The 48,546-nt window shown below is 62.1% G+C and carries 48 protein-coding genes; 24 read left to right on the forward strand and 24 right to left on the reverse strand.

The window, feature by feature from the left end:
- The coding region (locus tag ACHHRT_RS10450) for a transposase (protein ID WP_395499712.1) at nucleotides 1-680 on the forward strand (680 nt) is incomplete at its 5' end.
- Between the two features lie 53 nt (nucleotides 681-733).
- Here the strand turns inward: ACHHRT_RS10450 and ACHHRT_RS10455 are convergent.
- Nucleotides 734-1,138, reverse strand: coding sequence for a type II toxin-antitoxin system VapC family toxin (locus ACHHRT_RS10455; protein ID WP_395499713.1), 405 nt, complete (start codon nucleotides 1,136-1,138; stop codon nucleotides 734-736).
- The gene (locus ACHHRT_RS10460; RefSeq protein ID WP_395499714.1) at nucleotides 1,138-1,395 is read right to left on the reverse strand and encodes a type II toxin-antitoxin system Phd/YefM family antitoxin; all 258 of its coding nucleotides are present in this window, start codon (nucleotides 1,393-1,395) and stop codon (nucleotides 1,138-1,140) included. Before ACHHRT_RS10460 ends, ACHHRT_RS10455 begins: the two co-directional genes overlap by 1 nt.
- A gap of 234 nt (nucleotides 1,396-1,629) precedes the next feature.
- Between ACHHRT_RS10460 and ACHHRT_RS10465 the strand changes: the two genes are divergently transcribed.
- A complete protein-coding gene (locus tag ACHHRT_RS10465; RefSeq protein ID WP_395499715.1) occupies nucleotides 1,630-1,908 on the forward strand; it encodes a CopG family ribbon-helix-helix protein in 279 nt (92 codons plus the stop codon).
- Entirely contained in the window at nucleotides 1,895-2,179 is a 285-nt protein-coding gene (locus ACHHRT_RS10470; protein WP_395499716.1) for a type II toxin-antitoxin system RelE/ParE family toxin, read from the forward strand. Before ACHHRT_RS10465 ends, ACHHRT_RS10470 begins: the two co-directional genes overlap by 14 nt.
- 173 nt (nucleotides 2,180-2,352) lie before the next feature.
- On the opposite strand, the gene ACHHRT_RS10475 is transcribed toward ACHHRT_RS10470, so the two are convergent.
- The 3 genes from ACHHRT_RS10475 to ACHHRT_RS10485 all read right to left on the reverse strand — a co-directional run bounded on the left by ACHHRT_RS10475 (nucleotide 2,353) and on the right by ACHHRT_RS10485 (nucleotide 6,070).
- Nucleotides 2,353-3,639: a hypothetical protein gene (locus ACHHRT_RS10475; protein ID WP_395499717.1), complete on the reverse strand. Its 1,287-nt coding sequence runs from the start codon at nucleotides 3,637-3,639 to the stop codon at nucleotides 2,353-2,355.
- Between the two features lie 187 nt (nucleotides 3,640-3,826).
- Nucleotides 3,827-5,878: an NAD-dependent DNA ligase LigA gene (gene ligA, locus ACHHRT_RS10480; RefSeq protein WP_395499718.1), complete on the reverse strand. Its 2,052-nt coding sequence runs from the start codon at nucleotides 5,876-5,878 to the stop codon at nucleotides 3,827-3,829.
- Between the two features lie 3 nt (nucleotides 5,879-5,881).
- On the reverse strand, nucleotides 5,882-6,070 hold the full coding sequence (locus ACHHRT_RS10485) for a tautomerase family protein (RefSeq protein ID WP_395499719.1): 189 nt from the start codon (nucleotides 6,068-6,070) through the stop codon (nucleotides 5,882-5,884).
- Between the two features lie 95 nt (nucleotides 6,071-6,165).
- Between ACHHRT_RS10485 and surE the strand changes: the two genes are divergently transcribed.
- Together surE and ACHHRT_RS10495 are read left to right on the forward strand one after the other, a co-directional pair.
- Entirely contained in the window at nucleotides 6,166-6,933 is a 768-nt protein-coding gene (surE, locus tag ACHHRT_RS10490) for a 5'/3'-nucleotidase SurE (RefSeq protein ID WP_395499720.1), read from the forward strand.
- Nucleotides 6,926-7,744, forward strand: coding sequence for a biotin--[acetyl-CoA-carboxylase] ligase (locus ACHHRT_RS10495; RefSeq protein ID WP_395499721.1), 819 nt, complete (start codon nucleotides 6,926-6,928; stop codon nucleotides 7,742-7,744). Before surE ends, ACHHRT_RS10495 begins: the two co-directional genes overlap by 8 nt.
- Nucleotides 7,745-7,865: 121 nt before the next feature.
- Here ACHHRT_RS10495 and ACHHRT_RS10500 read toward each other — a convergent pair whose 3' ends face one another.
- The 18 genes from ACHHRT_RS10500 to holA form a co-directional block, all read right to left on the reverse strand.
- A complete protein-coding gene (locus ACHHRT_RS10500; RefSeq protein WP_395499722.1) occupies nucleotides 7,866-8,084 on the reverse strand; it encodes an FmdB family zinc ribbon protein in 219 nt (72 codons plus the stop codon).
- 176 nt (nucleotides 8,085-8,260) lie between these two features.
- Complete coding sequence (ahcY, locus tag ACHHRT_RS10505; protein WP_395499723.1) at nucleotides 8,261-9,568, reverse strand: adenosylhomocysteinase; 1,308 nt, start codon at nucleotides 9,566-9,568, stop codon at nucleotides 8,261-8,263.
- Between the two features lie 93 nt (nucleotides 9,569-9,661).
- The gene (gene metK, locus ACHHRT_RS10510) at nucleotides 9,662-10,828 is read right to left on the reverse strand and encodes a methionine adenosyltransferase (protein ID WP_395499724.1); all 1,167 of its coding nucleotides are present in this window, start codon (nucleotides 10,826-10,828) and stop codon (nucleotides 9,662-9,664) included.
- Nucleotides 10,829-10,898: 70 nt separating this feature from the next.
- Complete coding sequence (locus ACHHRT_RS10515) at nucleotides 10,899-12,782, reverse strand: bifunctional homocysteine S-methyltransferase/methylenetetrahydrofolate reductase (RefSeq protein WP_395499725.1); 1,884 nt, start codon at nucleotides 12,780-12,782, stop codon at nucleotides 10,899-10,901.
- Between the two features lie 13 nt (nucleotides 12,783-12,795).
- A complete protein-coding gene (asnB, locus tag ACHHRT_RS10520) occupies nucleotides 12,796-14,379 on the reverse strand; it encodes an asparagine synthase B (protein ID WP_395499726.1) in 1,584 nt (527 codons plus the stop codon).
- Nucleotides 14,380-14,389: 10 nt separating this feature from the next.
- Nucleotides 14,390-15,652, reverse strand: coding sequence for a methyltransferase domain-containing protein (locus ACHHRT_RS10525; RefSeq protein ID WP_395499727.1), 1,263 nt, complete (start codon nucleotides 15,650-15,652; stop codon nucleotides 14,390-14,392).
- Complete coding sequence (locus tag ACHHRT_RS10530) at nucleotides 15,652-16,344, reverse strand: corrinoid protein (protein WP_395499728.1); 693 nt, start codon at nucleotides 16,342-16,344, stop codon at nucleotides 15,652-15,654. The genes ACHHRT_RS10525 and ACHHRT_RS10530 overlap by 1 nt, the downstream gene beginning before the upstream one ends.
- A gap of 56 nt (nucleotides 16,345-16,400) precedes the next feature.
- Nucleotides 16,401-17,942 (reverse strand): trimethylamine methyltransferase family protein, encoded by a 1,542-nt coding sequence (locus ACHHRT_RS10535; RefSeq protein ID WP_395499729.1) that lies wholly within the window; start codon nucleotides 17,940-17,942, stop codon nucleotides 16,401-16,403.
- Between the two features lie 56 nt (nucleotides 17,943-17,998).
- Nucleotides 17,999-18,790, reverse strand: coding sequence for a dihydropteroate synthase (locus ACHHRT_RS10540; RefSeq protein WP_395499730.1), 792 nt, complete (start codon nucleotides 18,788-18,790; stop codon nucleotides 17,999-18,001).
- Nucleotides 18,791-18,793: 3 nt separating this feature from the next.
- Nucleotides 18,794-20,257, reverse strand: coding sequence for a trimethylamine methyltransferase family protein (locus tag ACHHRT_RS10545; protein WP_395499731.1), 1,464 nt, complete (start codon nucleotides 20,255-20,257; stop codon nucleotides 18,794-18,796).
- Between the two features lie 94 nt (nucleotides 20,258-20,351).
- A complete protein-coding gene (locus ACHHRT_RS10550) occupies nucleotides 20,352-21,080 on the reverse strand; it encodes a vitamin B12 dependent-methionine synthase activation domain-containing protein (protein WP_395499732.1) in 729 nt (242 codons plus the stop codon).
- A 69-nt stretch (nucleotides 21,081-21,149) separates the two neighbouring features.
- Nucleotides 21,150-21,710 carry a MarR family winged helix-turn-helix transcriptional regulator gene (locus ACHHRT_RS10555; protein ID WP_395499733.1) on the reverse strand — a complete coding sequence of 187 codons (561 nt, stop codon included), beginning with the start codon at nucleotides 21,708-21,710 and terminating at the stop codon, nucleotides 21,150-21,152.
- A 161-nt stretch (nucleotides 21,711-21,871) separates the two neighbouring features.
- Entirely contained in the window at nucleotides 21,872-22,789 is a 918-nt protein-coding gene (locus ACHHRT_RS10560; protein WP_395499734.1) for a ketopantoate reductase family protein, read from the reverse strand.
- A gap of 21 nt (nucleotides 22,790-22,810) precedes the next feature.
- Entirely contained in the window at nucleotides 22,811-23,341 is a 531-nt protein-coding gene (locus tag ACHHRT_RS10565; protein ID WP_395499735.1) for a nucleotide-binding protein, read from the reverse strand.
- A 140-nt stretch (nucleotides 23,342-23,481) separates the two neighbouring features.
- Nucleotides 23,482-25,755 (reverse strand): ATP-dependent Clp protease ATP-binding subunit ClpA, encoded by a 2,274-nt coding sequence (clpA, locus tag ACHHRT_RS10570; protein WP_395499758.1) that lies wholly within the window; start codon nucleotides 25,753-25,755, stop codon nucleotides 23,482-23,484.
- 131 nt (nucleotides 25,756-25,886) lie between these two features.
- Nucleotides 25,887-27,110, reverse strand: a complete 1,224-nt coding sequence (locus ACHHRT_RS10575; RefSeq protein WP_395499736.1) for an HD-GYP domain-containing protein — start codon at nucleotides 27,108-27,110, stop codon at nucleotides 25,887-25,889.
- Nucleotides 27,111-27,155: 45 nt separating this feature from the next.
- Nucleotides 27,156-27,473, reverse strand: coding sequence for an ATP-dependent Clp protease adapter ClpS (gene clpS, locus ACHHRT_RS10580; RefSeq protein WP_395499737.1), 318 nt, complete (start codon nucleotides 27,471-27,473; stop codon nucleotides 27,156-27,158).
- Nucleotides 27,474-27,580: 107 nt separating this feature from the next.
- Nucleotides 27,581-29,011, reverse strand: a complete 1,431-nt coding sequence (gene holA, locus ACHHRT_RS10585; RefSeq protein ID WP_395499738.1) for a DNA polymerase III subunit delta — start codon at nucleotides 29,009-29,011, stop codon at nucleotides 27,581-27,583.
- 110 nt (nucleotides 29,012-29,121) lie between these two features.
- On the opposite strand from holA, the gene ACHHRT_RS10590 reads away from it, so the two are divergent.
- Nucleotides 29,122-30,312: an NAD-dependent epimerase/dehydratase family protein gene (locus ACHHRT_RS10590; RefSeq protein ID WP_395499739.1), complete on the forward strand. Its 1,191-nt coding sequence runs from the start codon at nucleotides 29,122-29,124 to the stop codon at nucleotides 30,310-30,312.
- Nucleotides 30,313-30,421: 109 nt separating this feature from the next.
- Here ACHHRT_RS10590 and ACHHRT_RS10595 read toward each other — a convergent pair whose 3' ends face one another.
- Nucleotides 30,422-32,194 (reverse strand): chloride channel protein, encoded by a 1,773-nt coding sequence (locus ACHHRT_RS10595; RefSeq protein ID WP_395499740.1) that lies wholly within the window; start codon nucleotides 32,192-32,194, stop codon nucleotides 30,422-30,424.
- A 250-nt stretch (nucleotides 32,195-32,444) separates the two neighbouring features.
- Here ACHHRT_RS10595 and ACHHRT_RS10600 point away from each other — a divergent pair, with 250 nt between their 5' ends.
- The 18 genes from ACHHRT_RS10600 to ACHHRT_RS10685 all read left to right on the forward strand — a co-directional run.
- Nucleotides 32,445-33,110 carry a TetR/AcrR family transcriptional regulator gene (locus ACHHRT_RS10600; protein WP_395499741.1) on the forward strand — a complete coding sequence of 222 codons (666 nt, stop codon included), beginning with the start codon at nucleotides 32,445-32,447 and terminating at the stop codon, nucleotides 33,108-33,110.
- A gap of 18 nt (nucleotides 33,111-33,128) precedes the next feature.
- Nucleotides 33,129-35,330, forward strand: coding sequence for a SulP family inorganic anion transporter (locus ACHHRT_RS10605; RefSeq protein WP_395499742.1), 2,202 nt, complete (start codon nucleotides 33,129-33,131; stop codon nucleotides 35,328-35,330).
- Between the two features lies 1 nt (nucleotide 35,331).
- Complete coding sequence (locus ACHHRT_RS10610; RefSeq protein ID WP_395499743.1) at nucleotides 35,332-36,558, forward strand: response regulator; 1,227 nt, start codon at nucleotides 35,332-35,334, stop codon at nucleotides 36,556-36,558.
- Between the two features lie 45 nt (nucleotides 36,559-36,603).
- Nucleotides 36,604-38,373 (forward strand): sensor histidine kinase, encoded by a 1,770-nt coding sequence (locus ACHHRT_RS10615; protein ID WP_395499744.1) that lies wholly within the window; start codon nucleotides 36,604-36,606, stop codon nucleotides 38,371-38,373.
- Nucleotides 38,354-38,716, forward strand: coding sequence for a response regulator (locus ACHHRT_RS10620; protein ID WP_395499745.1), 363 nt, complete (start codon nucleotides 38,354-38,356; stop codon nucleotides 38,714-38,716). The genes ACHHRT_RS10615 and ACHHRT_RS10620 overlap by 20 nt, the downstream gene beginning before the upstream one ends.
- 15 nt (nucleotides 38,717-38,731) lie before the next feature.
- A complete protein-coding gene (locus ACHHRT_RS10625) occupies nucleotides 38,732-39,409 on the forward strand; it encodes a sensor histidine kinase (protein ID WP_395499746.1) in 678 nt (225 codons plus the stop codon).
- Nucleotides 39,410-39,477: 68 nt separating this feature from the next.
- Complete coding sequence (locus tag ACHHRT_RS10630) at nucleotides 39,478-39,906, forward strand: response regulator (protein WP_395499747.1); 429 nt, start codon at nucleotides 39,478-39,480, stop codon at nucleotides 39,904-39,906.
- 411 nt (nucleotides 39,907-40,317) lie between these two features.
- Nucleotides 40,318-40,827, forward strand: coding sequence for a CBS domain-containing protein (locus ACHHRT_RS10635; RefSeq protein WP_395499748.1), 510 nt, complete (start codon nucleotides 40,318-40,320; stop codon nucleotides 40,825-40,827).
- A gap of 151 nt (nucleotides 40,828-40,978) precedes the next feature.
- Nucleotides 40,979-42,442, forward strand: coding sequence for an SLC13 family permease (locus ACHHRT_RS10640; protein WP_395499759.1), 1,464 nt, complete (start codon nucleotides 40,979-40,981; stop codon nucleotides 42,440-42,442).
- Between the two features lie 68 nt (nucleotides 42,443-42,510).
- Complete coding sequence (locus ACHHRT_RS10645; RefSeq protein ID WP_395499749.1) at nucleotides 42,511-42,894, forward strand: SgcJ/EcaC family oxidoreductase; 384 nt, start codon at nucleotides 42,511-42,513, stop codon at nucleotides 42,892-42,894.
- Nucleotides 42,895-42,901: 7 nt separating this feature from the next.
- The gene (locus ACHHRT_RS10650) at nucleotides 42,902-43,414 is read left to right on the forward strand and encodes a Na+/H+ antiporter subunit E (protein ID WP_395499750.1); all 513 of its coding nucleotides are present in this window, start codon (nucleotides 42,902-42,904) and stop codon (nucleotides 43,412-43,414) included.
- 3 nt (nucleotides 43,415-43,417) lie between these two features.
- The gene (locus tag ACHHRT_RS10655; RefSeq protein WP_395499751.1) at nucleotides 43,418-43,777 is read left to right on the forward strand and encodes a monovalent cation/H+ antiporter complex subunit F; all 360 of its coding nucleotides are present in this window, start codon (nucleotides 43,418-43,420) and stop codon (nucleotides 43,775-43,777) included.
- Nucleotides 43,767-44,144, forward strand: coding sequence for a monovalent cation/H(+) antiporter subunit G (gene mnhG / locus ACHHRT_RS10660; protein ID WP_395499752.1), 378 nt, complete (start codon nucleotides 43,767-43,769; stop codon nucleotides 44,142-44,144). Before ACHHRT_RS10655 ends, mnhG begins: the two co-directional genes overlap by 11 nt.
- Nucleotides 44,145-44,154: 10 nt before the next feature.
- Nucleotides 44,155-44,418: a Na(+)/H(+) antiporter subunit B gene (locus ACHHRT_RS10665; RefSeq protein ID WP_395499753.1), complete on the forward strand. Its 264-nt coding sequence runs from the start codon at nucleotides 44,155-44,157 to the stop codon at nucleotides 44,416-44,418.
- Nucleotides 44,415-45,167 (forward strand): hydrogen gas-evolving membrane-bound hydrogenase subunit E, encoded by a 753-nt coding sequence (mbhE, locus tag ACHHRT_RS10670; protein WP_395499754.1) that lies wholly within the window; start codon nucleotides 44,415-44,417, stop codon nucleotides 45,165-45,167. Before ACHHRT_RS10665 ends, mbhE begins: the two co-directional genes overlap by 4 nt.
- Nucleotides 45,168-45,170: 3 nt before the next feature.
- Nucleotides 45,171-45,560: a cation:proton antiporter subunit C gene (locus tag ACHHRT_RS10675; RefSeq protein ID WP_395499755.1), complete on the forward strand. Its 390-nt coding sequence runs from the start codon at nucleotides 45,171-45,173 to the stop codon at nucleotides 45,558-45,560.
- Nucleotides 45,557-47,074 (forward strand): proton-conducting transporter transmembrane domain-containing protein, encoded by a 1,518-nt coding sequence (locus ACHHRT_RS10680; protein WP_395499756.1) that lies wholly within the window; start codon nucleotides 45,557-45,559, stop codon nucleotides 47,072-47,074. Before ACHHRT_RS10675 ends, ACHHRT_RS10680 begins: the two co-directional genes overlap by 4 nt.
- A gap of 20 nt (nucleotides 47,075-47,094) precedes the next feature.
- Nucleotides 47,095-48,546 (forward strand): monovalent cation/H+ antiporter subunit D family protein (locus tag ACHHRT_RS10685; RefSeq protein ID WP_395499757.1); only part of this gene is annotated, 1,452 nt, incomplete at its 3' end.

Raw genomic sequence — 48,546 nt, forward strand, 5'->3', positions numbered from 1 at the left:
AACCGCAGCATATCATCCAGCGCGGCAATAACCGCCAGGTGATCTTTGCCGCTGATCAGGATTATCAATTTTTTCGAGATGCGCTGGTGGAAGCGGCGGCCAGATTCGGCTTGTCCATTCACGCTTATGTCTGGATGAGCAACCACATCCATTTGCTTGCCACTCCTGCCTACGAACACAGTATCAGTAAAACATTTCAGTCTGCTGGCCGGCGTTATGTGCAGTATTTCAACTACACCTACAAGCGCAGCGGAACGTTGTGGGAGGGCCGCTACCGGGCAACGGTGGTTGACAGTGAGCGCTATTTGCTGACGGTTATGCGCTACATTGAGTTGAACCCGGTGCGGGCAGGCATGGTGGTGGCGCCCGATGAATATCCCTGGTCAAGTTATCGGCATAATGCACTGGGTGAAACTGGGCCAAACGGCGAGTGGCTGACATGTCATCCGGAATACTCCCGACTGGGCCATGAGGACGATGATCGCCAAGCAGCCTATCGGGCGTTGTTCGCAATGGCGATTGACTGGGATGATATCCGGCAAATACGGGACTGCAGCCATAAAGGTTGGGCGTTGGGGGACAGCAGATTTCAAACTGAGATAGAGTTGTTGTGCCAAAGGCGGGCGACGAGTAAAGGGGTGGGGCGACCCAAGGCAGACGGAACAGTAAATGGTGTCTGACCCCATTTCCCATTGTGCATTTCCGTGATTTCCCCATTTCCATGAAAAACAGGCTACGGTTTCCAAATTTTGGCTAGGCGGGAACGGCGGATGTTTTTGTCGCGGGTGGCCAGCGGCAGGCCATGCGCCCGGGCGGTGGCAACGATAATCCGGTCGGCCGGATCGCCATGAAACTTCTCGGGCAGGCGATCAAGGGCCAGAATAACGGCAACGTCCATCGGCAAGAGAGTTACGGTTTCGGGAGCCGCCGCCGTCGGCAACCAACGGTCAAGCGGCATGTCGAGGGCCAGCCTGCCCTTGGCGGCCAGCATTTGCGCCTCCCACAGGCTGATGGAGGTAAGGGCGGGAGGGGTGCCTGCAGCGGCCAGAGCGTCCAACTCATCACGTTCGGCGGCCGTGAGTTCCGGTTGGCCGAGCAACCACCACAGCCAGACATGGGTATCAAGCAGCGGCGGCATCACCGACTCGTACTACCTTGGGCCTCAAAGGCTTCGGCCTCAAGGACCGATTCTTCCGGCTGCATGGTCAGTACTCCGCTTCCGCGTAGCCGCAGCCAGGGTGGGGTACCCTGAGAAGCCGGAGCGGCCGGGATCAAGCGGGCCACTACTCTGCCCCGCCTGGTCAACTCGACGGCGGCCCCACCCTGTTCAACCTTGCGAATCACATCCAGGCAATGGGCCTTGAATTCCGTAACGCTTATCGCTTTAGTGGTCATTTCGCCCTCCAAATGGTCATGACCGATGATAGCACATGGCCAACATCCCCGCCAGGGAAAAACTATTGTCGGAGGGAGGCGGCGAGGGAGGAGAGGGTGGGAACCATCAGTACATCAGCGCAAAATGGTGTCTGACCACATTTCCGCATTTTTCCATCGCGCATTTTCCTGCTCGGGTTGCGTTTACCGAATGATGGAACTATCATAAGCAATAGTGATGCATATGTATTCATAATGAAGCACGGCGAAGAGGAAGAAAAAATGACCACAACAGCGTTGGTTTCAACCCGCATTCCCCCCCAACTTGCTGATCGGTTGGCGAAATTGTCCAAGATAACGCAGCGTTCCAAGTCGTTCCTGGCAGCCCAGGCCATTGAGGAGTATGTAAACCTGCAGGAGTGGCAAGTGCAGGCAATCAGGGAAGGAATGGCGGCGGTTGAAAGAGGTGAGCTGGCAAGCCATGAGCAGGCGCTGGCCATTCTGGATTTATGGGGAAAAGATGGCAAAAATTGAGTGGTCCTGGCCGGCATTGTCCGATTTACAGGCGGCGGGAGAATATATTGTCCAAGATAACCGGCAGGCGGCCGTCAGGATCGCAAAGCGCGTACGGGAGGCTGTTGAGTACATTGGGAGCCATCCCAATATCGGTAGGCCAGGTCGACTTGCGGACACCAGAGAACTGGTAGTTTCCGGGACCCCGTTTATCGTCGTCTACTGGCTTCAGCAAGGATCTATCCAAATTCTGCGTGTACTGCACCACGCCCAGCGCTGGCCGCAGCAGTAGCGGAATCAGGGAAAACAAAGAGGGAAAGAAAAGAGGGAAATGGTGTCTGACCCCATTTCCCCCCTTCGTGTCTGACCCCATTTCCTCTCGGTCGTAAAAAAAACCCCATCCCGCAACTCATTGCGGGATGGGGCCGAAAGAACACCACTAAAAAGTGTGGTTAGCTTTTTTGCCTAGAACTTGAGCTCAAAGCGATGGCTGAGGCCCCAGTAGGCGTCATCCTGCGCGCCGGGAGCGTCAAAGCTCGGGGAGGCGTAGATGGCGTCGATATGGTAGGTGGTGCTGGCGTTGACCTTGTAGGCCATGCTGGCTTCGGCGGTCACCATGCTCCAGTCATCATTGACCGTGACATTGCTGCCATCGATATAGGCGAGTTTGCCGCCCAAGGTCAACTCGGGGGTCAGCTTGTGGGAGGCCCCAACACCAAGGGCGAGCTCACCGTCATCGGACATGGTGCCGATCCGGCTGTGGCCGAGGCCGTGGCCGCCGGAGGTGTTGTAGAACATGGTGATCTGATCAAAGTGGCCACTGGTGCCAGAGGTCCAACCGTCCGCAGCATAAGCGATTCCACCAGTCAGGGTGGTGTCGCCCAAGGCATAAGCAGCCCCTACATAAACGGCGAAAGGATCGTTGGTTTCACCATTAGCGTTAGTGGTCTCGTGTACGTCGCCAAAGCGGAAATCAAACTCGGAGGAAAGGGTAAGGTCGGCAACCTTGTAGGTGGCAAAACCGTAGAATTCCTGGCCGTCGTCGCCGCCGGTCCACTCCTCGTCGGTATGACGCAACTGGAGGACCACCCGCAGATCGGGGGTGCCGAAGTTAGCACCGAGGGAGTAGCGGTTCCGGTCCTCGTCGGTTACCCCGTTAGTTATAGTAGGGGTCACCGGGCTGGACTCGGTGTCCTTCTGGTAGTAGGCGAACATGGCCAGTTCATCGGTGAGCTTGTAGTCAACCCGCAGGCGGTCGGCCCGGGCGTCCCACGTCTTCATCCGATGACCCCAGTTAACCACCTGACGACCGGTGGTGACGGTGGCGCCAGCCACCGGAACCCGGAAGTAGAGGTAGTCGGTCATGACGTTGTTGTTGCGGGTGCCGCCCCACTGATACATGGTGCCTTGGCTGCCTGCTGGATCATCGGCGCTGGCGAAATGAAGGCGGCCATGCAGGGAGGTACCGCCGGCGGCCTTGATGTCCACGGCCAGCCGCATACGGTGTTGAAGCTGACGGTTCTCGTCATCTCCCGGCAAGTTGCCGAAGGCGGCGTCTTCCCGCCAGAAGCCACGGATCCGGGCATCGCCGCTCAGGGTGATGCTGGTTTCGCCTTTGCCGATGACGGAGGCTTCGGCAGTGGCGGCGCCGACCCCGATTACCGCCGGGGTCAGAACCAGGGCGCCCAGGGCCAGGGCCAGGGGCAGACGGGCGTAGCGCCGCCGAATGGTGGAACCTTTGATCTCTTTCATAACGTTCTCCTTTTCTCCTTGTTACGGGTGTTCTAGCCGGCGAACGCCTCCTGAGCGCCCGCCCCTCTTGGGAACCGGCGAGCCGCCGCTGACGCGGAGCAGAGCCGATCCATTACAAAACACTTCCAAAGACCTAATGGAAACTGGCGCTCCAGTCAAGCAAAAAAAATAAAAAAAGGGAGTTAGCTCAACCCCCGACCCTGGCCAGCAGCTGCTCAAACTCCTCTTCGCTCAGAATGGCCACACCCAGTTCCCGGGCCTTGGCCAGCTTGGAGCCGGGTGATTGGCCGCAGACCAGGTGGGTGACCTTGCGGTTGAGCGCGGTCGCCACCTGGCCACCCAACTCCTTAACCCGGTTCTTGGCCTCCTGGCGGGAGCCGCGGGCCAGGGTGCCGGTGAAGAGAAAAACCTCGCCATGCAGGGGTTGGGCCCGGGTCGAGGCCGGGGGGGCGCTGATCTTAAGGCCCAGCTCCTCTTCCAGTTGGCGGAGCATCTCCCGGTTGGCGGAATCGGCGAAATAGGTGGTCAGGGCGGCCGCCGCCTGGGGACCGATCCCTTCCAGGTCGAGGAAATCGTGCTCTTCGGCCTGGAGCAGGCCCGCCAAGGAGTTGAAGCGGCGGGCCAGCAACTGGGCGGTGACCTCGCCCACGTGGCGAATGCCCAGGGCGGCCAGCAGCCGGGCCAGTTCCACCGTTTTGCGGGCGTTGATGGCGGCCTCGGCGTTGGCCGCCGACTTTTCTCCCCAGCCCGGAAGCGCGGCCAACTGCTCGGCTCGCAGGCGAAAAATATCAGGGATATCCCGCACCAGATCCGCTGCTGCCAGTTGCTCCATCGCTTTTTTGCCCAGCCCTTCGATATCCAGCCCCGCCTTGCCGGTGAAATGGATCAGGGCCCGCAGGCGCTGGGCCGGACACCCCCGGCTGTTGGGGCAGCGGGTCACCGCCTCGCCGGCTTTGCGGACCAGGGGGGTGCCGCACTCGGGGCAGGCCCCGGGCAGGCTGATCTCCCCTTGGCTGCCGTCCCGCTTTTCCACCACCGGCTTGACCACCTCGGGGATCACCTCGCCGGCCCGTTGAACCAGCACGGTGTCGCCGATTCGCAGATCCTTGCGGCGCAGCTCATCCTCGTTGTGGAGGGTGGCCCGGCTCACGGTGACGCCGCCGACCTGGACCGGCTCCAAGCGGGCCACCGGGGTGATCGCCCCGGTGCGGCCCACCTGGAACTCCACGGCCAGCAGGCGGGTGGTGGCCTGGACGGCGGGAAACTTGGCGGCCACCGCCCAGCGGGGAGTGCGGGCCTTGGCCCCCAGGCGGCGTTGGAGGGCCAGGTCATCGACCTTGGCCACCATGCCGTCGATCTCATAGGGCAGTTGGTGGCGCAAGGTGCCCAGATGCCGGAAATGGTCGATCACCTGGGTCAGATCGGCACAGATCCGGCCGTTGGGAATAATCTTGAAGCCCAGGGCGGCCAGCCTCTGCAAAAGCTCCTGCTGGCTGGCCACCCCCAGAGGGGCAGGGTCGGCAACCCCGTAGGCGAAAAACTCCAGCGGTCGGGCGGCGGTTATGGCGGAATCAAGCTGGCGCAAAGAACCGGCGGCGGCATTGCGGGGGTTGGCGAAGAGGGGCTCACCGGCCGCCGTCCGTTGTCGGTTCAGGGCTTTGAAGCCGGCAATGGTCAGGCAGACTTCGCCCCGCACCTCCAGGCGCGGCGGCGGTGATGCGGCCGGCAAAGCCGGCAGTTGCTTGGGGATATTGCCGATGGTGCCCAGGTTGGCGCTGATGTTCTCTCCCACCAGGCCGTCGCCCCGGGTGGAGCCCAGGGTAAAGAGGCCGTTTTCATAAACCAGCTCCACCGCCAGGCCGTCGATCTTGGGTTCGGCGTAATAACGGATCGGCCCTGCCAGATTGAGAAATCGGCGCATCCTGGTTTCAAAGTCAAAAAGTTCGCCCTCGTCAAAGGCGTTTTCCAGGCTGAGCATCGGCAGGGTATGGCGTACCGGCGCGAACTGCTCCAGCGGCGCGGAGCCGATCCGGCGGCTGGGGGAATCGGGGGTGGCAAGATCCGGATAGCGGGCCTCCAGCTCCTCCAGCTCCCGGAAAAGCCGGTCGTATTCGCTGTCGGCGATCTCCGGGTCGTCTAGAACGTAGTAGCGGTGGTTATGATAGGCGATCTGCTCCCTTAGTTCCGTGAGGCGTTTACTGGCCCGCTCCCGCTCGGCCATTTGCAGCAGCGGTTTCATCTATTATTTGGGGGGCTGAAGTTGCTTGCCGCCGGCGGCGATATTCTGGTGGGGCACCTCGTCGATGAAGATCAGCACTGAAGAAGCCGGTTTGTTGGCGACTTCGACCAGCACACCGGTAACTCCGGCGCAGATCTTCTCCTTCTGTTCCTGGCTCAGGTTGCCGGCCACCCGGATATTGACGTAAGGCATGCTTTCCTCCTCGGCATGAAAGTGGTTTAATGGTTGCGCAAGCAGCCTGCTCAATATAGCTGGTCGCATGAAAAAAAAGAAGCCGGGAGTTTATGATGCCACTGCTTTTACTGACCAACGATGACGGGGTTGACGCCCCCGGCCTGCGGGCCCTGGCCCGGGAGCTGGAGCGGCTGGGCCGGGTGGTGATCATCGCCCCCGAGCGGGATAACTCCGCCGCCAGCCACTCCCTGACCATGCGGCGGCCGCTGCATGTCCGGGAGCTGGAGCCCGATATCTACGCCATCGACGGCACCCCCGCCGACTGCGTGATGATCGGCCTCAACAAGATTCTGCCGGTGCGGCCCGATCTGGTGGTGTCCGGGATCAACCCTGGTCCCAATCTGGGGGATGATATCAACTATTCCGGCACCGTCTCCGCCGCCCGGGAAGGCACCTTGCTGCAGATCCCCTCCCTGGCCGTTTCCCTGGGGGCGGCCAACGGCGAGGAGTGTCTGTACGCGGTGGCGGCCGGGCAGGCGGCGGAATTGGCCGGCCGGGTGCTGGAAAAGGGGCTGGCCCCCGACACCCTGCTCAACATCAACGTGCCCAACCGACCGGCGGATCAGCTGCAGGGGGTCCGCTATACCCGCCAGGGCCGCCGCCTTTATGAGAACGCGATCCAGGAAACCTTCGATCCCTGGGGGCGGCGCCACTACTGGATCGGCGGCGGCACCCCCCGCTGGAGTGAACAGCCGGAGACCGATGTCCAGGCGGTGCTGGCCGGTTATGTCTCGGTGACTCCCCTCCACCTCGACATGACCAATCATCAGGCGTTGGCGTCCCTGCGCAACGGCCGGGCCCGCGGGGGGGAAATTGGTTAGCCCGGAGCCGGACCAGCCGGACCCGATCTGGCAACGGTTGCGGAGCCAGGGGCGGTTGGGGGAGCGCCGGGTGCGCTATCTGGAGACCACCGAATCGACCAATGACCTGGCCTTGGCCCTGGCCGAATCGGGCGCGGACTGCACCCTGGTGGTGGCCGAAAGCCAGAGCCGGGGTCGGGGCCGGTTGCGCCGGAGCTGGCACTCCCCCGCCGGCGCCGGACTTTATCTCTCGTTTATCTACCGGCCCCGGCTGGAGCCGGAGGATCTGGCCAAGCTGACCTTGACCGCCGGCCTGGCCCTGGCCCTGGCGGTGGCGGAAACCACCGGCCTGGCCCCGGGGCTTAAGTGGCCCAACGATCTGCTGCTGGCGGGGAAAAAATGCGGCGGCGTTCTCTGTGAGTGTCGACTGCCGGCAAGCGGGTCTCCAGCCCAATTGCCGGTGGTGGTGGTGGGGATCGGGCTCAATGTCAATACCGACGCCGCCCGGATTCCGCCGGAGTTGCGGGAGCGGGCCACCTCCCTGCTGCTGGCCACCGGTCGCCCCTGGGAGCGGGGCCCGTTGCTGGCCGCGATCCTTAAGCAGTTGGATGCCCTGGTGGTGCGTCTGGAGGGGGGCGAATTCCCTGCCATTTTGGTTCAGTGGCGGCAGCGGGACGCCCTGCTGGGCCGGGAGCTGGAGTGGTTGACCCCCGCCGGGGAGGTGGTGCGGGGAATCGCCCTTGGTCCCGATGACGAGGGGATTCTGCGGATCCGTGATCGGCGGGGACGGGTCCACCCGGTGCTCTCCGGGGATCTTGCCCTGGCGCGTTAGCGGTTTGGGAGCAGGAAAAAAGTTGAGGCCGCCCCGGGGGACGGCCTCAACGGCAGCTTGGCAGCTTGTTGCTGCTGCCTGATCTTGGTTTGACGGCCATCCAGGCCGCGCTTTATCAGGCTCAGGAGAAGCCGGAGCGGGAGGAGCAGCCGCTGAGGGCCCCGGCCGGGGGGGAACCGGCGTCGGCGGAAGAGATCCGGAAACTGCCGGCGGAAATCACTCGCTGGACCTGATCGCCGTCACATTGGGGACAGCGGGTCTGGTCTCTTTCCCGGCTTGAGCCGACCAGGGCTTCGAAAAGGTTTTTACACTGTTGACAACGGTATTCGTAGATAGGCATTTTTCCGCTCCTGTTTTAAAAGTTGGTCTGTTGTTTCCCGATGGTTGTTTAGGAATTTAATCATCTTCTTGAGCTTTGTCCAGGCCGCCACGCAAACGGGGCCGGGCGGGACGGTTTGCCGTTTCCCACCCGGCCCCGCCGGTACGTTTGCCCAGCGCCGGAGCGCTTTTTGCTGCCTAATAACGGTAATAGTCGGGTTTGTAGGGGCCTTCCACCGGCACCCCGATATAGGCGGCCTGTTCCGGGCTGAGTTTGGTGAGGTTGGCGCCGATCCGGGCCAGGTGCAGCCGGGCCACCTTCTCATCCAGGTGCTTGGGCAGCATGTAAACCTGTTTTTCGTAGCGCTCATGGTTTTGCCAGAGCTCGAGCTGGGCCAGCACCTGGTTGGTGAACGAGTTGCTCATCACGAAGCTGGGGTGGCCGGTGGCGCAACCCAGGTTGACCAGCCGGCCCTCGGCCAGGATGATGATCCGATGACCGTCGGGGAAGATCACATGATCCACCTGGGGCTTGATATTCTCCCAAGGCAGGTCGCGGACTGCGGCGATCTCGATCTCGCTGTCGAAATGGCCGATATTGCAGACGATGGCCTGGTCCCGCATCTGCTCCATGTGCCGACGGGTGATCACGTGGACATTGCCGGTGGCGGTGACGAAGATATCGGCCTTGGGGGCCGCCTCTTCCATGGTCACCACCCGGTAGCCTTCCATGGCCGCCTGCAGGGCGCAGACCGGGTCGCACTCGGTGACCCAGACGGTGGCGCCCATGCCGCGGAAGGCCTGGGCGCAGCCCTTGCCCACATCGCCGTAGCCGGCCACCAGGCAGATCTTGCCGGCGATCATCACGTCGGTGGCCCGCTTGATTCCGTCGATCAGGGACTCCCGGCAGCCGTAGAGGTTGTCGAACTTGGATTTGGTCACCGAGTCGTTGACGTTGATGGCCGGGGCCAGCAGGGTGCCCTTCTTGCTCATCTCGTAGAGGCGATGGACCCCGGTGGTGGTCTCCTCGCTGATCCCCTTGATCTCCTTCATCAGTTCGGGGTATTTTTCGTGCATGATCTGGGTCAGGTCGCCGCCGTCATCGAGAATCATGTTGGGGTGCCAGCCGTCGGGCCCGGAGATGGTCTGCTCGATGCACCACCAGAACTCCTCCTCGGTCTCGCCCTTCCAGGCGAAGGTGGGGATCCCGGCCGCCACCATGGCGGCGGCGGCCTGGTCCTGGGTGGAGAAGATGTTGCACGACGACCAGCGGATCTCGGCCCCCAGCTCCACCAGGGTTTCCATCAGTACCGCGGTCTGGATGGTCATGTGCAGGCAACCGGCGATCCGGGCGCCGGCCAGCGGCTTCTGCCCCTTGAACTCCTGGCGCAGGGCCATCAGGCCGGGCATTTCGGTTTCGGCGATCAGCACTTCCTTGCGGCCCCAGTCGGCCAGGTTCAGGTCGGCCACCTTGTAATCCTTGTTTTCCAATACCTTATTGCTCACTTTGATAACTCCCATTGGTTGGAGGTTGATGGTCATCGGGGACAGCTTTGCAAGCTGTCCCCTGCAAATTGGCCCCATGCTGCGGATGGGGCCTTACTTGAGGCCGGCGGCCTCTCTCAGGATCTCGGCCTTGTCGGTGCGCTCCCAGGTGAACTCTTCCCGCTCGCGGCCGAAATGACCGTAGGCCGCGGTTTTACGGTAGATGGGCCGCAGCAGGTCGAGCTGCTGGATGATCGCCTTGGGCCGCAGGTCGAAATGCTCGACGATCAGTTGGCGGATCTGCTCATCGCTGATCTTGCCGGTACCGAAGGTGACCACGTTGACCGAAACCGGTTTGGAGATGCCGATGGCATAGGCCACCTGGACCTCGCACTGCTCGGCCAGCCCGGCGGCGACGATATTCTTGGCCACGTAACGGCCCATGTAGGAGGAGGAGCGGTCCACCTTGGAGGGGTCCTTGCCGGAGAAGGCGCCGCCGCCGTGGGAACCCATGCCGCCGTAGGTATCGACGATGATCTTGCGGCCGGTTACCCCGCAATCGCCAACCGGACCGCCGATCACGAAGCGGCCGGTGGGGTTGATGAAGTACTTGGTGTTCTCATCCAGCATCGCCGCCGGCAGGATCGGCTTGATGATCTCCTCCATCACCCCTTCCTTGAGATCCTCGTAGTCAACCTCCGGGGAGTGCTGGGTGGAGACCACCACCGCCTCGATCCGCTTGGGGCGTTTGTGTTCATATTCGATGGTCACCTGGCTCTTGGCGTCGGGGCGCAGCCAGGGCAGCCGGCCGCTCTTGCGCACCTCGGCCTGGCGTTTCATCAGGCGATGGGCGTAGGTGATGGGCATGGGCATCAGCACCTTGGTTTCGGTGCAGGCGTAGCCGAACATCAGGCCCTGGTCGCCGGCCCCCTGGTCCAGATCAACCCCCTTGCCTTCGTCAACCCCCTGGGCGATATCCGGCGATTGTTTGCCGATGCTGGTCAGCACCGCGCAGGACTGCCAGTCGAAACCCATCTCCGAGGAGTTGTAGCCGATCTCCCGGATGGTCTGGCGGACGATGGCCGGCATGTCCACCCAGGCCTTGGTGGTGATCTCGCCGGCGATCAGGGCCAAACCGGTGGTGACCAGGGTTTCGCAGGCCACCCGGGAGGTTTTGTCCTGGGCCAGGATGGCATCGAGGATGGCGTCGGAGATCTGGTCGGCCACCTTGTCGGGATGGCCTTCCGATACGGATTCGGAGGTGAAGAGATAGTTGGGCATTGGTGCTCCTTGCTGGACTTGGTTGTGGTTATTAAAAAAACGCTTCAATCTAGTGTGTTGGTCAAATTTGTCAAGGTGAAAGTCGGCGGCCGCTGCCGCTCCAGCCGGCTTGACGGACTTCCCTGGTCAGCTCGGCGGTGACCTCCCACTTGTTGAGCGGGCTGATCAGATAAAGGCCGTCGATCAGCGGGCAGATGGCGGCCAGCAGTTCCCGGGTGAATTCAGCCGCCGCCTGGCGCTGATCCTCCGCCTTTGCATAGCTCCACAGCTTGCGGCGCAGCTCCTCGGGAATGGAGATGCCGGGCACCTCGTGGTGGAGAAAATCGGCGTTACGGGCCGAGATCAACGGAAAGATCCCGGGGAAGATCAGGATATCGAGATGCCGGGTCCGCTCCAGCATCTCCTCCACCGCCGTGGCGCTGAAGAACGGTTGGGTCATGGCGAACACCGCCCCCAGGGCGGCCTTGCGTTCCAGGCGGCGAATCTGCAGCTCCGGGTTGCCCGGCCGGTAGCTGAAGGCGGCCCCGATGGAAAAATTGCAGTGGCCCTTCATCTCCTTGCCCGCCGGGTTGCGGCCCTGGTTGAACTGGTTGAGCATCCGGATCAGGCCGAAGGACTGAACATCGAAGACCCCGCTGGCTCCCGGCTGATCGCCGGCGCTGGCCGGATCCCCGGTCACCGCCAGAATTCCCTCGATCCCCAGGAGGTGGGCGCCCATGATCTGGGATTGCAGCCCCAGGGCATTGCGGTCCCGGCAGGTCAGATGGGCCACGGTGGGGATTCCCACCTCCATGCGAATCCGGTGGGCCAGGGAGATGTTGTCCGCTCGCAGCACCGCCAGCGGGTTTTCCCCCAGGGTGACGGCATCGGCTCCGGCCGCGGCCAAAGCCCGGGCGCCCTGCAAAACTCCGCTGATATCGAGATGGGTGGGCGGGTCCAGTTCCACCAGGATGGGCAGGCGACCGGGGGGCAGATCGGCCAGCAGGGCTCCCGGTTTGGCCGCGGCCGGAGCCTGGCCTTCCGGGCCGCCGTCGGCGGAACCGCGGTCGATGGCCCGGGCCAGGGGGCGGCGTTTCAGGCGCAGGTGTTTGCCGAATTCCTGGATATGGGCCGGAGTGGTGCCGCAGCAGCCCCCCACCAGCCGGGCCCCGGCCTTGACCATATCGCCCACCACCCGCGCCATATAGGCCGGTTCCGCCGGGTAAATCAGGCGATGGTCAACGATTTCGGGAAAGCCGGCATTGGGAAAGGCCGCCAGCGGAATCTCCGCCCCCAGGGCCGCCAGCTTTTCGATGGCGGCCAGCAGGGCTCGGGCCCCGCGGCCGCAGTTGGAACCCACCACGTCGGCCCCGGCCTCCAGGGCCGCCCGGCCGCAGGTCAGGGCGTCAAGCCCGGCGGCGGTCCGGCCCTGCTGGGGATAGACCATGTTGGCCACCAAAGGAATATCGGCCGCCAGTTGCCGTCCCACCTGGATGGCCAGCAGCAGCTCTTCCAGGTGACTGAAAGTTTCCAGGATCAGCAGATCAACCCCGCCATCGAGCAGGGCCGCGATCTGTTCCCGGAAGGCCTCCCGGACCGCGTCTCCCTCGGCCCCGGCGGGATCGGCCAGGGGAAAATCGGCCCCGCTGGGTCCCACCGAGCCGGCCACGTAGATCTCCTCGCCGGCGGCCCGCAAAGCCAGCGCGGCTCCGGCCTGGTTGATCTGGCGGGTTTTGTCGGCCAGGCCGGCGGCCTCCAGCTTGAGGCGGTTGGCCCCGAAGGTGTTGGTTTCCAGCAGTCGGCTGCCGGCCCGGATATACTCTTCATGCATGGAGTAAACCAGGTCCGGGTCGCTGAGGTTCAGCCGCTCGATATTTTTGTCCGGTTCGATCCCTTTGGTGTAGAGATAGGTGCCGATGGCCCCGTCGGCCAGCAGCACCCGTTCCCGGATATATTCCTTGAAATTGGGTTTCATGGTGGGTCGGTCGTCATCCCGCTTGATGTTGTCGGTTGTTCAGGGAACCAGCGGTGCTGGCACGTTCCTCGGCAAAATCAAAGCCCTGCCAGATGCCGATGGAACCCAGAATCGAGTCCTGGGGATGATACTCCCGAAAAATTCTGAAGTAAAGAGCCGCCTCCTTACTGTTGATCACCGCCCTGGGGTTTGCGGCCTTGATGGCGGCCAGTTCATCATCGCTGATCTCGCGGGCGGCCAGCTTTTCCCCCAGGCTCTCGCAACCGGCCCCCTGGGTGTATTGGACCTTGTAGCGCCAGAGGATCTCGTCGGGGAGCAGGCCGCTGCCGGCAAAGGCCTGGCGCAGGATCCACTTTTCGATCCGGTCCTGCCCCCGGCCGCTGATTTTCAGCTCCGGGGGGATCTGCATGGCCAGGTCGATCATTTGCAGGTCGAGGAAGGGCACCCGCAACTCCAGGCTGAAGAGCATGCCGATCCGGTCGGCCCGTTGCAGGTTGATGTTGTGCAGGGTGGAGATCAGCCGCCGGCACTCCCCGTTGAGCTGCTCCCGGGGCAGGTGTTTCATGTATTGATAGCCGGCGAACAGCTCGTCGGCCCCCTCGCCGGTGAGCACCACGGTGACGTAGCGGGACGCCAGCTTGCAGGTGAAGTAACAGGGCACGGCGCAGCGGACCAGGGAGGGATCGTAGCTTTCCAGTTTGCCGATCACCTCGGGCAGGGCCGCGTAATAATCCTCTTCGCTGAAGATCATCTCGTGGTGGGTGGAGCCGATGTGGGCGGCCACCAGGCGGGCGGCCACCAGGTCTTCACTGTCCATCCCTTCGGCGTCGGTCATCCCCACGGCGAAGGTATGGAGATGGGGGATCTCCTCGGCGGCGATGGCGGCGATCAGGCTGCTGTCCAGGCCGCCGCTGCAGAAGGCCCCCACCGGAATTTCGGGGTCGGCCAGCAGCCGTTTTTTGACGCTGCGGCGGAAGGTGTCGCTGATCCGCTCCCGGGCCCGGTCGGGCTCGGCCAGCAACCGGTCGCGGATCGCCGGGACCCGGTAGTAGCGGACGAAACCGGTGGCCGGGGTGTAGTAATGCCCGGCGGGAAACTCGTGGACCTCATCCACTCCGGCCAGGCTCATGGCTCCCAGCTCGGAGCTGAAATAGAGCCGGTCGTCTCTCCAGGCGTAGTAGAGGGGCTTGATTCCCACCGGGTCACGGGCCAGCAGATAATCGTCATCGGCGAAGACGGCGAAGGCGAACATCCCGTCCAGCTCCCTGACCGCCTCCGGGCCCTTTTCCCGGTAAAGATGGAGAGCCACTTCGGTGTCGGAGTGGGTTTTGAAGGGATGGCGCTTAACCAGGTCCCGGCGCAGTTGGCGAAAATTATAGATCTCGCCGTTGCCGATGATCCCGGAGCGGCCGTCGGGGCCGAGGATGGGCTGGTGCCCTCCGGCCACATCGACAATGGAGAGCCGGGTATGGCCCAGGGTCATTTTACCGGCCACCTGGACCCCCCGGTCGTTGGGGCCGCGATGACCGAGAGCGTCCAGCATCCTTTCAACCGTTGCCACATCGGGAGCGCCGATGCAGCCCGCTATGCCACACATAATTTTTCCCTCATTTAATCACTTCAAAGATCCCGACCAGGGAATGACCCACTCCCATGCCGGGTTGGAGCTCCATTTCCAGCTTGCGCAGGGAGTAGCCCAGGTGGGGCTCGATGATGTTGGCCCGGGGGTCGCCCCAGTCCAGCCAGCCGGAACCCTCGATCACCGCCTGCATGGTGTGCATGGCCTCCTTGAGCGGTTCCGGATGGTAGGGGGGAACCTCCGGCGGGGCTTCGCAGACACTCCCCTTGCGGCAGTTGTAGTTGCGCAATAAAGCGATGGTATGCTCGACCAGGGTATTGCAACACATAAAAAAGTTTTCATAAAAACCGTTGAGATGCTCGAAATCCGGTCGGGGTACGTAATCCACCAGCAGGGTCGAGAGATCGGTGCGGGTGTAGCCCTCGAACAGCGAGTTGGTCTGGTGGCGCAGGGCCCGCGGGGTGTTGCGGTTGTAATCGCCGGTGGCCAGGTGGCGGCCGACAAAGATGGAGCGGTCGAAAAAACGCAGGGGCCTGAGCCGGACCCCGGTTTCCTTGAAAACCTCTTCGGTGATCACCAGGCACTCCTCCCGGGTCATCAGGCGCAGGGCGAAAGAGGCGATATCGGCCCGGTCCCGTTCCTCTTCGGGGTAGATATAGGAGATCCGGTAATCCATGAAAAATTCTTCGGTGGGCGGGTGGTGCCAGAGATCCTGCCACTCATAGGAGTACCGGCCCAGCCAGTCCCCGACCACCAGGGCCCCGGGCCTGGCATGGCGGCAGATGTCGCTGAAGATCCGCACCAGCTGTTCGTTGCTGAAATGGCTCATGGTGCCGTAGGACGACATGTAGATGTCGAAAGGCTCTTCCTCCGCCAGCATCGGCAACCCCCGGGAGAAATCGGCGACGGCCAGGCGGATCTTGGCGTTGTCGCCGTGATACTCCCGGGCCTGGTCGAGCAGATCCCGGTTAATATCGTAACCGACATACTCCTGCAGGGTTTCCGGGGTGACGGCGGCGGTGATATAGTCGTAAATCCCCGGTTCCGCCCGGTTGACCCCCATGACCAGGTCATAGCCGTCGCCGCTGCCGCAGCCCAAATCGGCGATCCGCAGCCGTTCCAGCTGCCGGCGCTTACGATCGGTCAGGGCGTTGAGATGGGGCCGGAGCATGATTCCGGTTAACTGATCTTCCCAGAAGCGGCGCACATTGTCATATTTTCCCAGCAGCCCGGAAGCCTTGTTATAACGCCCGCTCCCGGCCGCCTGCGAATAGGCCTTGGTTTCCGCCATCAGGCAACCCCGGCTCCCCGGGTTTTCAGCCAGTCAATGGCGGCAAAGGCGTCGGCGCAGTGGACGTCGGCTCCGATCTCGCTGGCGAACTCCGGCGAGGTGGGAGCTCCGCCGATGCAGACCCGGGTGTTATCCGCCAGCCCTTCCGCCTTCAACTGGTCGATCACCTCCCGCATGTTGCGCATGGTGGTGGTGAGCAGGGCCGAAAGCCCGAGGAAGGGCGCCTGGTGCTCCTTAACCGCCGCGATGATTTTGGCGACAGGGACATCCACCCCGAGATCGATCACCTCGTAACCGGCCCCCTTGACCATGATGCTGACGATATTTTTGCCGATATCGTGCAGATCTCCGGCCACGGTGGCGATCACGAAGCGGCCCTTGCTCTCCACCCCGTCCCGGAGCAGATGGGGGGTGAGGATATCCATGCCGGCCCCCACCGCCTCGGCGGCGGCCAGCATGTCGGGGATCAGGTATTCGCCCTTTTCAAACTTATCTCCCACCACGGTCATGGAGTCGGTCAGCCCGGCCACCAGAATATCCGCCGGGGCAACGCCTTTATCCAGGGCCTCGGTCACCAGTTCGGTCACCGCCGGCTGCCCTTCCAGGCCCTCGTCAAAGCCTTCGTCCTCGGCTTCGATCCGCCCCTGCACCACATTCCAGGCAATTTTTTGCAACAGTTCCGCGTTTTCCATATCGTTCCCTTTTCTCCTGTTAATTTTTGACCCGGGGACAGAGTTAAAGCCGTCCCCTAATTTCCCTGGCGTAACCTGGGGACGATGCCCGGCACTTCGGCAAAGATCCTCTCCTGGATCTCCGGGGCCAGGTGTCGGCCCGGCCGGGCCTCAAGTTCGGCCAACTCCTTTGCCGCTCGGGCGATAACCCCGTCCTCGTGCTCCTTGGCCCCGAAGCGGTAAGGCTGGGAGACCTCGCCGGCATGGGTGGCCTTGCGGGTATGGCGGGTGAAAAGCCGGTGGCTGGACTTCATCACCTTGGCGATCATGGCCAGCACCTCGGCAAGGCTCTGCTCGTCGACCCTGGGCGGACGCAGGCAATGCTTGACCTTGCCCACCTGCTCATTGTCCAGCACCGCCTGGAGCGGACAGAAGATGTTGGTCCGGTCCAGCAGGCCGAAGGAGTAGTGGATGTACTGGGCTCCGCACAGCCCCATGTAAAGATGGGTAAAAACCTTTTCGAAGGTGGCCTGCATCCCCGGAATGGAGGCGTCGCCGACCCCGGCGGTGGAATAGCAGGGGATTTTGTAATGGCGGGCCATCTGGACGGTATCGTTGTTGTACTGGTTGAACTCCGGGCAGCCGTAGAGATCGTGGAGATCGTCGAGCCGGGCCCGCACCGGCACGCTGCCGTAGAGTACCGGAGCGCCGGGCCTGATCAACTGGGTGAGCAGCACCCCGGCTAAAATCTCGGCGTTGATCTGGGCCACCATCCCCGCTTCCTGGATCGGGGCCGAAGAACCGCCCTGGGGGGAGGAGGAGATCACCAGGGGCATGCCGGCCTCGACAATGTCGAAAACCTTGGCGGTGGTATCCTCCACCAGTTGCAGGGGGCTTTTGAAAACGCAGGCGATAAAGGAGATCACCGGGTTTTGCCGCAGCTCTTCGCTGCCGCCGGCGATGATCTCGGCCATCTTCAGAACCTTGCCCAGGCTCTCCCTGGTGGTCAGCCCGGCCTGGACATGTTTGGTGATGTTGTTCAGGCTGGCGAAGAACTTGTTGACGTCATGGTTCTCCTCGCTGATGTCGCTGTCCTGGACGTTGACCGGCCGGATGAAAAAATCGAGATGCTCCAGTTGTTCGCAGAGCCGGGCCGCCCGGGCCAGCAACAGGGCGTTGCCCCGTTTTTCCACATAGCGGGGAGCGGTGATTTTGCGGTCGGGATCGGCAACCGCCTGAAATTCCTCCAGTTCGGTTTCCAGCCAGATATTGGTCTCCGAGCCCGAGCCGAAATAGATCCGGGGCACCTCGGCATCCAGCAGCAGCCGGTTGGCCGGCTCCCGCGCCCCCAGCACCACCCGGCTTGGCGCCAGGGCGATCTTCCGGCGCACCATCTCGGGGGGGAAAAAGACCCGTTTGCAGGCTTCATCGCCGGGAGTATCCTCGACCCGGGCCCCGTGGGCGGCAAACAGTTGGGCCGCCCGCCGGTTATGGCACCAGATGCCGGTCTCCGCCAGAATCGCCAGCGAGGCCTGGTCCAGCAGTTCGATCTGGCCGGCACTGAGCCGTTCATAGGGCTTGATTACGGTTCCTGGGCGAAATGTATCTGGTTCATTCATTTTAAAACCTTCTTTTTTGAAATCATCACAATAAGCAAGCAGCGGTTACGGCACGTTTACCGGAAGAAACGGGTGTAGCGGCGGCAGTGTTTGTCCTTGCCCGCCAGCACTTCGGCGGCCCGGATGGCCCCGGTAAGCTCCCGGTCCAGCACGTTGAGGATCCCTCCGTCCAGGCCGGCGGCCACCGCCATCTGGATAAAGGCTCCGTTGAGCCTTTGGCGCTGGGGCAGGCCGAAGGAGATATTGGAGACCGCCATTACCGTCTTGGCCCGGGGCAGGGCTTCCTTGATGGCCCTGATGGTCTCCAGGGTAACCTGACCCTGCCTGATATCGGTGCTTACCGGCACCACCAGGGGGTCGAAAAGGAGGTTTTCCTCCGGGATCCCGAGCTTGGCGCAATAATCGGCGATCTTGCGGCAGGCGGCCAGCCGGGCCTCGGCGCTGGGCGGAATTCCCGTTTGATCCATGGCCAGCCCCACCAGGGGCAACTTGAAGCGGGCGGCCAGGGGGGCCACGGCGGCCAGGTTTTCCTCGGTGGCCTTGGTGGAGTTGATCAGGGCCGGCCGGCCCCGGCGGGCAACCAGGCCCGCTTCGAGCACCGCCGCGTCGGCGCTGTCGATGCAGAGCGGGGTTGCGACTTTTTCCTGGATGGTGCTGACCGCCCAGGTCATGGCGGCGATCTCGTCGGCCCCGCTGCCATGGCCGGTACCCACGTTGACATCGATATAGTCGGCCCCGGCGGCGGCCTGGCGTTCGGCCAGGTCCAGCAGGGCCGCGGCGTCCCGCTCCTCGATGATCCGGCGGGTGGCGGGAATGGTGGCGTTGATTTTTTCAGCAATGGTGATCATCGGTTACTCCATGAGAAAAGGCTGCAGCCCGGGAATCTCGGCCTTGATCCGTTGGCGGACCTCCGCGGGCAGGATCGAACGCGGGGGGGCATCGAGGATCTCCCGGCAGCGGGCGGTGGCCCGTTGCCGGGCGGTGAGGGAGCCGCCCTGGGTCCAGGGTCCCCGGTTGTCGCGGTCGCTGAGCTGGGGCTTGTAATGTTCCTGGCGCATAAAGCGGCGGGTGTGGCGGGAGGTCACGAACTGGCCGCCGGGCCCGGCCTTTTTCAGCTCATCGAGAGCCAGGGTTTCGTCATCCACCCGGATCCCCTCCACCGCCCGCATGGTCATCCCCAGGATCTCGTTGTCGACCACCAGCTTGTCGAAGGAGGCGGTGAGGCAGAATTCGATGAAGCCGGCGGCGTCATGGATGAAGTTGGCGCCGGCCAGGGCCACCAGCACGCTGGTGATTGCTGACTCGTAACCGGCCTGGGCATCCACCACCTTGGAATCGGTCATGCCGGCGGTGGCGTAAAAGGGCAGCCGGTAAAACTGGGCCATCTGGGCGGCCCCGGCGTTCATCAGGCCCATCTCCACCGCCCCGGCCAGGTACTTGAGGTCGCGCAGGTCGGTGATCGAGGAGATGCAGCCGTAAAGAGAGGGCGCGCCGGCACTGGTGAGCTGGGCCAGCATCACTCCGGCTAAAGAGTCGACATTCTGGACCACCAGGTTGCCGGCCAGGGTAACCGGGGCGGTGGCCCCGCAGAGCGGTTCGGTGGGAACCACCACCGGGATCCGGTTGCTGGCCGCCTCCATGGTTAACTCGCCGTAGGATTCATCAAGCTTGAAGGGGCTGATGGGGCAGGTGACCATGGAGATAAAGGGCCGTCGGCGCAGGGCTTCGGGAGAGCCGGCGATCATCTCCGCCATCCGGATCACATTGCGGACCCCTTCAACGGTATAAACCCCGCCCATGACGTGTTTTTCGGTGCGGTTGAGGGCGGCTCCGAAGCGGTTGACATCGACATCCTCGACCCCGACGTCCCCGGGATAGACGTTGAGCATGTAGAAATGGATATTGTCCAGGGACTCCACCATCCGGGCCATGTCCATAATGTCTTTGGTTTGGGAGCGGCGGATTTCGGTGCTGCCCGGCTCCTGGACATTGAGGGCGGTGCCGCCGGTGCCCATGTAAACCCTGGTCCCCCCGATCTCGCAGTCGTGCTCTCCCGCGGGATCGCGGCCGCAGAGATTGATCACCGGCGGAGCCTGGCTGACAATCCTTTCCACCATTTCGCCGGACATCTTGACAATAGAGGTCTTTCGGTCCACCTTGGCCCCGGCCGCGGCGAACAGCTCCAGGGCGGCGGGAAAGTTAACCTGGATGCCGATCTCGGCAAAAACCTCGAGACTGGTCTGGTGAATTCTGCCGATATCTGCCTGGCTCAACGGCTTGTAACTGCCGCCTTGCAGGCCTTTACGTATTTTCATTACCTCTCCTTGTCATTATTTGCCTTTTCCCCACCAAAGGCTGCGACGCCGCGAAGGCCGATCACCCGAAGATGCGGCGCAGCCCAGTGTTTTCTTAGCGACGAGCGATGCAGTTTTGCTTATTACAGCGGCGGCAGGGGATCAGCTCGCGGTCGGCCGGGGCCTTGGCGGCGGGGTACAGCCCGAAGATGGCGGAGATCGATTTGCGCGGCTGCATCAGACAGGCGTGATCCAGCTCCACTCCGATCTGTTCATGGTCGAGCAGGGAAAAAAGCCCGGGCTGATCGGTCAGCGGCCAGTCGCAGTAGCCCGGGCTGAAGCGGGGGCCGACCACCAGGCCTTGGGCCTGATATTCCGCCGCCACCTGTTTTTGAAACTGGTCGGCCACGCTTTCCACCGCCCCCGAGCCCAGGGCGTCGAGCACGGCGGCATTGGCCAGTCGCCCCTGTTGCTGCAACTTGTCAATTCTCCGATCCAGGGCCGGCCCAACGGTGGCCACGAAACAGCTTATCGCCACCGCGCCTTGCAGGGCCCGGACCAGTTTGGGGTTTTTCAGCAGCAACTCCTCTCCCAGCCGGAGCTTGCCGTCCAGGGCGACGGGTTGGACCAGCTGCTGAACCAGCCGGGGTTTGAGCAGGCCGGGGATTTCAGCTTCCTGGATGGTTATCCGCCGGGCGGTGGAGTTGCTCAACTTTTGCCGACGCCGTCGGCCTAACAGGCGTTCTACGAAATCGCGGTCGAACCCGGGGGCGAAACTGAGCACCCGGCCGTCGGGGCCCGGCCGCCTTCCGGCCACCTTGGGCAACAGGTGCTTGGCGGGCAATGGCCGCTGAAGTGGTACAGGTTTCCGGGTTGTTATCACATTTGACTCCTTCAAAAACTGTTTTGCTTTTCAGCCGTCCGATTTGACGGCACAGTCGGTAATCGGCGGGGGCGGATCCAGGGTCGGATGGCCCGCCGGCAAGACGGCCACCAGTTGGTCCAGGCCCCGGCCCAGTTCGGCCAGTTGAGTGCCGGTGAGCCGCTGCAGGGCTTCGGCCAGCGGCCCGTGGTTCAGGTTGGCGGCCTGGGTCAGCAGCTCGTGACCCGCCGGGGTCAGGGCAACCATGACCACCCGTTGGTCTTCCCGCTGTCCCCCCCGCTGGCGAGCCACCAGACCGCGGGTTTCCAGCTTGTCCAGCAGATTGCTGGCCGTGGACTGATGGATGTTCAAGGCCCTGGCCACCCCGGAGATCCGCATCTGACCGGCGGCGGCGATCTCCCGCAGCACCCAGAGCATGGTGGCGCTGACCCGGCACTGCCGCTCCACCCCTTTGGAATAGGCCTGAATGGCCCGGAAAATAATGCGCAGATCGGTAAGAACCTTGCGGGTCCGGGATTCCTGTTGCTCCTTCAACCCGGAGGCGTCAAGCGTTGGACCTTCTTGGGGGGCCAGGCTGTCACTTTTCGACATAATTATCGTTGTTTGCGGAGGTTAAGGGAGCTTGGGGGCCAAAACAGTGGCCGGATTCGATGCGAAATTACAACCTTGAGATTGTATTGTGTAAAATGTTTTTGTGCAATAGCTTTTATGGCTGAAGGAGCGGTCTGGGAGAAAATGACGGCCTGGCGAGATTATCGGGTGGGGGAGCGGTGGTGCAGTTGTGCGGCGGTCAACAACTCGAGGTTGACCGGAGTCGCCAGGCCCAATTGCCCAGCCCGGCGCACAATCTCGCCGTTGATGGCCATAATTTCGGTGGCGCGGCCCTGGCGGATATCCTGGAGCATGGAGGAGATGTTGGTGGCGGTTTGCCGACAGATTGCTTCGGTTAAAGCGACAGGGTCATCGGGCAGGTTGATTCCGGAGGCGGCGGCCACCGCGGCGGCTTCCCGGACGGCGGCGGCCATGGCCCGGCGGGCGGCGGGAATTTCCAGCAAGCGCCCGTTGGGGCAGTCATGGATCACGGTGAGGGCGTTGATCCCACAGTTGATGATCAGTTTACGCCAGAGGCGGCCGATGATCTCGGGATGGCGGGCAGCCCGCAGCCCGGCCCGGTTCAGCAGGGCCACCGTGGCGTTCAGCAGTTGATCGGCGGCCGGGGTTGGCGGCTGGACGAAGCCCAGCTCGGTCAGGCCGGCGCCGCCGGAGCGGACCCGGCCCGGCCCCTGGAGATTGGCCCCCTCGGTGCTGACCCCCAGGGCCCAGGCGCAGGGTAGCTTGCGGGCGCTGAGGATCTCCAGGTGGCTGATCCCGTTTTGCAGGGCCAGCAGCAGCGAGGAGGGGGGAAGCAGGGGGGCGATGGCGTCCAAGGCCGAGTTCAGGGCGGGAGCCTTGACGCAGAGCAGCACCAGGTCAGCCCCGCCCACCGTGGCCGGATCGGTGGAGACCGGAACCACGGCGGCGGGGTTAACGCCCCCGGCCTCCGCGAGGATGATGCCCTGGCGGTTGAGCAGGGCGGCCCGGGCCGGGTCGTGGTCCAGCAGGGCCGGGCCGGCGCCGGCGAGGTGCAGGCGCGCGGCCAACAGGCAACCCAGGGCTCCCGGCCCAACCATGACGATCCGCACAACGGCGGCTTATTCGATCACCCGACTCTCTTCCAGGATCACCCGGTAGACGTAGCCGGACCCGAAATCCTTATTGGCGGCCAGCACACCCTCGATGGTGATGATGTTGCCGGGCTCCACGGTGGCATCGGAGGTGGCCACCAGGTTGTGGGTGGTTTCCGCCGGGTCGCCGCTGCCATCCTGGAGGTGGATAAAGTTACGGTTCATGATCGCCGGGGAAAATTTAACCACCTGACCCCGCACCCGGATGGTCTTGCCGTCCAGTTCGGCGCCCCGGGCAAAAACCTCGCCCACCTGGTAGCTGTTCTCGCCGGTGGCCTTCTCGACCTCCAGGTCAACGAAGGGGGTGACGGCCTTGGCGCTGCCCAGGGGGATCTCATCCAGCATCATGCCGCTGTGGGCATCCTGCATGGCGGAGCTGAAGCTGGCTTCGCTGGCCGGAGTTTCGGTCTGTTGCTGCGAGTCGCCGCAACCGGCCAGCAGCAGGCTGGCAAGGGCGACGGCGGCGATGGCGGTCTGGCGGGGAGCAAGAATCTTCATGGTGTTTTTCCTTGTGGTATTGGGAGGATAAAGTGAAAAATCCGGGGGAACCGCCCCCCGGATGGTTAACGCCATACATAATGCCCAAACGACACGGCGATCTTAGCGCAAATATCCGTGCTGTCAACGAGAAAGCCGGTTCAGGCCGCCGCGGTGAAGGTGAAGGTCAGCGTACCGCCCTTGACCCCCACCTTGACCTCGCCCCCCTTGCGCAACTGACCGAAGAGAATCTGATCGGTGAGGGTGTCGCCGATCTCTCCCATGATCAGGCGGCGCAGGGGGCGGGCGCCGAACTCGGGGTCGAAACCGCGCTGGGCCAGCCAGCGCCGCGCCCCGGCAGTCAGCGCGATCTCCACCCGCTTTTCACTCAACTGGGCCTGCAGCTCCAAGACCATCTTGTCGACGATTTGTTCCATCAAAGGGGCGTCGAGGGCGTTGAAGGTGATGGTTCCATCGAGCCGGTTGCGGAATTCCGGGGCGAAAAGATTTTTCAGGGCCTTGCTGTCGCGACCGGCGCTGTCGCCGGTGAAGCCGATGGGCCGGGCGGCCAGTTCCCGGGCCCCGGCATTGGTGGTCATGATCAGGATCACGTTGCGGAAATCGGCCTTGCGCCCGCTGTTGTCGGTCAGGGCGGCGTGGTCCATCACCTGCAGCAGGATGCTGAAAATTTCGGGATGGGCCTTCTCCAGCTCGTCAAAGAGCAGCACACAGTGGGGATGCTTGCGGATCGCCTCGGTGAGCAGCCCGCCCTGGTCGAAACCCACATAGCCGGGGGGGGAGCCGATCAACCGGGAGACCGCGTGCTTCTCCATATATTCGCTCATGTCGAAGCGTTCAAAGTGGATGTTGAGGGCGCCGGCCAGTTGCCGGGCCAGTTCGGTCTTGCCCACCCCGGTGGGGCCGGTGAAGAGGAATGAGCCGGTGGGGCCGTCGGGACGCTTGATCCCGGCCCGGGAGCGCTTGACGGCGGAGACCAGGGCGCCGATGGCCTGATCCTGGCCGAATACCTGGCTCTTGAGGACCGTTTCCAGCAGCCGCAACTGCTCGGTATCGGATTCGGAGACGCTTTTGGCGGGAATCCGGGCCAGCCGGGAGATCACCTCCTCCACGTCGCGCACCGTTACGGTGCGTCGTTTCCGGCTCTGGGGCCGCATCCGGAAGGCGGCTCCCACCTCGTCCACCACATCGATGGCCTTGTCGGGCAGAAAACGTTCGTTGATGTGACGACTGGCCAGCTCGGCGGCCGCCTTGAGGGCCGGGGCCGAGTACTTGATCCCGTGGTGCTCCTCATACCGCGACTGCAGGCCCCGCAGGATCGCCACCGTGTCGGGGACCGAGGGTTCAACGATATCGATCTTCTGGAAGCGGCGGGAAAGCGCCCGGTCCTTCTCCAGGTGATTCTTGTACTCCTCGTAGGTGGTGGCCCCGATACAGCGCAGGTTACCCGCCTGGAGGGCGGGCTTGAGCAGGTTGGAGGCGTCCATGCTGCCGCCGCTGGTGGCGCCGGCGCCGACGATGGTGTGGATCTCGTCGATGAACAGAATAACCTCGGGCCGTTTTTCCACCGCCGAGATCACCGCCTTGAGCCGCTGTTCAAAATCGCCCCGGTATTTGGTGCCGGAGAGCAGGCCCCCCATATCCAGCAGGCGGATCTCCACCTCCCGCAACATCTCCGGCACCCGGCCCCCTTTCTGGCCGCCGGCCTGCTCCTGGTGGATCAGCAGGGCCAGCCCTTCGGCGATGGCGGTCTTGCCCACCCCCGGCTCCCCCACCAGCAGGGGATTGTTCTTGCGGCGGCGACAGAGGGTCTGCATCACCCTTTTCAACTCCTGTTCCCGACCGATCAGGGGGTCGATCTTCCCCTGGGCCGCCAGGGCGCTGAAGTTGATGGTGAATTTCTCCAGGGCCTCATCCTCTTTCTCGGCGGGTTTGTCCTTGGGTTCGCCGCCGTCGGGTTGGGCGGTCGGTCCGCTGGGGGCGGTCTCCGGCCGACCGTGGGCGATATATTCCATCACGTCCAGCTTCTTGATCCCCTCCAGACTGAGGAAATAGACCGCGAACGACTCCGTCTCGGCGAAGATGGCGGCCAAAACGTCACCGCCGTCCACCTCCTTCTTGCCGCAGCTCTGGACGTGGGCGATGGCCCGCTGCAGCACCCGGTTGAAGCCGATGGTCTGCACCGGATCGTGCTGGCCCGGGCCACCCGGCAGGGAGGGCAGGCTGGAGACGAAAAAATCTTCCAGCTTCTCCTTCATCAGGGGGACCTTGCCGCCGCAGGCCTCCAGAATCTCCATTGCCAGATCGTCATGGAGCAGGCCGTAGAGGATATGCTCCACCGTGACATGTTCGTGCTTGCGAATCTTCGCTTCCCGAATGGCCCGCACCAAGGCCATTTCCAGCTTGTCGTTGATCATCATCGTGGTTCCCTTAAATGTCGGGGTTGCCCCCGGTTATTGAAAAAAGGTTGGTTGCCGCCTGGCCGGAATTTTAACCCCGACATCACTTATGGTAATCATTTGCCTTAAAAAAGCAACGCCGGCTTAACTCAGGAACCGGTTGCCACCCCCAGAACCCGGAGGGGATTGATCCCCCAACGGGCCGCCGGCTCGTACCCGATGATCCGGTCCCCACCGCCGGGGCCGGGCCGGGCAAGATCAAGGTCGCTGGGAAAGACGGCCCACTCCCGCTTGGTGTCGTAAACCAGCCGCACCACCGGGCGCAGCAGGCTGTTGCCGGATTCAACCACCACCGCTAAAAGCCCGCTTTCCAGCCGGACCAGGGTGCCCGGCGGGTAGATGCCGATACATTTGATAAAATGCTGAACCAGTGTTTCGTTGAAGTGGGTGTGGCGCCAGCGGTAGAGCCGGCGCAGCACTTCGGTCTGTTCCATTCCTTTATGGTAACAGCGGTCGGCGCTCAGGGCGTCGAAGACATCGGCAATGGAGGCCAGTTGCCCGCCCTGGCTGATGGCCTCACCGCTGAGGCCCAGGGGATAGCCGCTGCCGTCAAATCTTTCGTGGTGCTCGGTGGCGATCTGGGCGACGGGTTGGGAGAGCCCGTGGATGGTACCTAATATTTTGCGGCACTTGACCACGTGCTGTTTGACCAGCCCGAACTCCTCGGCATTGAGGGCGCCGGGTTTGTTGAGGATCTCCAAGGGGACCGCCATCTTGCCCACGTCATGGAGCAGGCCGCCCAGGCCGATGGCGCGGGTGATTTCCCGGTCAAGCCCCAGGGAGCGGCAGAGGGCTAAAAGCAGCACCCCCACGTTCACCGAATGTTCGAAGGTGTACTGATCCTGTTTGCGCAGGCGCATCAGCAGCAGCAAGGCATCCTGGTTGTGGCTGATGGAGGTGTTCAGGTCGTTGACCGCGCTTTCCGCCTCCCTGATTTTCAGCTCCTTGCCCGAACGCACCGAACCCAGGAGTTGTTGGGTCACCAGTTTGGCCCGATGCTGGGCCTGCTCCGCCCGGCCCAACTCGCGCTCCAGGGGGACCGGCTTGGCCTCCCGGAAAGCCGGGAGGGGCTGGTCGGGCGGAGGGAAGAGGGGGCGGGGTGGGGGATGGTCGAACTCTTCCTTCCGGTCCGGGTGGACGGAGTCCTCCCGGACATAGACATGGGTAATGCCCCAATCATGGAGGCGCTTGATCTCGGCGTCGGTTTTGATCCGGGGTCGGTTGAAGAGATAGGGATGGTTGAGCCAGCCGCAGGTGAAACGTTCGATCCGTGTGCCGGGCCTGAGTTCCGTGATGGGAATTTTTTTGATCATGGGCGGCTCGGCATGATGGGCGCAACCGGAGGCGGCCGGTCCGGCTCACTCCCGCTCAATTGAGCATTTAAGGGGGTACTCATGCTTGCGGGCCAGGCCATGGACCATGGCGATCTTGGTTTCGGCCACGTCGCGGGGGAAGATGCCAGCCACCCCCACTCCCTCCCGATGCACTTGCATCATCACCCGGTTGGCGCTCTCCTGGGGGTGGTGAAAGATCATGGTCAGCACCATCACCACGAAATCCATGGTGGTGTAGTCGTCGTTGTGGAGCAGAACCTTATAGAGGGGAGGACGGCGCAACTCCTGGCGCTCCTTGACCACTGTTTGCTGGTCCTGCTGGTTTCCGTTTTTGGTGCTCATGGCTCGATTTCCGTCACTGGTGCGGTTTGGTTATCCCCAACCCAGGGGTATGCTTCACGCCCCTAATGGTAATCAATTCCCCTTAAAATGCAACTTTTGCGGGACGGTTAGCGGTGGTTAGCGCCGCCCAGGAAGAGGGCGCTCATCACCGTGGCGGCCGGCAGGCCGGAGCCTTTGAGGCGGGCCTCGGCCCGGAGCAGGTCGGCCAGCATTCCCCGTAATCGGGCGGGGGGCAGTCTGGCGGCCTGGAGGCAGAGCTGATAGAGGGCATAGGGGTGGCCGGCGAAGGCGGCGGGCCAGCCCCGGCCCCTCTCCCGTTCCTCCTTGAGGCGGGGCAGGTAATTTTTTTGAAAGGCGGGGAAGGGGGTTCCGGGGTTGAAGGCGGTTGCGGCCCCGTCGATCACCGCCCGGGTCAGCAGCAGCTTGCGGAGATGGTTGCGCAGTCCCCCCAGGATGGCCAGGGGGTGCATCCCCCCTTGCTGCAGGCGCTCGAGCAGGAGCAGGCCCTGTTCCAGTTTGCCGCTGCTGTAGGCTTCGCTGAGTTCGAAGATCGCCTCCTCCCGGGTGCGTCCCACCATGGCGTCCACATCGTCCCGATCGACCGTGGTCCTCTCCCCCACGTAGAGGGCCAGCTTCTCCGTCTCCATCACCACCGCCACCGGATGAAAGCCGATCCGTTCCAGCAGAGGTTCCAGGGCGTCGGCGGCCAGCTTCTTGCCGAAACCGGCCAGGGTTCGGCGGGCCAGGTCGGCCAGCAGCTCCTTTTGCTCCCGGCGGGCCGGGGCCGAGCTGCCAGCGTCCACGCTCAGGTCGATAATGACCGCGTTTTTTTCCAGATATTTATAGAGTTTTTTGCGCCGGTCGGCGGTTTCGGCCAGCAGCAGCAGGATGTTGCCCGGCGGCAGGCCCTTCTCCAGGGCCGCGATATAGGCCTCGGCGGCATCGCCGGCTCCGGCCGGGGCCGCCACCGGCTGGTCATCGATCTCGGCCAGGATCGCCTCGGCCCAGGAGGTGTCGGCGGGTTTGGTGAAACCGAACAGTTTTTGCCAGGCCCCGGCGGCCAGGCCGGCGATCTGCTCCTGCCGCCAATCGGCGGGGGTGAGGCCGGCCAGCCCCAGCATGGCCAGCAACAGCCGGGCGGCTTCCTTTTTCTCGGTTTCCGCCGCTTTTTCCGCCTTCTCCCACAGGGTTTTGGCCACCGTTTTCGAGAAGAGCAGCCGGGAGTCCACCACCTGGTGGACCCGGCGCCCACCGAAGAGGCTGTAAGTGCGCAGTCCGGCCAGGGTACGGGCCGGGTCCTCCCGTTCACCGTCGATCACGGTCAGTCGGGCGGGGCGCTCCTCCTCCTCGGGGAGCAGGGCGGTGATCAGCTGGCCCGCCGTCTCCCGGCAAAGATAACGCTCGCCCACCAGCAGATAGACCGGGGCGATTTCGCCGTCGCCGATCCGGCTCAACAGCTTGGTTATCTCCTGGCGCTGAATTATGGGCATGGCCGGGTCCGGGTTGGGGTTGAGGGGAGGGATGGCGGACAATTTCATATTATTACACCGTTGCCCCGGGCGCCGCAAGGTTGGCGGTGCCGGGGCCCGGGGCGGGGCGGCCGGAGGCGGGCAAAAAAAAGGTGCAAGGTCCGGCGGTTTTGGGCATCATGGCAAAAGGGGGTACCTTCGGCATGCGAGAGCGCAAATTCACCTGTCTGGGCAATATCGTGAAGACCGGCTTGCTGGTCGGCGGCTCCGGCCTGATCGGCGGCGGGATCATGCACTATTTCAAAAAGCGGGCCGACGACGAGTTCGAACTGCTGGCCCCCAACAGCAAGCAGCTCAGCCTGCGTGATCCCGAGGATATTCGCGGCTATTGCCGCAAGTTCAGGCCGGAATTCATCATCAACTGCGCCATCGCCGCCCTGGATTCCAGCCCCCTGCTGGCTTACGAGACCAACTACCTGGGTACCATCCATCTGGCCCGGGTGGCCATGGAGCGGCAGATCCCCTATATCCATTTCAGCTCCGCCGCCGTGCTGCCCCCGGGGGAGAATCTCACCGAAGATGACCGGCTGGAGCTGACCCCCGAGCTGGCCAACTACCCCAAATCCAAACTCCTGGCGGAGCTGGCCCTGGCCGAGTTGCACCGTAAACATGGGCTGGATTACACCAATATCCGCCTGGCCGTGGTTTACGGGGCCCATGACCACAAGATCCAGGGGTTCCAGCGCCTGCTCTTCTCCTTAGCCGATCAGGCCATGCCCCTGATGTTCACCAACCGCCGGGCGGTCCACTCCTACTCCAACGCCAAAAAGGTGCCGGCCTTTGTCCACCACGTCTTGAGAAACCGGGCGGAATTCGGTGGGAGTACCTGGCATTTCGTCGACCCTCTGCCGGTGGCCCTGAGTCAACTGATTATCACCATCAAATCCTACCTGGGTCTGCGCCGGCCCCGGGAGATCTACCTCCCTTACCCCCTGGCCAGTTTCGGCGCCGGCTGCATGCGCCGGCTGGTGCGGCTGCTGGGGCGAATCGGCATCGAGGCCCGGATGCCGGCCGAGTTGCTCTTCATGGAGAATTTTTACCAGACCCAGACTTTGTCGTCCCGGCGCCTGAAAAATTCCAGCTTTGTCGATCCCAAACCCCAGGCCACCGTCTTCACCGAACTGCCCCTCCTGCTGGAATACTACCTCTCCCGTTGGGAGGCCCTCAACTTGATCACCCCCTGCAACCAGGACCATTTCGCCTGTCGGGTCAAGGGTGAGGAGTTTGTCCACGAGCCGGATCGGGTGCTAAAATCGTTGGAACGGGAGGTTGGTCAACCCTTTCTGGGGCCGGAGCCGCCGGACAGTTGAAAGGGGGTGGCCCTCTTGGGGCTTAACAGCCCGTTGAAAAACGGGCTGTTAGCGGCCCATGGACGGGCCGTTAGTTGAAAAAGCCAGGGATGGCTTTTTCAACGGACTGTTACGGTTGCAGGCGGATGGAGGCGGTGTGGTCACTGATTCCCTTTTTGATCACCTCCTTGTTGTAAGCGGCGATCACCTCGCGACGTTTGAGCATTCCCAGCACCCAGCGATTGTCGGTGGCCTCCACCACCGGGATCTCCTCCAGTCCCTTGAGGTCGAAGAGGGTCATGGCGGTGTAGAGGTTGTCGTCGGGGGTCAGCACCGCCACCTGGCGGGTGCAGATATCTCCCACCCGGGCGTCGAGCCGCAACTCCCGGTCGTGGAGTACGTTTTTCGCGTCCTGCATGGAGACGATGCCGGTCATGCGGCCGGTTTCATCGATTACCGGAAAGTAGAAGCTGTCCTTGGTCATGCTGAAGACCTGCAGCAGCTGATCGGCATTGGCCTGCTCGCTGATAAAATCCACCTCCTCATTGACCACTCTCCCCACCTTGATCGACTTCATCACCGCAATTTCCCGCCCCTCATGGAGGTCGATTCCCTCCCGACCCAGATCAACGGTATCGATCGATTCCGGCTTGATTTTGCGGGCCACCGTGGTCCCGATCATGCTGCAGAGCATGATCGGGATAATGATCAGATAGTTGCCGGTCATCTCGAAGAGCAGAAAGATGGCGGTAAGAGGCGCATGGGTGGCGGCGGCCAGAAAGGCCCCGATTCCCACCGCGGCATAGGCGCCGGGATTGGCGGTATGATGGGGCAGCAGTTGATGGGCCACCGTTCCGAAGGATCCGCCGGCCACCGCGCCGATGAACAGGGCCGGAGCAAAAACCCCCCCGGCCCCGCCGGAACCCAGGGTCAGGGCGGTGGCCACCATCTTGAACAGCACCAGGGCCAGCATCACCCAAAGAACCCCTCCCTCGGTCAACACCTCCCCGATGTAATGATATCCATCTCCCATTACCTGGGGAAAAGCGATGGCCATCACCCCCACCCCCAGGGCGCCCAGCACCGGTTTGAGTTGTGGGTGGAGGTTCAGGCCGGTGAAGCGATCACGCACCCAGTAAAAAATATGGATGTGGGCCACCGCCAGCAGACCGATGATCAGCCCCAGCAGGGAGTAGAGGGGGAGCTCCACCAGTGGATTGATCAGGGAATAGTCGGGGATGGGGAAGGCCGGCGAGGGGCCGTAGTAGGCTCGGGAGAGGACGGTGGCCATGGCCGAGGCCACCACCAGCACGGCAAAAGAGCTGATGGTGTAGGTACCCAGGAGGATGATCTCGGCGGCGAAGAAGACCCCGGCGATGGGGGCGTTGAAGATGGCCGCCACCCCTCCGGCGCAGCCGGCGGCGATAAAGACCTTCATCTGGTTGCCCGAAACCCGCAACCGTTGGCCGAGCTGGGAGCCGATGGTGCCGCAGATCTGGGCGATGGGGCCCTCAACCCCGGCCGAGCCGCCGCTGCCGATGGTCAGAGAGCAGGCCATGATTTTGGCGAAAATGGTCCGCAGCCGGATAATGCCCGCCTCCAGATTAACCTGACGGAGAAATCTGGGGAAAGAGTAGCCGTTGACCTCACCGGGAAAAAGCAGGGAGAGCGGAATCAGCAACACCATGCCGGCGGCCGGGATCAGAGGCAGCAGCAGCAGGTGGAGGCCCCCTTTGGCGATCCCCAGCAGTTGATAGCCGCCAACCATCAGCAGCTGGTGAGTTCCTTCCAGCACGGTCCGGAAGATGATGTTCATGCCGCCGGCCAAGAGCCCGATTAGAGCGGCAATGATCATGATCCGGAAATTCTCGCCGGGCATGATCAGGGTTAATTCTTTTTTCATAAGGTTTTCCGGCTGGGTAGAGATGGTGCCGAAACTTTTCAGCCCGCCCACTCTACCCGGAAAAGTTCGCGACGGCAAAGGAGCCGAAACGGAACGGTGGCATCCGGGTGAAAAAGTTGGAAAAAAGTGATTGACTTCCTGGGGGTGGAGTATTAATTAGATCTTAAAAACTGACTGACCACTCAGTCGGTAATCTGGCGGCGGGAAGTTGTCGCTAATTTGCTCATAAAAATAATGGTATCTTAAAAAAGTGACTGAAAAAGGTAACAGGCGAGTCAAGGGGCAGGGCGGGCCATCCCGGAAGCAGGTTATTCTGGATATGGCCACCCTCTTTTTCGCCGACAAGGGATTCCGCAACACCGCCATCGGCGAGATTGCCCAAATGGCCGGGGTGGCCGACGGCACCATTTTTTATCACTACAAAACCAAGGAAGAGTTGTTCGTGGCGGTGCTGGCCAATTTTAAGGAGCAGCTGCTGGCGGAAAGCCGGGAATATCTGGCGGCCCACCAATTCGCCAGCGGCATGGAGATGGTGGAGGGTTTGCTCTCCTTTTATCTGCAGTTGGCGGCCAGGATGGAGGAGCGCTTTCTGCTGATCCATCGCTACTACCCTTATCGATTGGCCCTGGAAAATAAAAAGTGCCGGGAGCATCTGGAGGCCATCTACGCCTTTTTTGTCGAGCTGTTCGAGCAAGCCATACAGCGAGGGCAGAGGGATGGTTCGATCAGGGAACTCTCTTCCCGTAAAACCGGGCTGTTGCTTTATACCATGGTGGACGGCCTGGTCCGGTTGGAGACCTTCAAACTCTACCAGACCGGCACTCTTTATGGTGAACTGATCGAGTTTGCCCGCAACATGCTGGCAGTTGAGAATCTTTGTAGCTGCGGTGCAGCCGCGGCTGAAACGCAATCATAAACCTCGGGTGCTGAACTAATGTACGCGCGTCTCTTTCCGGCAATAACCTGGTTGAAGGGCTATAATTTCGGCATGTTCCGGCTTGATGCCCTGGCCGGCCTGACGGTGGCCCTGGTGCTGATCCCCCAATCCATGGCCTATGCCCAGTTGGCTGGGCTGCCGGTCTATTACGGGCTTTATGCCTCCTTCCTGCCGCCAATGGTGGCGGCCCTCTTCGGCTCCAGTCGCCAGCTGGCCACCGGTCCGGTGGCGGTGGTTTCCCTGATGTCGGCGGCATCCCTGGCCCCCCTGGCCAGTGCCGGCAGCAGCGAGTTCATCGCCTACTCCATCCTGCTGGCCCTGATCATCGGGCTTTTTCAGTTTTCCCTGGGGGTACTCAAGCTGGGGCTGGTGGTCAACTTCCTCTCCCATCCGGTGGTCAACGGCTTTACCAACGCGGCGGCTCTGATCATCGCCTCCTCTCAGCTGGCCAAGTTTTTCGGGGTGGATGTGGACAATGCCCCTCACCATTATGAAACCATGATCATGGTGGCGAAGGCGGCTTTCGACTTTACCCATTGGCCCACCCTCATGTTCGGCTTGGGCGCTTTGGCGCTGATGTTTACCCTGCGCAAGATCAACCGCCGGATTCCCGATGTCCTGCTGGCGGTGACCCTGGCCACCCTGATCTCCTACTTCACCGGCTTCAGCGACAATCGGACGGTGGGTCTGGCCGAGTTGCCGACCCCCGAGACGGTGGCGATGATAACCGATTACAACGCCCGGCAGGAGCAACTGGTTGAACTCAGCCGGGATCGGGCCGAGCTGGGCGGCAGGATCGACACTCTGCAAAAGGAGGTGGAACAGGGACGGGCCGACCGGCGGGAACTGCTCGCGCTGGAGAGTCAACGGGACCTGGTTAATCTGGCCATCGACGAAGCCGGGGCCGAGATTCGTGGGCTGCGGAGTCAATTACGGGGTTTGCGCTTCACCGCCGTGGAGCGGGACGGCCGGATTTTTTTCCACGTTGGGAATGATTGGGTTGCCGGGACGGTGGAGAGCAACAAAGTCTGGCGGCTCAAGGTGGGAAGCGGGGCTCTGGATCGGGAGCGGCTGACCATGATGGGCGGCGGCGCGGTGGTGGGCACCATCCCCCGGGGCCTGCCCCCCTTCTCTCTACCGGAATTTTCCCTGGCTGCGGCCCTGAAGCTGGTGCCCATGGCGATAATCATCGCCCTGCTGGGCTTTATGGAGGCAATCGCCATCGCCAAGGCGATTGCCGCCAAAACCGGCCAGCGGCTGGACCCCAACCAGGAACTGATCGGCCAGGGATTGGCCAACATGACCGGGGCGCTCAGTTCCAGCTTCGCGGTTTCAGGCTCATTTTCCCGCTCCGCCGTCAACCTTCAGGCCGGCGCGGTCACCGGTTTCTCCAGCGTGGTTACCAGCCTGGTGGTGCTACTGACCCTGCTCTTCCTGACCCCGTTGCTCTACCACCTGCCCCAGGCGGTGCTGGCGGCGGTGATTGTGATGGCGGTGATCGGTCTGCTCAACACCAGCGGTTTTGTCCATGCCTGGAAGGCCCAGTGGTATGATGGGGCGATCTCCATCCTCACCTTCCTGGTCACCCTGGCGGTGGCGCCCCACCTGGAAACGGGGATCATGGTGGGGGTGGTACTCTCCATGGGGGTATTTCTTTACAAGTCCATGCGGCCGGAGGTGGCCACCCTGTCGCTGCATGAGGACAAGGTGCTGAAGAGCGCCCAGTATTACCGGCTGCAGGGGTGCCGCCATATCGCGGTGATCCGTTTCGACGGCCCCCTCTTTTTCGCCAATGCCAGTTACCTGGATGAACAGGTGGCCAAATATCGGGAGCAGCGCCCCGATCTGCGCTATATTATTCTCGAGGCCAGCGGAATTAATGACATGGACGCCTCCGGCGAAGAGGCCCTGGCCCTGCTGGTCGAACGACTGCGGGCGGCTGGAATCGGATTCGCGGTCAGCAGCGCCAAGGGCGCGGTGCTGGCGGTGCTGGAGCGGACCCACCTGCTCAACAAGATCGGCTGGGAGAATTTCTACCCCGACAGCAAGTCGGCGGTGGAGAACCTGGTCCACAAGATTCATCAACACAGCGACCTGCCGGAAGGTGGCTGCAAATCCTGCCCCCTGACCCAGTATCTGCCCCTGGAAGGGGGGAAGGATCGCGATAATCGCCGGAATACCAAGGTAAAAGAGGATTAGTATGACCAGTCTTACAATTTTCAGTGGCGATTTTTGCCGAGGAAGTTCCGTGGTCAAGGAGGTACTTGATCGGACCGGGTTGAAGCTGGTCACCGACCAGGATTTGGTGGCCCGGGCGGCCACTCTTTCCGATCTCGGTTCCGACCGGTTGGAGCGGGCCTTCTCGCCCCGGACCTCGGTTTTTGACCGTTTTACCCACGAGAAGGGGCGAGCCATCGCCTCTCTCCGGCTGGCCCTGGCGGAATTGGTGAGTGCCGAATCCGGCCTGCTGCTGGCCGGTTACCTCGGCCATCTGGTGCCCCGCGAGATTACCCACGTGATGAAGGTCTGTCTGATCGCCGACCTGAAATTTCGGGTCCAGACGGCCATGGATGAACAGGGGCTCAGTGAAAAGGCGGCCACCCGCCTGCTCGCCGAACTGGACGAGGAGCGGCGTCATTGGGTGAAAAGCCTCCATCTGGGTGATGACCCTTGGGCGGCCGAGCTCTACGACATGGTGATCCCCATGGCCACCACCGGGGTGCCGGAGGCGGCCACCCTGATTGGGGAGTACCTGGGCAAGGAGGCGGTGGCTCCCGACCGGGCCTCGCGGCAGGCGGTGGCCGATTTCAAGCTGGCCGCCCAGGTGGCCATGGTGCTGGCCCGGGAGGGTCACGAAGTTGAGGCCGCCGCCCGCGGCGGAGTGGTTACCCTGATCGTCCACAAGCATGTCCTGCTCTTCAATCGCCTGGCCGAGGAGTTGAGGGAGATTGTCGGCCCGATCCCGGGAGTGAGCGAGGTGCTGGTGGAGGTGGGCAAGGAGTTTCACCGGGCCGATATCTACCGCAAACACGATTTTGATATTCCCTCCAAGGTCCTGCTGGTCGATGATGAGCGGGAATTTGTCAAAACCCTCTCCGAGCGCCTGATCCTGCGGGATATGGGGTCGGCGGTGGCCTACGACGGCCAGTCAGCCCTGGAGATCATCGCCGCCGACGACCCCGAAGTCCTGGTGCTTGATCTCAAAATGCCGGGAATTGATGGAATCGAGGTCTTGCGGCGGGTCAAGAAGCTGCGGCCGGGGGTGGAGGTGATTATCCTGACCGGCCACGGCACCGAGGAGGATCGCAAGGTCTGCATGGAGCTGGGGGCTTTTGCCTACCTGCAGAAGCCGGTGGATATCGACCTGCTGATCGCCAAACTCCGGGAGGCCCATAACCGGGTGCGCCAGAGCCGGCGTTCAAGTTGAGCGGCCAAGGGTTTTCTGGGATTGGGAGATGATAACGATATGTCCATGATTGAGAGGGTATTGGCTCAATTTAAGCCGGCCTTCTGGGAGAGCGGCGGTGGCGAGCTTGGCTCGGTCCGGCGGATCTTCGATTTCCGGCGGATCTGGCGACAGGCGATGATGATGATGCTGGGGGTTTCTCTGGTGCCCCTGCTTGCGCTGGCCTACCTGGATTTTCAAGTAACCCGCAATCATGCCGAAAATGAGATGGCCTTGCGTACCGGTCGGCTGCTCAACGACAACATGCGGACGGTCTCCTTTTTTCTGGAGGAGCGGAAGGCGGCTCTGCAGTTTGTTATCCAGACCCACACCCTGGCCGAGCTTAAGGATGAACGGGGGTTGAGTCTGAACCTGGAGGGCCTCAAGTCCTCCATCGGAGGCTTCAGCGACCTGGGCCTGTTTGATAGTACCGGTCGCCATTTGCGCTACAGCGGCCCCTACTCCCTTCAGGATTTGAGCTATGCCGCCGAGAAGTGGTTCCAGGAGGTAGTCACATCCGGCTTTCATATCAGCGACGTCTATCGGGGTTTCCGGGATGAGCCCCATCTGGTGATCGCTTTGAAGCGGGCTCTCGATGATGGCTCCTTTTACATCCTCAGGGCCACCCTGAGTACGGATTGGTTTAACGCCCAGCTGGCCCAGTTCAAACGGAGCGGCCAAGGTGAGGCCTTCCTGGTCAACCGGCGGGGGATTGTCCAGACCCCGACCCTCCATTACGGTGAAGTTCTCCAAAAAATCCGGCTGCCGGAACTGCCGGCCTTTACCGAGGAGGTCCGGGTCTTCCCCGGAGTGGACGAAGAGGGCCGGGAACTGATCGTGGGCTATGCCTTGGTCCCCGACTCCCCCTTCGTTTTGATGGTTATCCAGCGTAAAAGCGAGGTGCTGCGCTCCTGGATCCAGACCCGGCTGGTGATCAGCGCCTTTGTCGGTATCAGTATCATCCTGATAATCCTGGTCATTCTGGGTGTGACCACCCGGCTGGTCAACAAGCTTTATCAGGCCGACCTTGAGCGGATCAAGGCGATGCAGGAGGCCGAACAGGTGGGCAAGCTGGCCTCGGTTGGTCGCCTGGCCGCTGGCGTGGCCCATGAGATCAACAACCCCCTGGCGATCATCAACGAGAAGGCGGGCCTGATGCAGGACCTGCTGGCCCATGGGGATCAGGCCGTCCAGGCCGCCCGGCTGCCGGCGCTGCTCAAGGCCATCGAAGAGGCGGTTGGCCGCTGCGCCGTGATCACCCGCCGTCTGTTGGGTTTTGCCCGCCACCTGGAATCCCGCCGGCAAGCGGTTCGGATCCAGGAGGTGATCGAGGAGGTCCTGGCCTTCCATGGCAAGGAGGCCGAGTATCGCAACATTCACCTTGAGGTCGACGTGGCTCCCGAGGTACCGGTTTTTGTCAGTGACCGGGGCAAGCTCCAGCAGATCTTTCTCAACCTGGTGAATAACGCCTTTGCCGCCATCGGCGACGGTGGTCAGATCCATATTACCGGGACCTTGAAGGATGCCGACCGGGTGTTGGTCACTGTGACCGACGACGGCCGCGGTATCCCGGAGGCCGACCTCAAACGGATATTTGAGCCCTTCTTCTCCACCCGAATCCAGCATGGCGGTACCGGCCTGGGGCTCTCGATAACTTATGGGCTGGTGCGGGAGTTGGGGGGTGATATCCAGGTGGAAAGCGTCGTCGGCGCGGGAACCAGGTTTTTTGTTACCCTGCCGCTGAACGCGGCCAATTATCAAAATGAACGGGAAGAAAATGAGAATTCTGTTGGTTGACGATGAGTATGAACTGGTCTCCACCCTGGCCGAACGCTTGGGGTTGCGTGGCTTTGAGGCCGATTGGGCCACCAGCGGCGACGACGCCCTGGTCCGGATCACCGCCGCTCCCTACGATGTGGTGGTGATCGACATCAAGATGCCGAAGATGAGCGGCATCGAGGTCAAAAGAAGGATGGAAAAAATCCGGCCGGGGATGAAATATATCTTCATGACCGGGCATGGTTCGGAGGGCGACTTTCAGGTGGGTTCCTCCGAGGTCGGCGGTGAGCGCTACTACCTGCTCAAGCCGGTCGCCATCGAGGCGCTGCTGGAGAAGATCAACGAAGTATCCGGACACTAGCGGCAGGGTGATGCTATGAAGGCGCAGGATCCAGCGGCGTGGGCGTGGGATGAGATCGGCCCGGAAGGTTTGCGGTTCTACGGCAAAATGTCGGCCTCCATCTCCCATGAGGTCAAAAACGTGCTGGCCATCATCAATGAAAACGCCGGCTTACTCAACGATCTGGTCATGATGGCCGAGCGGGGGGTGGCGGTTGAACCCCAGCGTCTGGTGGGAATCGCCGGCATCATCGGCAAGCAGGTGCGGCGGGCCGACCTGATCGCCAAAAATCTCAACCGTTTCGCCCATAGTGCCGACCATTTGCAGGGAGATGTTGATCTGGCCGAGTGGGTGGAGCTGGCTCTGGCCCTGGCCGACCGCTTTGCCGGCAGCCGGGGGGTCAGACTGGAATTCGACCCCGCTCCGACCACCCCGCCGGTTAAGACCTCCCCCTTTTTTCTGCTCAATTTGATTTGGTTGGGGCTTGACCTGGCCATGGAGCTTGCAGGACCGGACAAAACAGTGTTATTGCAAATAGAAGTCGCGGGGGAGCGATTGGGCTTGGTCTATGGCCACTTGAGCCCTTGGGCCGACAACGGTTGGGATTTTGTGACTGACAGCCGCGTCCGGCCCCTGGCCCTGTTGCTTGGGGCCCACCCATGGCAGGACGGGAAGTCCGGGCGCTTCGGTTTCGACTTGCCCCGCGAACGATAGAAGGTTGACCGGAGGGCCGACCGCCTTTGGCGCAGTTTAATAAACATAGCTCGAAAAGGAGAATGATCATGGCTGAAAAAATTTTGCTGGTGGATGACGAAAAGGATTTTGTTGAGGCTTTGGCTGAACGGATGCGGGCCCGGGGCATGGAGGTCGCCACCGCCACCTCGGCGCCCGACGCCCTGGCGCGAAGCGACCAGGAATCCTTTGACGCCATCGTCCTTGACCTGCAGATGCCCGAGATGGATGGCCTGGAGGCGCTGAAGCGGTTCAAGGAGAAAAATCCGGAGCTCCAGGTTATCCTGCTCACCGGCCGGGCCACGGTGGAGAAGGGGGTCCAGGCCATGAAGCTGGGTGCCTTGGATCTGCTGGAAAAACCCGCCGACATCGAGACCCTCTCCCGCAAAATAAAGGACGCCAGCGCCCGCAAGATGGTGCTGGTCAACAAGGCGGCGGAAGAGAAGATCCACGATATCATGATCAGCAAGGGTTGGTAACTGATTATATTAACATCATTGTTTTGCTGGTGCTTGCGGAGGAGTAACGGCTGTCAGGGCGGGTAAAAAACCTGGTTGGGTAAGTTTTTTTCAAAAAACCCTTGACAGCCGTTTGGGGGTAGCATTATGAACAGGACCCAATGCCCCGCCCTGCTGTAATCATCACAGTTCTGATTATCGTTTTTTTTGTTGCGAAAACGACCTGCCGGGAGGGTTTTGTCATGCCATAGTTTGTCGCTGCTTTTTGAAAATTATGCTCTTTGTTGCCCGTGGTGGAGGGGGAACCCACAGGAACGTGTTTATATGCGCCTTATCACTTAGTTTTTTCGGTGAGGGCGTTTTTATTTTTTAAGGCATCTGCTTAAGGAGGCTTTCATGGCCGCGGAATTAGAGGGTAAGGAGAGATTTTTGGTGAAAGGCTTGGTCATTCCGATGAAGCGCTTTCCCCATATCGAGGACGAGCTGAACTTGGCCGAGGCGGTGCGGGCGCTGCAAGAGTTCACCTGCGGTGAGTATGAACGGATGCGCTATTCCGAGATGCTGGTGCTGGATGCCGATAACCAACTGGTCGGCCGGGTCAGTCTGCAGGGTATCCTCAAGGGGCTTGACCCCAATCTGGCCCAGATGTTCGAGGGCTTCCAGGGCAAAGCCGGCGAGTTTCCCAACCTGCCCATCCTGTGGGGCGACTCCTTTTTCAGCGCCTGCAACAGTCGTTTCGGCAAGAATATCAAGGAGTTCATGACTCCATTGCCCACCCCGGTCAAGGAGAACGAGTCGGCTCTCAAGGCCCTGTCGATCATGCTGACCCACAACGAGACGGTGCTGCCGGTTTTGAATGAGGCCGGTGACGAGGTGCTGGGGGTTATTCGCCTGGAGGAGATTTTCAACGCCATCGTCCGTCATTGCACCAATATCGGCTGATGGCGTCCCAAACAGTTATCCGTTTTTAGTCTCTATATAAATTTGTGTCACCGGAGGCCCGTTGGCCGAAAACGGTCACCGGGCGAAAAAGGGGAGAGTCATGTCTGATAGCGCGAAGCAGAAAGCGGCGGCCGCCGGGGAGAAAGTTGGTATGGCCAAGGCGGAGAGCAAGATCGAGTGGTCCAAGTGGTTTTTCATGTTTCTGGGAATGGGGCTCTTCGCCCTGGTTTACCTCTCGCCGCCCTGGCCCAATGCTGTTGATCCCATGGGCAAGGAGTTTATTTTAAGCCCCCAGGGCAAGGCGGCCCTGGCCCTCTTTCTGCTGGCCGGCACCTGGTGGGTCTTTGAAGTGTTGCCCATCGGGGTCACCGGCATCACCATCGGGGTGGTCCAGGCGCTCTTTTTCATCCGGCCGGCCAGCGAGGCCTTCAAGGATTTCATGGACCCCTCGGTCCTCTTTATCTTCGGCTCCCTGGTGATCGGGGCGGTCTTCACCAAGGTGGGGATCACCAAGCGGCTGGCCTACAAGATGCTGGATATTGTCGGCGAGCGGACCAGCATGATCTACCTGGGCTGCTTCGTGGTCACCGCGCTCTTGACCCATCTGATGGCTCACACGGCGGTGGCGGCCACCATGTACCCGTTGCTGCTCTCCATCTACGCCCTTTACGGTGAGGGGGACCGCCCCACCAAGTTCGGCAAGGGGCTCTTTATCGGCATGGCCTTCGTGGCCGGGGCCGGCAGTATCATCACCCTGCTGGGCGCCGCCCGCGGCATCGTCGCCCTGGGCTTTTACCGGGAGATCGTCGGCCGGGAGATCTCCTTCTTCGAGCTTTCCTTCTACATGGCGCCGGTGGGCTGGCTGATGGTCTTCCTGCTCTGGGGCTTCTTCATGATCTTCTTCAAGCCGGAAAAGGCGGTGATTCCGGGGCTGCGGGAAAAGGCCCGGGAGCTCAATGCCGCCATGGGCCCCTTGACCCGCGACGAGAAGCTGGCCGGGATCATCGTCCTGGGGGTTATTGTTTTCCTCTCGGTGCAGTCATTCGTGCCGGCCCTGCAGGCCTTCAACAAGGCGGCGGTGCTGCTGGTCTCCACCATTCTCTTCTTTGTTCTCAAGATTTTGGACATCAACGACCTGGAAGCGGTGCCCTGGAACATCATCCTGCTTTTTGCCGGGGCCATGAGCATGGGCTTCTGCCTCTGGCAGACCGGAGCCGCCGAGTGGCTGGCCATCAACTGGCTGGGCTTTTTCCAGGAAGCCCATTGGTTTGTCTTTGTGATGAGCATCGCCTTCTTTGTTCTGCTGATGACCAACTTCATCATGAACGTGGCGGCCATTGCCATCTCGGTGCCGGTCTCCCTGGTGGTGGCCCCCTATCTGGGGGTGGCTCCCGAGGTGATCGTCTTTGCCGCCCTGGTTACCGCCGGCATGCCCTTCCTGCTGCTGGTGGGGGCGGCCCCCAACGCCATCGCTTACAACTCCAAGCAGTTCACCAGCGGTGAGTTCTTTGCCGCCGGCATTCCGGCCTCGATTCTGCTGATGGCGGTGGTCGGTCTGGCGGTGATCCTGATCTGGCCGCTGATGGGGATGCCGGTGACCGTGCCGACCCCCTGACCCTTAATGGGCCGGGGGATTCCCCCGGCCCATTGGCTTTTCCAACCAACTTGACGCGAGGCTCGAACATGAAATACGACCAGGAGATCTCCGCCCTTTTCGACGCCTGGAACCAGGCGATCCAGAGTGGTGACCCCGACAAGGTCACCGCCCAGTACGCCTTCAACGGCATCCTCTTGCCCACGGTTTCCAACCAGGTGCGCCACAACCACACCGAAATCAGGGACTATTTTGTTCATTTCCTGGCCAAAAGGCCCAAGGGCACCATCAACGAAAGCAATATCCGGGTCTATAATGATATTGCGATCAATTCGGGGGTTTACACTTTTGATTTCACCCCGCCGGAAGGTGAGCCCTTCAGCGTCACCGGCCGTTACACCTTTGTTTACCAGTGGCTGGGCAACCAGTGGCTGATTGTCGAGCATCACTCCTCGATGATGCCGGAGAAATAAGCCCGCCATGGCTGCCGTCGTTACCTTTTGCGTGATGTTCGCCTTCTGGGTGGTGATGTCCGGGAAGCTTGATCTTTTCCATCTTGGGATGGGGGTGATGGCCAGCGCTCTGGTCAGCTGGCTTTCCCATGATCTGCTCTTTTCCGGACATACCAAAACCCTGCTGGGCACCCTGGGCGAGATCGGCCGTTTTCTGCGCTACACCGGCTGGCTCTGCTGGCAGGTGGTGCTGGCCAATGCCCATGTCGCCGGGCTGTCCCTGTCGCCCCGGGCCATGGAGCGGATCGACCCCCGGATTATCCGTTTCAAGACCGTACTCAAGACCGATTTCGCCCGCTTTGTCCTGGCCAATTCCATTACCCTGACCCCCGGCACCACCACCATTCGGATTCAGGATGATACCTTTTACGTCCATGCCATCACGACCGATTCGGAGGGTGATCTGACCGGTGACGGGGCCGGCGGCCCCGGGGAGATGGAGCGCTGGGTGGCCTGGGTTTTCGAAGGGGGTAAGCGTTAAGCCATGGAACAGTTCCTGATTGCGACAGGGGTGGCGATCCTGCTGCTGATGCTGACCAGCCTCTACCGGGTGGTGGCGGGGCCGACGGTGATCGACCGGATTTTGGGGGTCAACGTGATCGGCACCAAGACCGCGGTGCTGATCATCATCATCGGCACCTTAAGCGGCCGGGTGGAGATGTTTATCGATATCGCCCTGGCCTACGCCCTGCTCAACTTTATCACCACCATCGCCGCCGCCCGCTTCTACCAGCGCCAGTCGCAACCGGCCCTGCCGGAGGTGGAGGAGGCCGAGCCGGCCCCGTCGGCCCCGCCGACAGTTGAACATCCCAAGGCCACCGGGGAGGGTTCCCATGCTGCTTGATCTCGTGGTTGTGGTGCTGATGGCCTGCGGCCTGCTGCTCTTTCTGGCCACCACCGTGGGCCTGTTGCGTTTTCCCGATTTTTATACCCGGGTCCATGCCGCCGGCAAGGGGGATACCCTCTCCACCGTGCTGATGCTGGGCGGACTGATCCTCTACCTGCTGCGTGATTTCAACGGTGAAACGGCACTGACCGCCGTCAAGCTGTCGCTGATCGTCTTTTTCGTCTTTATCGCCAGCCCCACCGCCACCCACGCCATCATCGACGCCGGCTACGAGTCCGGGGTGCCCTACTGGACCAAACGTAAAAGCGGGGACCGGGATGATTACGACGGCCCCGAACGGCGGCGGCAAGACCGGCAGATTTAGGGAGATAACCATGATCTGGGACGCGAGTTTGCTCTGGCAGTTCGATCTGCTGATTCTGCTGATGATGGTGATCTGCGCCATTGCCGCCCTCTCCCTGAAGGATCTGGTCAGTTGCGCGGTGGTCACCGGGGCCTACAGCTTTCTGATCTGCCTGATGTGGACCGAAATGATGGCGGTGGATGTGGCCTTCACCGAGGCAGCGGTGGGGGCCGGGATCAGCACGGTGATCATTCTGGGCACCGCCCAGTTTATCAAGCGGAGGAGCAAGGATTGAAACGGCTTACCTTAATCATTCTGGTGGCCTGCGCCCTGCTGATGCTGCTGGCGGTTTCCGAGCTGCCCGACTGGGCCGACCCTGCCTCTCCAGCCAGCATCCACCTGTCGCCTGGGTTCATCGAGCAGGCCTATGAGGCCACCCATACCCCCAACGTGGTCACGGCGGTGCTGGCCGACTACCGGGGTTACGACACCATGTTCGAAACGGTGGTGGTCTTCCTGGCCGCCCTGATTATCATGATTATTTTGCGCCGCACCCCCCATCGGCGCTTCTGCAAGATTCTGCCCCATCGCCCCCAGCGCAAAGGGCGCGACACCGTGCTCAGGGGGGCGGCCCAACTGATTATCCCGGTGATGCAGATTTTCGCCCTCTATGTTCTCGGCCACGGCCATTACAGCCCCGGCGGCGGTTTCCAGGGCGGGGTGATCTTCGGGGCCAGCTTTATCCTGCTGGCCTTGTGCTACAACCTGGAATTCACTTTGTCCCGGTTCCGGGAGCGGATCGTCCTTTTCTGCTGTGCCGGCGGGGCCCTGCTTTACGCCGGGATCGGCGCCCTCTGTCTGGGCATGGGCTGGAACTTCCTGGGCTATGCCGCCCTGGCCGGAATTTTGGGAGTCTCCGAGGCCATGGCCCGCTCCCACGGTATTCTACTGGTGGAGGTGGGGGTGGGGATCACGGTAATGGCGGTCATGGTTTCGATCTATTACGATCTCGCCTCCGGCGGGGATATGTGTGAGGGGCTGTAGGGCATGGACGAACTGTTTCCCTTTATCATCGCCAAATATAACTACTGGGCCTCCCTGGTCCTGCTTTTCATCGGCCTTTACGGGATGATCGCCAAGAACAATCTGATGAAGAAGATCATCGGGATGGTGATCTTCCAGACCGCCATCCTGCTCTTCTACGTCTCCATCGGGGCCAAGCAGGGGGCGTCGGTGCCGATTCTGCTCTTCTCCGCGGATCATCAGCCGCTGCTGGAAGCCACCGCCTACGCCAACCCCCTGCCCCATGTGCTGATGCTCACCGCCATCGTGGTCGGGGTCGGTACCCTGGGGGTAGCCCTGACCATCCTCCAGAAGATTCAGCGGGTACACGGCACCATCGAAGAGGATGAGGTTCTGGAGGATCTGCGCCAATGATTGATCAGGCTCCCGCCCTCATTGTTATTATTCCACTGCTGGCCGCTCTGCTGCTGGTTCTTGCCACCCCCTTGGGGTCGCGCTTTGCTTACGGGATGCTGGTAACCGCCCTGGCCGCCACCCTGGCCGCCACCCTGGCCACCCTCAACCTGGTGGTGGCCGCCAACCAGGCGGTCCACTACCGGATGGGCGACTGGTTGCCCCCCCACGGTATCGAGCTGGTGATCGATCATCTCAGCGGGGTGGTGCTGGTGCTGGTGGCCGGTTGCGCCCTGCTCACCGCCATCTACTCGCTGCGCACCGCCGAACAGGACAACCCCGACCGGCTCAACCAGTATTACTCCCTCTTCGCCCTGCTGGTCACCGGCCTGCTGGGGATGGTGGCCACCGGCGACGTTTTCAACCTCTACGTCCTGCTGGAGATTTCGGCGCTTTCCAGCTACGGGCTGCTGGCCCGGGGCCGGGGGCCGGCCTATTACGCCACCTTCAAGTACCTGATCGTCGGCACCATCGGGGCCTGCTTCTATCTGCTGGGGGTGGGCTACATCTATATCATGACCGGTTCGCTCAACATGGCCGACCTGGCCGAGATTCTCAGCCGGCCCGAGCTGCAGGAGTCGGTGAGCGTCAAGATCGGCTTTACCCTGATCATCCTGGGGGTCTGGATCAAGATGGCCCTGTTTCCGCTCCATGCCTGGTTGCCCAACGCCTACAGCAAAGCGGGCACCACCACCGCCTGCCTGGTGGCCCCGTTAATGACCAAGGTCAGCGTCTATATCATGCTGCGGATGATGTTCACCGTCTTTTCCGCCGACTATATCTTCAATCAGATCGCCTGGAGTGAGCTGGTGATCTGGCTGGCCTCGGCGGCGGCGGTGATCGGGATGGGCACCGCCCTGGCCCAGCGGGATCTGCGTAAAATGCTGACCTACATCATCGTGGCCGAAATCGGTTACATGGCCGGGGGGGCCTGGCTGGCCAACACCGCCGGCTTTACCGGTACCACCTATCACATCCTGGCCGACGGCCTGATGACCCTCTGTCTTTTCATGGCGGTGGGGGCCATTATCTACCGGACCGGCGAGAGTTCGGCGGCGGCCATGCAGGGGATTTTCCGGCGGATGCCGATTACCGCCGTGGTCTTTCTGATCGGGGCCGCCTCCATTGTCGGCGTGCCCCCCACCTGCGGCTTTTTCACCAAATGGTACCTGATCCAGGGGGCGGCCCAGGCCGGGGCGTGGGTTTTTGTCGCCGCCCTGCTGATCGCCAGTCTGCTGGCGGCGGTGATCTTCTTCCGCCTGCTGGAGATCGCCTTCTTCGGCCAGCTGGATGAGGCCGGCGTCGAGGCCCATGGTCACGGCCATGGCTCGGCCCCCAAGATTATGATGGCCGAAGCCCCGCTTTCGATGCTGCTGCCCATGGTCTTTACCGCCGCCGCCTTGATCGGGCTGGGGCTTTATACCAACGAAGTGGTCACCTATTTCATCCGCTGGTCGATACCGGCGGGCTTTTAGAAAGGAGCAACCGCAACTTCATGTTCTCCGAGCCGTTTTATCAGATCGCGCCGGTGATCGCGCTGTGCGCCTCGCTGGCCGCCGTACCCTTGATCGCCCTGAGCGGTCGCCGTCCCAACCTGCGCGAGTTCTGGACCTACGCCGCGGCGGCCCTCAAGTTCGCCATGGTTCTCTCCCTGGCCGGCTGGATTTTGGCCGGCAACGTGGTCGAGATCGACCTGGTGCGGGTGCTGCCGGAGCTGTCGATCAGTTTCCGGGTGGACAGCTTCGGCATGGTTTTCGCCTTGGTCTCCTCCTTTCTCTGGATTGTGGCCGCCACCTATACCATCGGTTATATGCGGGGCCTGGACGAACACGCCCAGACCCGTTTTTTCGCCTGTTTCGCCCTTTCGATCTGCGCGGCCATCGGGGTGGCCTTTGCCGGCAACCTGCTCACCATGTACATCTTCTACGAGATGCTCTCGCTCTCCACCTACCCCCTGGTCGCCCATCACCAGGACAAGGAGGGCAGGGGCGGGGCCCGCAAGTATCTGGCCTTTCTGCTGGGCGGCTCGGTGGGGCTGGTGCTGCCGGCGATGATCGTGATCTTCGCCCTGGCCGGGACCCTGGATTTTGCCGATAATATCAGCACCGGCATTATCCCGGCCGGGACCGGCGACACCATGGTGGCCCTGCTCTTCTTCGCCTGCCTCTTCGGCTTCGCCAAAAACGGAGTGATGCCGATGCACGCCTGGTTGCCCGGCGCCATGGTGGCTCCCACCCCGGTCTCCGCCCTGCTCCATGCGGTGGCGGTGGTCAAGGTGGGGGTCTTCTGCACCACCCGGGTGATGCTCTACGTGTTTGGCGTCGATCTGATGGATGATCTCAACCTGGGGATCATCACCGCCTATATCGTCTCCTTCACCATTCTGATGGCCTCGATCATCGCTTTAACCAAGGATAATCTCAAGGCCCGGCTGGCCTACTCCACCATCAGCCAGCTCAGCTATATTATCCTGGGGGTGGCCCTGCTGGCCCCGGCGGCGGTGGAGGGGGGGCTGATCCATATCGTCAACCACGCCTTTGCCAAGATCACCCTCTTCTTCTGCGCCGGCGCCATTTATGTGGCCACCCATAAGAAGAATATTTCCGAGATGGGGGGCCTGGGCCGGGTGATGCCCTTCACCTTCGGAGCCTTCGCCATCGCCTCGCTGTCGATGATCGGGGCTCCGCCGGTGGGAGGTTTCGTCACCAAATGGTATCTGCTGGTCGGAGCCCTGGACGCCGCCCAGCTGGCGATCATTTTCGTGCTGCTCAGTTCCACCCTGCTCAACGTGGGCTATTTCGCCCCCATCACCTACAAGGCCTTTTTCGGTAAACCCCCGGCCGGGGAAGTTCATGCCGGCGGGATCAAGGAGGCGCCCCTGATCATGGTGGCGCCGATTATGCTGGCCGCGCTGATCTCTCTTCTGCTGGGGCTTTATCCCGGGCTG

The organism is Desulfurivibrio modestus, from assembly GCF_044068625.1.
GTDB lineage: Bacteria > Desulfobacterota > Desulfobulbia > Desulfobulbales > Desulfurivibrionaceae > Desulfurivibrio.

Coding starts and splice junctions, on each gene's coding strand:
- ACHHRT_RS10455 (WP_395499713.1), bottom strand. CDS start 1,138: ATGCCGCCGCTGCTTGATACCCATGTCTGGCTGTGGTGGTTGCTCGGC.
- ACHHRT_RS10460 (WP_395499714.1), bottom strand. CDS start 1,395: ATGACCACTAAAGCGATAAGCGTTACGGAATTCAAGGCCCATTGCCTG.
- ACHHRT_RS10465 (WP_395499715.1), top strand. CDS start 1,630: ATGAAGCACGGCGAAGAGGAAGAAAAAATGACCACAACAGCGTTGGTT.
- ACHHRT_RS10470 (WP_395499716.1), top strand. CDS start 1,895: ATGGCAAAAATTGAGTGGTCCTGGCCGGCATTGTCCGATTTACAGGCG.
- ACHHRT_RS10475 (WP_395499717.1), bottom strand. CDS start 3,639: ATGAAAGAGATCAAAGGTTCCACCATTCGGCGGCGCTACGCCCGTCTG.
- ligA (WP_395499718.1), bottom strand. CDS start 5,878: ATGAAACCGCTGCTGCAAATGGCCGAGCGGGAGCGGGCCAGTAAACGC.
- ACHHRT_RS10485 (WP_395499719.1), bottom strand. CDS start 6,070: ATGCCTTACGTCAATATCCGGGTGGCCGGCAACCTGAGCCAGGAACAG.
- surE (WP_395499720.1), top strand. CDS start 6,166: ATGCCACTGCTTTTACTGACCAACGATGACGGGGTTGACGCCCCCGGC.
- ACHHRT_RS10500 (WP_395499722.1), bottom strand. CDS start 8,084: ATGCCTATCTACGAATACCGTTGTCAACAGTGTAAAAACCTTTTCGAA.
- metK (WP_395499724.1), bottom strand. CDS start 10,828: ATGCCCAACTATCTCTTCACCTCCGAATCCGTATCGGAAGGCCATCCC.
- ACHHRT_RS10515 (WP_395499725.1), bottom strand. CDS start 12,782: ATGAAACCCAATTTCAAGGAATATATCCGGGAACGGGTGCTGCTGGCC.
- asnB (WP_395499726.1), bottom strand. CDS start 14,379: ATGTGTGGCATAGCGGGCTGCATCGGCGCTCCCGATGTGGCAACGGTT.
- ACHHRT_RS10525 (WP_395499727.1), bottom strand. CDS start 15,652: ATGGCGGAAACCAAGGCCTATTCGCAGGCGGCCGGGAGCGGGCGTTAT.
- ACHHRT_RS10530 (WP_395499728.1), bottom strand. CDS start 16,344: ATGGAAAACGCGGAACTGTTGCAAAAAATTGCCTGGAATGTGGTGCAG.
- ACHHRT_RS10535 (WP_395499729.1), bottom strand. CDS start 17,942: ATGAATGAACCAGATACATTTCGCCCAGGAACCGTAATCAAGCCCTAT.
- ACHHRT_RS10540 (WP_395499730.1), bottom strand. CDS start 18,790: ATGATCACCATTGCTGAAAAAATCAACGCCACCATTCCCGCCACCCGC.
- ACHHRT_RS10545 (WP_395499731.1), bottom strand. CDS start 20,257: ATGAAAATACGTAAAGGCCTGCAAGGCGGCAGTTACAAGCCGTTGAGC.
- ACHHRT_RS10555 (WP_395499733.1), bottom strand. CDS start 21,710: ATGTCGAAAAGTGACAGCCTGGCCCCCCAAGAAGGTCCAACGCTTGAC.
- ACHHRT_RS10560 (WP_395499734.1), bottom strand. CDS start 22,789: ATGGTTGGGCCGGGAGCCCTGGGTTGCCTGTTGGCCGCGCGCCTGCAC.
- ACHHRT_RS10565 (WP_395499735.1), bottom strand. CDS start 23,341: ATGAAGATTCTTGCTCCCCGCCAGACCGCCATCGCCGCCGTCGCCCTT.
- clpA (WP_395499758.1), bottom strand. CDS start 25,755: ATGATCAACGACAAGCTGGAAATGGCCTTGGTGCGGGCCATTCGGGAA.
- ACHHRT_RS10575 (WP_395499736.1), bottom strand. CDS start 27,110: ATGATCAAAAAAATTCCCATCACGGAACTCAGGCCCGGCACACGGATC.
- clpS (WP_395499737.1), bottom strand. CDS start 27,473: ATGAGCACCAAAAACGGAAACCAGCAGGACCAGCAAACAGTGGTCAAG.
- holA (WP_395499738.1), bottom strand. CDS start 29,011: ATGAAATTGTCCGCCATCCCTCCCCTCAACCCCAACCCGGACCCGGCC.
- ACHHRT_RS10590 (WP_395499739.1), top strand. CDS start 29,122: ATGGCAAAAGGGGGTACCTTCGGCATGCGAGAGCGCAAATTCACCTGT.
- ACHHRT_RS10595 (WP_395499740.1), bottom strand. CDS start 32,194: ATGAAAAAAGAATTAACCCTGATCATGCCCGGCGAGAATTTCCGGATC.
- ACHHRT_RS10605 (WP_395499742.1), top strand. CDS start 33,129: ATGTACGCGCGTCTCTTTCCGGCAATAACCTGGTTGAAGGGCTATAAT.
- ACHHRT_RS10610 (WP_395499743.1), top strand. CDS start 35,332: ATGACCAGTCTTACAATTTTCAGTGGCGATTTTTGCCGAGGAAGTTCC.
- ACHHRT_RS10615 (WP_395499744.1), top strand. CDS start 36,604: ATGATTGAGAGGGTATTGGCTCAATTTAAGCCGGCCTTCTGGGAGAGC.
- ACHHRT_RS10620 (WP_395499745.1), top strand. CDS start 38,354: ATGAGAATTCTGTTGGTTGACGATGAGTATGAACTGGTCTCCACCCTG.
- ACHHRT_RS10625 (WP_395499746.1), top strand. CDS start 38,732: ATGAAGGCGCAGGATCCAGCGGCGTGGGCGTGGGATGAGATCGGCCCG.
- ACHHRT_RS10630 (WP_395499747.1), top strand. CDS start 39,478: ATGGCTGAAAAAATTTTGCTGGTGGATGACGAAAAGGATTTTGTTGAG.
- ACHHRT_RS10640 (WP_395499759.1), top strand. CDS start 40,979: ATGGCCAAGGCGGAGAGCAAGATCGAGTGGTCCAAGTGGTTTTTCATG.
- ACHHRT_RS10645 (WP_395499749.1), top strand. CDS start 42,511: ATGAAATACGACCAGGAGATCTCCGCCCTTTTCGACGCCTGGAACCAG.
- ACHHRT_RS10650 (WP_395499750.1), top strand. CDS start 42,902: ATGGCTGCCGTCGTTACCTTTTGCGTGATGTTCGCCTTCTGGGTGGTG.
- ACHHRT_RS10655 (WP_395499751.1), top strand. CDS start 43,418: ATGGAACAGTTCCTGATTGCGACAGGGGTGGCGATCCTGCTGCTGATG.
- mnhG (WP_395499752.1), top strand. CDS start 43,767: ATGCTGCTTGATCTCGTGGTTGTGGTGCTGATGGCCTGCGGCCTGCTG.
- ACHHRT_RS10665 (WP_395499753.1), top strand. CDS start 44,155: ATGATCTGGGACGCGAGTTTGCTCTGGCAGTTCGATCTGCTGATTCTG.
- ACHHRT_RS10675 (WP_395499755.1), top strand. CDS start 45,171: ATGGACGAACTGTTTCCCTTTATCATCGCCAAATATAACTACTGGGCC.
- ACHHRT_RS10680 (WP_395499756.1), top strand. CDS start 45,557: ATGATTGATCAGGCTCCCGCCCTCATTGTTATTATTCCACTGCTGGCC.